The 57671-nt window shown below is 44.8% G+C and carries 43 protein-coding genes (1 of these 43 only partly in view); 24 read left to right on the forward strand and 19 right to left on the reverse strand.

Annotated features, from left to right (window positions below; all coding sequences use genetic code 11):
• Nucleotide 1: 1 nt before the first annotated feature.
• The 5 genes from IUA53_RS04625 to IUA53_RS04645 form a co-directional block, all read right to left on the reverse strand.
• Nucleotides 2-2023, reverse strand: a complete 2022-nt coding sequence (locus IUA53_RS04625) for an NADPH-dependent 2,4-dienoyl-CoA reductase (protein WP_231401258.1) — start codon at nt 2021-2023, stop codon at nt 2-4.
• A gap of 132 nt (nt 2024-2155) precedes the next feature.
• Nucleotides 2156-2596 carry a DUF4426 domain-containing protein gene (locus IUA53_RS04630; protein WP_044057886.1) on the reverse strand — a complete coding sequence of 147 codons (441 nt, stop codon included), beginning with the start codon at nt 2594-2596 and terminating at the stop codon, nt 2156-2158.
• Between the two features lie 36 nt (nt 2597-2632).
• Complete coding sequence (locus tag IUA53_RS04635) at nt 2633-3172, reverse strand: YggT family protein (protein ID WP_044057885.1); 540 nt, start codon at nt 3170-3172, stop codon at nt 2633-2635.
• A 21-nt stretch (nt 3173-3193) separates the two neighbouring features.
• Nucleotides 3194-4015, reverse strand: coding sequence for a pyrroline-5-carboxylate reductase (gene proC / locus IUA53_RS04640; protein WP_044057884.1), 822 nt, complete (start codon nt 4013-4015; stop codon nt 3194-3196).
• Between the two features lie 85 nt (nt 4016-4100).
• Nucleotides 4101-4799, reverse strand: a complete 699-nt coding sequence (locus IUA53_RS04645; RefSeq protein WP_196898517.1) for a YggS family pyridoxal phosphate-dependent enzyme — start codon at nt 4797-4799, stop codon at nt 4101-4103.
• Between the two features lie 27 nt (nt 4800-4826).
• Here IUA53_RS04645 and IUA53_RS04650 point away from each other — a divergent pair, with 27 nt between their 5' ends.
• From IUA53_RS04650 to IUA53_RS04660, 3 genes are all read left to right on the forward strand, one after another.
• Nucleotides 4827-5870, forward strand: a complete 1044-nt coding sequence (locus tag IUA53_RS04650) for a type IV pilus twitching motility protein PilT (RefSeq protein WP_196898519.1) — start codon at nt 4827-4829, stop codon at nt 5868-5870.
• Nucleotides 5871-5879: 9 nt separating this feature from the next.
• Nucleotides 5880-6992 (forward strand): PilT/PilU family type 4a pilus ATPase, encoded by a 1113-nt coding sequence (locus IUA53_RS04655; protein WP_044057881.1) that lies wholly within the window; start codon nt 5880-5882, stop codon nt 6990-6992.
• Nucleotides 6993-7056: 64 nt separating this feature from the next.
• Complete coding sequence (locus IUA53_RS04660) at nt 7057-7386, forward strand: putative signal transducing protein (protein ID WP_044057880.1); 330 nt, start codon at nt 7057-7059, stop codon at nt 7384-7386.
• 28 nt (nt 7387-7414) lie between these two features.
• Here IUA53_RS04660 and ruvX read toward each other — a convergent pair whose 3' ends face one another.
• The 4 genes from ruvX to IUA53_RS04680 form a co-directional block, all read right to left on the reverse strand.
• Complete coding sequence (gene ruvX / locus IUA53_RS04665) at nt 7415-7843, reverse strand: Holliday junction resolvase RuvX (RefSeq protein WP_044057879.1); 429 nt, start codon at nt 7841-7843, stop codon at nt 7415-7417.
• On the reverse strand, nt 7836-8402 hold the full coding sequence (locus tag IUA53_RS04670; protein ID WP_196898521.1) for a YqgE/AlgH family protein: 567 nt from the start codon (nt 8400-8402) through the stop codon (nt 7836-7838). Before IUA53_RS04670 ends, ruvX begins: the two co-directional genes overlap by 8 nt.
• A gap of 27 nt (nt 8403-8429) precedes the next feature.
• Nucleotides 8430-9383: a glutathione synthase gene (gshB, locus tag IUA53_RS04675; protein ID WP_044057878.1), complete on the reverse strand. Its 954-nt coding sequence runs from the start codon at nt 9381-9383 to the stop codon at nt 8430-8432.
• A gap of 205 nt (nt 9384-9588) precedes the next feature.
• Nucleotides 9589-10317, reverse strand: coding sequence for a 16S rRNA (uracil(1498)-N(3))-methyltransferase (locus IUA53_RS04680; protein WP_044057877.1), 729 nt, complete (start codon nt 10315-10317; stop codon nt 9589-9591).
• 702 nt (nt 10318-11019) lie between these two features.
• Here IUA53_RS04680 and IUA53_RS04685 point away from each other — a divergent pair.
• The gene (locus IUA53_RS04685) at nt 11020-11862 is read left to right on the forward strand and encodes a mechanosensitive ion channel family protein (protein ID WP_196899430.1); all 843 of its coding nucleotides are present in this window, start codon (nt 11020-11022) and stop codon (nt 11860-11862) included.
• 243 nt (nt 11863-12105) lie between these two features.
• Nucleotides 12106-14616, forward strand: a complete 2511-nt coding sequence (locus IUA53_RS04690) for an exonuclease domain-containing protein (RefSeq protein WP_196898523.1) — start codon at nt 12106-12108, stop codon at nt 14614-14616.
• 395 nt (nt 14617-15011) lie between these two features.
• On the opposite strand, the gene drt3b is transcribed toward IUA53_RS04690, so the two are convergent.
• From drt3b to IUA53_RS04705, 3 genes are all read right to left on the reverse strand, one after another.
• Nucleotides 15012-16982 (reverse strand): antiviral reverse transcriptase Drt3b, encoded by a 1971-nt coding sequence (gene drt3b / locus IUA53_RS04695; RefSeq protein ID WP_196898525.1) that lies wholly within the window; start codon nt 16980-16982, stop codon nt 15012-15014.
• Nucleotides 16972-18183: an antiviral reverse transcriptase Drt3a gene (gene drt3a / locus IUA53_RS04700; protein ID WP_196898527.1), complete on the reverse strand. Its 1212-nt coding sequence runs from the start codon at nt 18181-18183 to the stop codon at nt 16972-16974. Before drt3a ends, drt3b begins: the two co-directional genes overlap by 11 nt.
• 289 nt (nt 18184-18472) lie before the next feature.
• Complete coding sequence (locus tag IUA53_RS04705; protein WP_044057874.1) at nt 18473-19267, reverse strand: M48 family metallopeptidase; 795 nt, start codon at nt 19265-19267, stop codon at nt 18473-18475.
• 210 nt (nt 19268-19477) lie between these two features.
• Here IUA53_RS04705 and IUA53_RS04710 point away from each other — a divergent pair, with 210 nt between their 5' ends.
• Nucleotides 19478-19966 carry a hypothetical protein gene (locus IUA53_RS04710; RefSeq protein ID WP_196898529.1) on the forward strand — a complete coding sequence of 163 codons (489 nt, stop codon included), beginning with the start codon at nt 19478-19480 and terminating at the stop codon, nt 19964-19966.
• Nucleotides 19967-20188: 222 nt separating this feature from the next.
• Nucleotides 20189-21988 (forward strand): choice-of-anchor I family protein, encoded by a 1800-nt coding sequence (locus IUA53_RS04715; protein WP_196898531.1) that lies wholly within the window; start codon nt 20189-20191, stop codon nt 21986-21988.
• A gap of 125 nt (nt 21989-22113) precedes the next feature.
• On the opposite strand, the gene IUA53_RS04720 is transcribed toward IUA53_RS04715, so the two are convergent.
• From IUA53_RS04720 to IUA53_RS04735, 4 genes are all read right to left on the reverse strand, one after another.
• A complete protein-coding gene (locus IUA53_RS04720; RefSeq protein ID WP_196898533.1) occupies nt 22114-25152 on the reverse strand; it encodes a TonB-dependent receptor in 3039 nt (1012 codons plus the stop codon).
• Between the two features lie 78 nt (nt 25153-25230).
• Nucleotides 25231-27951, reverse strand: coding sequence for a chondroitinase-B domain-containing protein (locus tag IUA53_RS04725; RefSeq protein ID WP_196898535.1), 2721 nt, complete (start codon nt 27949-27951; stop codon nt 25231-25233).
• Between the two features lie 377 nt (nt 27952-28328).
• Nucleotides 28329-29630: an MFS transporter gene (locus IUA53_RS04730; protein ID WP_044057869.1), complete on the reverse strand. Its 1302-nt coding sequence runs from the start codon at nt 29628-29630 to the stop codon at nt 28329-28331.
• A gap of 234 nt (nt 29631-29864) precedes the next feature.
• Nucleotides 29865-30743: an NAD(P)-dependent oxidoreductase gene (locus tag IUA53_RS04735; protein ID WP_196898537.1), complete on the reverse strand. Its 879-nt coding sequence runs from the start codon at nt 30741-30743 to the stop codon at nt 29865-29867.
• 722 nt (nt 30744-31465) lie between these two features.
• Between IUA53_RS04735 and IUA53_RS04740 the strand changes: the two genes are divergently transcribed.
• From IUA53_RS04740 to prsR, 3 genes are read left to right on the forward strand one after another with little or no spacing between them, the layout of a single operon-like run.
• Nucleotides 31466-32590: a beta-ketoacyl-ACP synthase III gene (locus tag IUA53_RS04740; RefSeq protein WP_196898538.1), complete on the forward strand. Its 1125-nt coding sequence runs from the start codon at nt 31466-31468 to the stop codon at nt 32588-32590.
• Nucleotides 32591-32649: 59 nt separating this feature from the next.
• Nucleotides 32650-34680 (forward strand): XrtA/PEP-CTERM system histidine kinase PrsK, encoded by a 2031-nt coding sequence (prsK, locus tag IUA53_RS04745; protein ID WP_196898540.1) that lies wholly within the window; start codon nt 32650-32652, stop codon nt 34678-34680.
• Between the two features lie 60 nt (nt 34681-34740).
• Complete coding sequence (gene prsR, locus IUA53_RS04750; protein ID WP_044057865.1) at nt 34741-36102, forward strand: PEP-CTERM-box response regulator transcription factor; 1362 nt, start codon at nt 34741-34743, stop codon at nt 36100-36102.
• A 68-nt stretch (nt 36103-36170) separates the two neighbouring features.
• Here prsR and IUA53_RS04755 read toward each other — a convergent pair whose 3' ends face one another.
• Nucleotides 36171-36491: an ADP-ribosylglycohydrolase gene (locus IUA53_RS04755; RefSeq protein WP_196898542.1), complete on the reverse strand. Its 321-nt coding sequence runs from the start codon at nt 36489-36491 to the stop codon at nt 36171-36173.
• 14 nt (nt 36492-36505) lie between these two features.
• Nucleotides 36506-38662: a diguanylate cyclase gene (locus IUA53_RS04760; protein WP_196898544.1), complete on the reverse strand. Its 2157-nt coding sequence runs from the start codon at nt 38660-38662 to the stop codon at nt 36506-36508.
• 332 nt (nt 38663-38994) lie between these two features.
• On the opposite strand from IUA53_RS04760, the gene IUA53_RS04765 reads away from it, so the two are divergent.
• The 6 genes from IUA53_RS04765 to IUA53_RS04790 all read left to right on the forward strand — a co-directional run bounded on the left by IUA53_RS04765 (nt 38995) and on the right by IUA53_RS04790 (nt 47603).
• Nucleotides 38995-39735: a glutathione peroxidase gene (locus IUA53_RS04765; RefSeq protein ID WP_044057862.1), complete on the forward strand. Its 741-nt coding sequence runs from the start codon at nt 38995-38997 to the stop codon at nt 39733-39735.
• 132 nt (nt 39736-39867) lie between these two features.
• Entirely contained in the window at nt 39868-40902 is a 1035-nt protein-coding gene (locus tag IUA53_RS04770) for an alpha/beta hydrolase (protein WP_375277085.1), read from the forward strand.
• 102 nt (nt 40903-41004) lie between these two features.
• Entirely contained in the window at nt 41005-41454 is a 450-nt protein-coding gene (locus tag IUA53_RS04775) for a hypothetical protein (RefSeq protein WP_196898546.1), read from the forward strand.
• A gap of 115 nt (nt 41455-41569) precedes the next feature.
• A complete protein-coding gene (locus tag IUA53_RS04780) occupies nt 41570-42946 on the forward strand; it encodes a TolC family protein (RefSeq protein WP_044448363.1) in 1377 nt (458 codons plus the stop codon).
• Between the two features lie 6 nt (nt 42947-42952).
• Complete coding sequence (locus IUA53_RS04785) at nt 42953-44485, forward strand: efflux RND transporter periplasmic adaptor subunit (RefSeq protein WP_052806701.1); 1533 nt, start codon at nt 42953-42955, stop codon at nt 44483-44485.
• On the forward strand, nt 44478-47603 hold the full coding sequence (locus IUA53_RS04790) for an efflux RND transporter permease subunit (protein ID WP_044448361.1): 3126 nt from the start codon (nt 44478-44480) through the stop codon (nt 47601-47603). The genes IUA53_RS04785 and IUA53_RS04790 overlap by 8 nt, the downstream gene beginning before the upstream one ends.
• A gap of 83 nt (nt 47604-47686) precedes the next feature.
• Here the strand turns inward: IUA53_RS04790 and IUA53_RS04795 are convergent, their stop codons facing one another.
• Nucleotides 47687-48904, reverse strand: coding sequence for a dipeptidase (locus IUA53_RS04795; RefSeq protein WP_044057856.1), 1218 nt, complete (start codon nt 48902-48904; stop codon nt 47687-47689).
• A 497-nt stretch (nt 48905-49401) separates the two neighbouring features.
• On the opposite strand from IUA53_RS04795, the gene IUA53_RS04800 reads away from it, so the two are divergent.
• The 8 genes from IUA53_RS04800 to mraY all read left to right on the forward strand — a co-directional run.
• Nucleotides 49402-50163: a SapC family protein gene (locus IUA53_RS04800; protein WP_044057855.1), complete on the forward strand. Its 762-nt coding sequence runs from the start codon at nt 49402-49404 to the stop codon at nt 50161-50163.
• Between the two features lie 364 nt (nt 50164-50527).
• Nucleotides 50528-50986, forward strand: coding sequence for a division/cell wall cluster transcriptional repressor MraZ (gene mraZ / locus IUA53_RS04805; protein WP_044057854.1), 459 nt, complete (start codon nt 50528-50530; stop codon nt 50984-50986).
• Nucleotides 50983-51924 (forward strand): 16S rRNA (cytosine(1402)-N(4))-methyltransferase RsmH, encoded by a 942-nt coding sequence (gene rsmH, locus IUA53_RS04810; RefSeq protein WP_044057853.1) that lies wholly within the window; start codon nt 50983-50985, stop codon nt 51922-51924. Before mraZ ends, rsmH begins: the two co-directional genes overlap by 4 nt.
• Nucleotides 51921-52256: a cell division protein FtsL gene (gene ftsL / locus IUA53_RS04815; RefSeq protein ID WP_044057852.1), complete on the forward strand. Its 336-nt coding sequence runs from the start codon at nt 51921-51923 to the stop codon at nt 52254-52256. Before rsmH ends, ftsL begins: the two co-directional genes overlap by 4 nt.
• Nucleotides 52253-54028: a penicillin-binding transpeptidase domain-containing protein gene (locus tag IUA53_RS04820; protein ID WP_044057851.1), complete on the forward strand. Its 1776-nt coding sequence runs from the start codon at nt 52253-52255 to the stop codon at nt 54026-54028. Before ftsL ends, IUA53_RS04820 begins: the two co-directional genes overlap by 4 nt.
• Entirely contained in the window at nt 54018-55553 is a 1536-nt protein-coding gene (locus tag IUA53_RS04825) for a UDP-N-acetylmuramoyl-L-alanyl-D-glutamate--2,6-diaminopimelate ligase (RefSeq protein ID WP_196898547.1), read from the forward strand. The genes IUA53_RS04820 and IUA53_RS04825 overlap by 11 nt, the downstream gene beginning before the upstream one ends.
• On the forward strand, nt 55550-56953 hold the full coding sequence (locus tag IUA53_RS04830) for a UDP-N-acetylmuramoyl-tripeptide--D-alanyl-D-alanine ligase (RefSeq protein WP_196898550.1): 1404 nt from the start codon (nt 55550-55552) through the stop codon (nt 56951-56953). Before IUA53_RS04825 ends, IUA53_RS04830 begins: the two co-directional genes overlap by 4 nt.
• Nucleotides 56947-57671 carry the 5' portion of a phospho-N-acetylmuramoyl-pentapeptide-transferase gene (gene mraY, locus IUA53_RS04835; protein WP_044057848.1) on the forward strand. 358 nt of this gene lie beyond the right edge of the window, so 725 of the gene's 1083 nt are visible here — the first part of the coding sequence; the start codon lies at nt 56947-56949; the stop codon falls past the right edge of the window. The genes IUA53_RS04830 and mraY overlap by 7 nt, the downstream gene beginning before the upstream one ends.

Consider the following 57671-nt stretch of genomic DNA (forward strand, 5'->3'; position numbering starts at 1 on the left):
CTTATATCGAGGCTGCTAATTCAGCACCCTGACGAATAGCTCGCTTGGCATCTAATTCTGCCGCAACGTCTGCGCCACCAATAATATGAACGCGAAGTCCTGCTTCTTCTAACGGCTGCTGAAGGGGTTTGAAAGGCTCTTGGCCCGCGCAAACAATAATGTTGTCCACTGGCAAGCACTTCTCTTCTTCGTTAACCACTATGTGTAAACCTTCATCATTTACTCGTTTATATTCTACGCCATTCAGCATTTGAACATTATGGTGCTTAAGTGATTGCCTGTGGATCCATCCGGTGGTTTTACCTAAATTTTTACCTACCTTAGATGTTCTTCGTTGTAGTAGGTAGACCTTTCTCTGTGAGGGGGTAATGTCTTTTTCAGCGAGGGCCCCAGGGTTTGAGTAAGTTTTATCAATCCCCCAGTGTTTTAACCAAGCCTCTTTATTGGTGGTTAGGCTTTCATTCTCAACAAGAAACTCTGCCACATCGAAGCCTATTCCCCCTGCGCCTATAACCGCAATCTGCTCGCCTACCTGTTTATGATCGCGAAGCACGTCTAAATACCCCATGACTTTAGGGTGGTCGTGGCCTTCAATGGTCAGTTGTCTTGGTTTTATTCCTGTGGCTAGCACCACATCATCAAAGCCTGCATCTATAAAGGTGTCAGCCTTAGCTTCTACCCCGAGGTGCAAGTTAACGCCGGCTCTATCTAACTGGTTTTTAAAGTAGCGTAAGGTTTCGTAAAATTCCTCTTTACCGGGAATTTGTTTCGCATAGTTAAATTGCCCGCCTATTTCGACGGCCTTATCATACAAATGAACCTCGTGACCTCTATCGGCGGCATACATAGAAAAAGCCAGTCCGGCTGGACCAGCACCCACCACGGCAATTTTCTTTTTTGTATCCACAGGAAGAAACGTAAGTTCGGTTTCATAACAGGCCTGAGGGTTAACCAAGCAACTGGCACGCTTTTGTGCGAAAGCATGGTCGAGGCAAGCTTGGTTACAGGCAATACAGGTATTAATAAGAGCAGATTCGTTTCGCATGGCTTTTGCCACGAAATGAGCATCGGCAAGGAAGGGACGCGCCATAGACACCATATCGGCATGCCCCTCCGATAACACGGCTTCAGCCACTTCAGGGGTGTTTATTCGGTTCGTGGTCACAAGGGGCACGGTCACTTCGCTTTTCATCCGTTGTGTTATCCACGTGAAGGCCGCGCGGGGGACAGACGTCGAGATGGTGGGGACTCTCGCTTCATGCCAGCCAATGCCGGTATTGATTAATGTTGCACCGGCACTTTCTATGGCTTTTGCAAGATAAACAACTTCATCCCATTCGGCGCCGCCCTCTACCAAATCCAACATAGAGAGGCGGTATATAATGATAAAGTTTTCACCCACCTTTTCGCGAATGCCTTTCACAATTTCAATGGCCATACGTGCGCGATTTTCTAAACTACCGCCCCATTCATCATCGCGGTGGTTGGTGCGTTTACAAAAAAATTGATTGATTAAATAGCCTTCAGAACCCATAACCTCTACGCCGTCGTAACCGGCTTGCTGGGCTAAACTTGCACATTTTATGTAATCTTTAATGGTACGTTTTACCGCATTAGACGATAACGCCCGCGGCTTAAAAGGCGTGATAGGAGATTTTACCGCCGATGCGGATACCGCTAGAGGGTGGTATCCATAACGACCCGAATGCAAAATTTGCATACATATTTTGCCCCCTTCAGCGTGGACGGCATCTGTGATCACCTTATGTTTTTTCGCGTGTCGCTTACTGGTCATGCGGCCTGCAAAAGGCGCTACCCAGCCAGATAAGTTTGGGCTAATGCCGCCGGTTACGATGAGTGCTACACCCCCTTTAGCGCGTTCCGCATAAAAGGCTGCAAGCTTTTGAAAGCCGCCCTTTTCTTCCTCCAACCCCAAATGCATAGACCCCATTAAGGTGCGATTTTTTAGGGTGGTGAAGCCAAGGTCTAAAGGGGCTAGAAGGTGGGGGTAGGGCGTATTCATGGCGGTACTCATTCTCGTTATTATGCATTGCGGGCTGTTGTGACACCTTGTGTTAAGAAGTAGCAACTAGCCCGACCAGTTATAACGATTATTTACCACTCTACGCGTAGCGTAAAGATAAAGAGATGTTTTTTATTCGTCTACGTACATTTTTTGCTGAAATTTTAGTGTTTGCGCCGCGTTTCCTTTTTGAACATCGATGGTAAACCGATAGGTTTCTTGATCCCTAAAAGGCAAGACGGCCAAGTAGTAAATCGCATCGCCTTCTTCCACTTTTTTGAATGAGAGTTTTCGGCTATTGCCTATGAGGTTCCTTGCGTCTCCAGTCATAGAAACCCGTTGCGCTTCACCTGTCTTTGCATCCAACACAGAGATATTCACCAGGGCATTAAATTTACTTCTAACGATGCCATAATTAGCCGCCACTTCAGGGGTTAAAAATGGCGTACTTACCACCATATAATGTACATCCCAGTCACCCAGTTTTTGCTTTTGTTCTCCCAACGCATCACTGCTTACCAAGGCTGCAAACAGGGTGGCAAGAAGATAAAGGCGCTTGGTTAACGCTGTCATGGCTATTACCTCTTTTGGGTTATTGTTTAATATCAATTAATAAAGACGAAAAGTGTCTTGTAATAAAAGTTGCAAAAACTGCAAGGCAATAATGGCAATTAATACCGACAGGTCTAAGCCACCCAATGGCGGAATAACCCTGCGTATGGGGGCGAGAAAGGGCTCGGTAAGCTGATGTAGGACATAATCAATAGGAGATTGCCCTTGAGACACCCAACTTAATATGGCGCGTAACAATAGCACCCAAAACATCAAAGACAGAGCCTCTTTCACCACGGTGATAACCGCTAAAATTAGGATGGTTACTGGGTTTAAGCCAGCGCCAGCCATGGCACCTAGTGCAATAAGCTTTAACGCCGCTACCACAATCGCGAGCACGAGTGTTGCCGTATCTAAGCGGCCAATGGAAGGCACAATTCTGCGTAACGGCCCCACTATGGGATGTGTCGCTTTCACAACAAATTGACTCATTGGGTTGTAAAAGTCGGCGCGGGCTAATTGTAGCCACAACCGAAGAATAACCACCATTAAATACAGAGAAAATAGTGTATCAACCAGAAAAACCGTTGCGCTCATTGTGCTTAATTCCTACAAACGTTAAAGCTGTTTTGCCATTTCTTCAGCGCGGGCTACAGCCGCACGCATAGATTTACTAACTATGTCTTTTAGACCTTCATCAATAAAGGTATTCACTGCCTCAGCTGTGGTGCCCCCTTTTGATGTTACCTGAGCCCGAAGCTCGCTTAATTCTAAATCAGGATTATGACAAACCATTTCCGCTGCCCCTAACATGGCTTGTTGTACCATCAGGCGCGATTGTGCTTTGTCGAAGCCCATTGCCATCGCTTCTTCTTGCATGCATTGTAAAAATAAGAAGAAGTAGGCAGGGCTGCTGCCCGCCGCGGCAATAACGCCGTTAATTCCCTCTTCTTGTTCAACCCACACAGTTTCGCCTACGCTATTCATCACATCGTCGACATACGTGCGGTCGTCTTCGCAAACCGTGCTATCAGCGTACATGCCCGACATACCTTTGCCGAGTAAACTTGGGGTGTTAGGCATGATCCTAACAACAGGATAGTCTCCCCCCAGCATTGCTTGTAATCTAGCCACAGGTAACCCTGCTGCAATACTGAGAAATAGTTTACCTGACAAGTCATTATTGTGTTGTAAATCGGCGCACATATCGCCCATGATTTGAGGTTTAACTGCAAGAACAATAGCGTCAGCGAACTGGCAGGCTTCATCATTAGATTGCGTAGTTTGAATACCAAATTCGCTCTTCAATTGGTCCAATTTAGGCGTAGATGGGTTACTCGCGAGAATGCGTGATTTGTCGTAACCTGACTGAATTAACCCACTAATGATGCTGCGGCTCATATTGCCCGCGCCGATAAATGCCAATTTTTTCTGTTGCATGTATATCCTTTTGAGTCGAGATTGTATTAACAGTATTTGCGGTGATGTATTTACGCCTTCAATGTCGCGTAACTACCTGTAAATCTTAGGAGGTAGTGTCGTTCCGTTGACCAAAAATAGCCGTCCCTATTCGCACCATTGTCGAGCCGTGATAAATGGCTTCTTGCATATCATTGCTCATTCCTACGGATAGGGTATCAAAATTGCTCAATGATGTATGGTATTGGTCAAATATTTCCTTTAACGCGCTGAGGGTTGCTTGTTGCTCTTGTGTCGATGGATTAGCTTTGGGGATGGCCATAATCCCACGCAATACAAGGCGGGGTAAACCTTCGATAAGTTGCGCTAAGTAACCAAATTCCTCTTTGTTAATACCTGATTTACTTTGTTCGTCATCAATATTGAGCTGAATACACACGTTTAACGGAGGCAGGTGTGCTGGGCGCTGGTCATTCAATCGACGGGCTATTTTTTCCCGGCTTACCGACTGAACCCAGTGGAAGTGTTCAGCCACTATTTTGGTTTTATTCGACTGAATGGGGCCTATCATGTGCCACTCTATATCGCTAAGGTGGGACAGTTCTTGTACTTTGTCTACGCCTTCTTGAACATAGTTTTCGCCGAATAAACGTTGTCCTGCTTCATACGCTGCAATGATATCGGATACCGGTTTAGTTTTACTCACGGCTAGCAATTTTACCGAATTTGAAGGACGATGAGATTTGGCAGTCGCGCTTGCGATCTCCGCGTGTGCGGTTTCCAGTCGTTCTGCTATTGTTTGCATTGTTCACCTTGGTGTTAAGGAGTGGTTGTGGATATTACCGAACTTTTGGCTTTCAGTGTTAAGAATAACGCCTCAGATTTACACTTGTCAGCAGGTTTACCCCCTATTATTCGGGTAGATGGCGAAATGAGAAAGCTTAATGTTCCCGCCCTCGACCATAAGCAAGTTCATGGGCTTGTGTACGAGATCATGAATGACAGGCAAAGAAAAGAATACGAAGAAAACCTTGAAACAGACTTTTCTTTTGAGGTGCAAGGATTATCACGATTTCGAGTGAATGCGTTTGTACAAAATAGAGGTGCAGCCGCGGTGTTGCGCACTATTCCAAGCAAAGTGTTGACCTTGGAAGAGCTAGGTGCCCCTGATATTTTCAAATCTATTATTAATCAACCTACAGGCATTGTGCTTGTAACTGGCGCCACAGGCTCGGGTAAAAGTACCACGCTGGCTGCCATGATTGATCATATAAATACGCAAAAAAGAGAGCATATCTTAACCATTGAAGACCCCATTGAGTTTGTCCACGAAAACAAGTTAAGCCTGATAAATCAGCGAGAAGTTCACAGAGACACCCACTCATTTAACAATGCATTACGCTCGGCGTTACGTGAAGATCCTGATGTAATATTGGTAGGTGAATTACGTGATTTAGAAACCATACGGTTAGCAATATCGGCGGCTGAAACCGGCCACCTTGTATTTGGAACCTTACATACAAACTCAGCCCCTAAGACCATCGACCGTATCATTGATGTATTTCCTGCAGAAGAAAAGTCTATGGTGCGTTCAATGTTATCGGAGTCCTTGCGTGCGGTGATTTCGCAAACTCTGCTTAAAAAAGTGGGCGGGGGCAGGGTTGCTGCTCATGAAATAATGGTGGGGATCCCCGCGATTAGAAACCTTATTCGGGAAGATAAGGTGCCACAAATGTACTCAGTCATTCAAACAGGTCAAGCCCATGGTATGCAAACCATGGATCAATGTTTACAGCGCTTGGTGGCGATGGGTGTGGTTACTCAACAAGATGCTGCAGCCAAGTTAATGGATAAATCTGCCTTGGCGAATTTTTAGGGGGCAGTCATGTTAGACACATATCTACAAAAAATGGTTAGCGCACAGGCTTCAGACTTATTTATTACGGCTGGGTTTCCAGTTAGCGCAAAAATTAACGGTAAGTTAACCCCATTGAGTGAACAGGTCACTACAGAACATTCCGCGCTTTCTCTGGTTGAAGATGCCATGAATGACAGCCAGAAAGCGGCGTTCCATTCCACTAAAGAATGCAACTTTGCCATTGTACGAGAGGGCATAGGCCGATTTCGTTGTTCTGCGTTCTGGCAGCGGGATCAAGCGGGAATGGTCATTCGTCGCATTGTCACTGACATCCCGCAAGCAGATGATTTGGGGCTGCCGCCAGTGTTAAAAGACATCATAATGGCTAAACGTGGACTGGTTTTATTTGTGGGGGGGACAGGCACAGGTAAATCTACCTCTCTGGCGGCACTGATTGGTCACCGAAATCAGCACTCTCACGGGCACATTCTCACTATTGAAGACCCCATTGAATTTGTTCACGAACACAAAAATTGCGTGGTCACACAACGGGAAGTGGGCATAGATACACAGTCCTTCGACGATGCGCTAAAAAGCTCATTGCGCCAAGCACCCGATGTCATTCTTATTGGTGAGATTCGGTCTATGGAAACCATGGAATACGCAATGTCCTTTGCTGATACCGGCCATTTGTGCGTAGCGACGCTACATGCAAACAATGCCAATCAAGCCATAGAACGCATTATGCACCTTGCGCCTAAAGATCAGCACGATAAACTGAGGTTTGATTTAAGTTTGAATATCCGTGCAATTGTGGCGCAGCAACTTGTCCCTACTACCGACGGGAAAGGACGAGTGGCGGCGATTGAAATTTTACTGAATTCCCCGCTAGTGACAGATCTTATTCAACGAAATGAAATCGGTAGTTTGAAAGAGGCAATGAAAAAAGGGAAAGAGCAGGGAATGCAAAGTTTTGATATGGCGCTCTATTCACTTTACCGTGAAGGCAAAATTGATGTGGAGCAAGCGTTGCATCATGCGGATTCACCCAACGATCTGCGGCTAATGATTAAACTTGATGCCAATACAGGGGCTTCGTTAGGCACCCTATCTAACGTGTCAATCGACATGGATGATTAATGAGAATAGGTGTGTCGCGTTGGACAAGGTATGATGAGGGTACTGTCCACACCAGGGTACTATTTTGATTAAACTCTTTTCCTCTGATGACATGTTTTTAATGCAATCTTTAAAAAGCGAATTAGATGCGCTTGCCATTCCTTACATGATTAAAAATGAGTACGCCAGTGGCGCAATGGGAGAACTGCCTTGGCAAGATACGCAGCCAGAACTGTGGTTGATAGATGATACCTGGCAGGCAAGAGCAAATCAGGTGATGGACGCTTTAATGGCACACAGTGTTTCGTCACCGGGGGATAAAGAGCAAGAGTGGGTTTGTCGCAACTGTAAGGAAAAAAACGGCGCTGCCTTCGATTTTTGCTGGCAATGTGAACATCAAAGACACGAGGTGTAGGGCGTGGTGAGATGAGTACTAATACGCCCTAATACTGACTTTCAATCCAACTGGTAAATATAACGCAGGCAGATACACTGTCTATTTTGTCTTTCGTCAGTTTTTTGTAGCCGCCCAGTTCGAAGAGCATTGATTTGGCATCAGTGGTGGTTAAACGCTCATCACAGGTTTCTACCGCGACTTTGAATCGCCCATGAAGCCGATTGGCAAACTTCTTCGCCCTTTGCGTCATTTCTTGTTCGCTACCGTCCATATTTAGCGGTAAACCCACCACGACTAAATGTGGCTGCCATTCCTCATATAACGCAGCAATCTGCTGCCAATCTGGGATACCATCCCTCGCTTTTAATGCGGCAAGAGGGGACGCTGTGCCCGTGACTTCCTGCCCAACAGCCACACCGATACTTTTCGTGCCAAAATCAAATGCCAATACTGTTCGTTGACCTATATCAGGCATGACCAGCTCCGGGAGCTAACTGCCACACATCGACCCCAAGTTTGTTCACCGCAGCTTGCCACTTTTTGTGTATAGGTGTGTTAAACAGAATCTCTTCATCTGCTTCTATGGTTAGCCATGCGTTTTCTTGCATTTCTTGTTCAAGCTGGCCTGCGGTCCATCCTGCGTAACCCAAGGCGATGAGGGCTTCGTCAGGGCCTTGATTGCTACCAATAGCCGTAAGTATATCCCGGGAGGTGGTAACCATAATGCCAGGCGCAAGGGTTAAACTAGAACCCCAGCCTGGTTGTTCAGTATGAAGGACAAACCCTCTTTCTTGACTCACCGGGCCACCGGCGAGAATAATTTGCTCTGCTTTATCATCGCTTACGGTAAGCGTTTTATCGGTTTGTTCAAGTAATTGTTTGAGGTTCATTGTGGATGGCTGATTGAGAACTAAACCCATTGCTCCTTCATCGTTATGTTCACAAATATAGGTGAGAGAACGAGAAAAGTACGGATCGTCCAGCGTTGGCATGGCGATGAGAAAGTGGTTTTGTAAGCTTTTCAATTCAGTCATTTGTACCTCTTACTGACGGATGACGGCCTAATTACTAGCCAGTCGCTTTTCAATTGCATCAAAAAGCATTGCCATAATATTAATATTATAGTGCCCTTCAATTTCTCTTACGCAGGTCGGGCTGGTAATGTTTATTTCGGTAATTTTATTGCCAATCACATCCAAGCCTACAAACATGATGTTGTTTGCTTTCAATGTGGGAGAAATCGCATTTGCCAGTGCACGATCTGATGCTGAAATTGGTTGAGGGCGTCCCGTACCACCAGCCGCTAGGTTGCCCCGTGTTTCCCCTTTGGTGGGGAGCCTAGCAAGACAGTAAGGAATAACTTCGCCGTCCACAATAAGCACACGCTTGTCACCGTCTTTAATCTCCGGAAGGTATTCTTGTACCATCATGTAGCGCTGACCCAATTGGGTAAGGGTTTCAATGATGACCCCTAAATTATTCCCATCAGGCTTTACGCGAAAGATAGACGCACCACCCATACCATCGAGGGGTTTGCAGATAATATCTTTGTGCGTGGCATGAAACTCACGAACCAGCGTCGGATTATTGGTAACAAGTGTATGTGGAATATGCTCAGGGAAGTAAGAGGTAAATAGCTTTTCGTTGTAATCTCTTAATGCTTGCGGATTATTCACTACCAAGGCGCCGGCATCTTGGGCTAATGATAAGATTTGAGTAGCATAAAGAAACTCACCATCGAAAGGCGGATCTTTACGCATGAGTAAAACGTCCACATCACCTAAGCATAGCGTTTGCTCATCCTCGATAGCGTAGAAGTCCTCGGCGCGATCAATCACGGTGACTCGCTTGCCCCGTCCCATGGGCTTACCGTTATCTAAATACAAATCTTTAAGTTCAAAATACAACACAGTGGCGCCACGGCGCTGCGCTTCCAGCATCATCGCAAAACTCGTGTCTTTGTGTGGCTTTATCGCCGCAATGGGATCCATAATCACGCCAACGGTATAGTGCATGTATTTTCTCACTTACGCATATTCATTAATCATTGAAGGAAAGCAGGGTGAAACCGGGGTTCACCCTACTGAATCTGTTTATGTATGTTGGGGCGTCGCAACATTCTTCAAGCGTTCGCCCCGGCTTTTTCGCATTTATCGCCGCGCGGAAAATGTTTCACATAGTGCGCGCTAAACCTCGCTTTTTTGTGCTTTAACCTACCAATTACAGGTCGCCATGTTGCGCTTGCAGGATGGAGACACTGCTTATGGCGGCGGTTTCCGTGCGAAGAATGCGTGGCCCTAAACTAACAGAAAGAAAACCCTTTTCGTTCGCATGATGTATTTCCGTTTCTGATAAGCCACCTTCTGGGCCGATGAGTAACCGGTAACCTTTGGTGTTGTAAGGTTGACGTGCTAATGAAGAGGTAGCGCCAGGTGCTAATACTAAACGAGTGGAAGACGTGGACTCGGCTAGCCAGTTAGACAGAGTTACCGGAGGGTTGAGCGTAGGCAGCACATTCCTTCCGCTTTGTTCACATGCACCAACCATAATTTTTTGCCACTGCTGTTGCTTTTTTTCCCACCGCCCGGCATCTAATTTCACGGTACAGCGCTCTGTCAGGATAGGGGTAATTTCAGTCACTCCCAACTCCACACTTTTTTGTAAAACCGTATCCATTCTGTCGCCCTTGGAGACCCCTTGGCCAAGATGTATTGGTAAGGGAGACTCCTTAGTCAAAGACAAGCACGCATCCGCTTCAACAATCACGTTTTTACGCTGAACACTGATAATTTGCGCGCTATATTCATTTCCATCTCCATTGAAAAGCACAATGGGACGATTCGCTTTCAATCGAAGGACGGTGGCTATGTGGTGACCCGCGTCATCAGTTAATGGAAACTCTTGTTCCAAAGGAATAGGGTGAGGGTAATAAACTCTTGGTATGCGCATACGTAACAATCAAAAATCAGATAGGGGTATATAATACGTGTGAGAGCAGGGGGCATGCAATGCGTTAAAGGATAAAGAAGGAAGGGAATAACCCGCGACGAAAAAATTGACAGCACTGCACGGGAATATTAAGGGCAATGCGCTGCATGTTAGGCCAGCGTAAACCGAGAAGAAAGGCTTATAGGGCTTTTAGAGTTCGAGATAGATGGGATGCTATTGTCATCAGTGTTAAGGGTTCTAACGTGGCTTTTACGCGCATATTTTGTGTTTTCGCCGGAATCTGAACGTAAGGCGTAAATAAAAATCACTGACACAACGAGATACAAAATCACGAGAAAAAACATAAATGAATCCTTTTTTAATTTAACAGCCCGTTAAATCTATGAAATAGTTGAAATAACCAAGGTTATTATCTAAAAACAAGAATAAATGGTTCACTTTGACTTCAAATTTATAAAAAACATCAGTGATGATGTTGTTAACATTTTATAAACATTTAGTGTTTGATTTCTAAGTAAATATTACCAAGTTGATGGCGTAAACCAACTCAACTTTAGGATAAAGTTTTATCGCTGCAGGCGGCATTCTAATTAGACTTTAGGGGAAAAATGAACCTTTTTAGGGCAAAGCGATTGGCCTAACCTAAAAAGCCTGTTAGTTTAATTCGGCTTGAAATTAGCAACTAACTAAAAGGACAATATGATGGAAGATAATTTATCGCTTTTCTCAGCAAGCGACATCGAACGCTATATAAATGAATACGCAATTCCATGGGGTATTAACATTGCCATGGCGATTGCTATTTATGTCATTGGTAGAATAGTAGTTGGGTTTATCCTTTCTATTTTCCGCCGAGTTATGGCGAAATCTAAATATGATGCGATGTTGGTTGATTTCTTAGAAGCCATAATAAGTGCGATTTTGATGCTTTTCGTCATCGTGGCCTCGTTAGATCAGCTAGGCGTGGATACGACCTCGTTGGTTGCTATATTGGGTGCGGCTGGTTTAGCGATTGGTTTGTCTTTGCAAGACTCGCTGAAAAACTTCGCTGCTGGCGTTATGTTACTTGTCTTTAAACCGTTTAAATCCGGTGATTTCGTAGAAGCCGGCGGTACAGCGGGTACTGTGAATAAAATTGGTATCTTTACCTCTACAATGACTACCCCAGACAACAAAGAAATCATTGTGCCAAATGGGGCTATTTACAGCGGTACAATTACCAACTTCTCAGCAAAAGAAACACGTCGTGTAGATATGGTTGTGGGAATTGGTTATGACGCTGATCTACTGAAAGCGAAGCAAGTATTACAAGAAATGGTGGAAGCCGATCCACGAATTCTTCAAGAGCCTGCACCGACTATTGCCGTTGCGGAACTGGCTGACAGCAGTGTGAACTTCGTGGTTCGTCCATGGGTACAATCGGCTGATTTCTGGGGTGTGAAGTTTGACTTTACAGAAGCGGTAAAACTTCGCTTTGATAAAGAAGGTATTTCTATTCCATTCCCACAAATGGATGTACACCTTCACAAAGACGCAAGCGAATAACACTTCCATTGCATTAAAAAAACACCACCTTTACGGCGGGCTACTGAATGAACTTGGAGGCCATTGTTTTTTAACAGTGGCTTTTTCACAAACTAACCTATATAAATCAGAAGGTTGTAATAATAACGATCCAAACTTCGTCTAGATTAATTTCAATTTAAATTACAATTAGCACTTAAATTTCAAATATATACTATAAAAACCATTCAAATTACCTATAATTTCTCAGTAACGGGGGAAATTATGACGAGATATGTCTTCTTAGATACTGAGACTACGGGCTTAAATCCGCATAAAGGTGGTCATAGAATCATCGACCTAGCCTGCATAGAATATAGAGATGGCAAACAAACAGGGAAAGTGTTTAATACGCAAATTAATCCTGAAGGTAAAAAATCTACAAAAGGCGCTTTTAAAGTTCACAAAATCTCTGGTGAAGAATTAGTAGCAAAACCGACCTTTAAAGAGGTGTCAGAAGACTTCATAAATTTCATAAAGGATGCTCACCTTGTTATTTACAATGCATCATTCGATATCCAGTTCATAAATAGTGAGCTAAATCGAATTAACTACCCGTCTTCAATTAATGACATTTGCTCTGAAATTACTTGTGCGATGGAGTTGACCAAACTCAAATTCAATTCAGAAAAAAATATTAGCCAAGATAATGCATGTAAAAGATACGGTATTGATATAAGCCATCGTAAAACCCACGGTGCCCTCATTGATGCTGCTTTATGTGCAGAGCTATTTTTCAAGCTAACAGATGAAACAATCACCCCTTTAGAACGAACCCCTCAGTCAAAACCTCATCGAGATCCCAAGCTACTAACTATTCCTAGGGCATATAAAAGTAAATTGGATGGAACATTCATCCAACAAAACTTTTGTAAGAACAGTGAGTGTGCAAACTTTGGCGTTGTGGCCTTAAATCCAGAAAAATATCAAAATGGAAAGCCTAAAAAGGGACTCAGAAATGGATATAAGCTAACCACGAATAAAAATGAGTACCTGCTGACCTGTAAGCTATGTGGTCAAAGCTCTGTAATTATAAATAATCAAAGCTTTGGCAAAGAATTAGAGCGACAAGCTGCAATTAATAGACAGGAGGAGCCATCCTGCCCAAATACTGGTGATAGCGGCACTCCTTATGGTCAGCGCCATTACTATATACCAGAGTCATACGAAGTAAGAAAAGGAACGGCAGTATTAAAGCCACGATGTACAAATGTTGGTAAAGGTATTTTCAGTAATCCTGAACTATATACGTTATCAGGAAAAACTAGACCAACAGAAGTTATCAAAAAGCAAGTGAGCAAGTCAGTTGCTAGAGGTCGTAAGCCAACAGTTCAAGAACTTGAAGAGCAGCGCTTGGGATCTCAAAGAATTAAGTGTGAGTCATGTAATACAAGGTTTTCAGTTAAGCTCGACCCTCAGCAGCGTCACTATATGAGAGATAGAAACTTACCTCTCTTCCTCAACCTCATGAACAAAGGAATAATCAACCGTGAGGAAGAAAAGTTAGATATGTCAGCCAAAGTAATATATGGGAAAATTGATTTCTTCTATGAACAAGCTTTGGCTTTCGATGCATATCATTCACAGCTTATTGACCACGCTGTAGCTACTAAAACTTTAAATCTAAGTACAGATCGATTGCACCATACAACAAATTGGGGAGATCATGATATTCCTCGTCCAACGCCTCTTGTTGTAACCTCTACAGTTGATAACCATTCAGGGTATGTGTTTGCTTCAACATTAAACTTCGATTTCACCAGCGACTCTGATTACATTAAAAAAGAATATAAAGAGAAAAAAGATAGTGACAAAGAGAGTTATTATCGTAGGTATGCTCAGTATGTTTTAAATGATGCCGAAGTAGAAGAAATAGCTCGTCAAACAAATGCTGATGTGGCAATGCAAATGCCAACGCAAGGACTCTTGGTAAATCAAACGTATAGTATGTTGACACATTTCGCTGTCATAAAAGAGATGCTTCGTACCGCTTGGCATATTAACTTGTACGCTGATAACGACTCTGGGTTCAAAACTGCTATTTCCGGTGTTTTTCAGGACTGGCTTGCCGATGGAACAATGAGGGCTTTTCAAGTCTTTACGGAGCGTTCAGGCAATAATCAATTGTTAGATAAATCTACTGCTGAACTGATAAAAAAGAGAGACTTAGAATTACAGCAAGACTTTCCTAGTTTGTCTAAAGAAGAACGGCTTAATTTACTTTGGAGCCAGCAGTTAAGTAACCGTGTCACGCTCAAAGGAAGTAAATCAGAATGGATTGTGAGTCCGAATATGTTATCAAGGTTCGCTGGTTTTCTACCGCTAACAAATATTAAAGGTTTTGAGCCGGAAAAAATTGCGTCACTACTAAATTCAGCGTCACTAAATGGAGTCGATAATTGGTTCCAGATTTTAAGGAGACACATTAATTACTATGAACGGCCTGTTACAAGCGGAACCAATTCAAAGCGATGGAATGCATATTCAGGATACAATCCAAAATGGATGGCAAAGCTAATGGAAGTTAAAAGGATATACCACAATTATTGCTCTACCAATGAACGTAGCTTGAGAGAAGAATACAAGGGTAAACGCCAGTTAATGCCAAAACCGACAAGTCCAGCAATGAGGCTAAATTTGACTACTGATTTATTTACTGCGGAAGACATCATTTCTTTCAGTTTCAATAAAGAAATATTTACAAATAAATCAATGATAAATGAACCAAAAGCATAAACTAGAAGGGTGCAAAGTGGGCCTTTCGTGTGTGCTGCATCCATTCTCGAAAAGTCAGCTTTCTAGCAAGGCTATCCAGCTTCATTATTTCAAACATCAACAGTTAACCATCAAGCTTGATCATTAAATCTAAGCTATTAAGCTTTATGACCCTAAGGTCACTTTAACCGGTGTCTTAGGATGTCAGGCTTGTAACGTTACCAAACCTCACACCTATGGCCCGTTTCTGACGCATCTTACTACAGACAAAGCTATAAGCATCGTGTAAACCCAAATAAACTCAACCTATCAATCTTAGTTTATTGATAAACTAATCACGATAGGTATCATCTATTTAGATCTCTAGGCACGGCTCAAATTACAGCCTGCCACTTTGCAATTACGATGTTATTATATCAATATGCTGTACGCAACTCTTTGCGCATCAATAATTTTTGAATATCTTCGGGTTTGCTCTTCCAAGCATAGAACCACTCTTTTTCTGAGCTAAAGTAACTTGTAAGAGCTGAAGCTTTTTGACCGATTTGTTCAGTTTTAAGTGATGTATTCTCTTTTTGATATGCGATTAAATAAGCTTTTGCGATTGCTTTTTTCTCTGCTTTGGAGATATAAGGGGAAGATAATAGGTCACATATCAACAAAAAGGCTTCTGTTGATTTTTCAATCATATCGAAATCGTCAAACTTAGTGCCTATTACAAAGTTTATGATCTGCTTCTTTATCCCTTTAAATTTACGCTTATTCCCACAGTAATCTATACAGCAAACAATTCGAAAGTAATCTAAGCTTTTTATGTCAGCATCTAACCCAAAAGCTTGTTGTAGAAGCTCTTCAGATAGCATAAATGACCGTCCAAGAGACTCTGAGGTAGTAACAAGATTAAAAAGCTCAATGTTGGGTGCTTTATTTTGATGAGAACTAGATTGAATTAAAGAAGTGATTTCATCAAAAATAGCTTTATTTATATTAGAATCATCTGAACCATCTTTAGGCTCTTCTTTTAACAGATTAATTAATCGACAAATCAAATAGCTACTTCGTGATTTTGGACTCATAGCAAAAATAAAGAAGGTCGTTTCTAATACAAAAATTTTTAATTTTTCTAAGTCCTTTATATCCACCGCTGCTTTGTGATTCTTAATAGCGTTAAGAACCTTCTTAAGTAGCTTTATTAAAATTGATATTGAGAAACTAATCACAGCATCAAAACTTATCTCATTTTTCTTTACAATAGCTTTGACATCTCTGATAAAGGAATTAGACAATGAACTCTTATTCCAAATCTTTTTCAAAAGCTCTTCTTCTGAATAGTCATTATCTTGTTTAAAGTTTACTAGTTGAGAAAAGTAGTGATCAATTGTCTTGCCTATTTCAATTTTAGCTATAGTTTCGCCAGTCATGAATGGGCGGTTGACAGAGATTGTTTTTGACTCATTAATGTAGAGCTTAAATTCTGACAAATTCTTCTCTAATATTTGTGCTATCGTTTCAGAAACAGATTTGTTATTAGAAAATATAAAATAGTCATCAATATAACGCCTAATTTCATAATCAACTCCACGAGTAAGTTCATTACTAGATAAAGCATTATCAACTTTAGTATCAATAGACTGTAGGATAATCTCCGAAAAAACTCTTGATATTTCGGGACCAATCAAAATGCCATTTGTTTCATTGTAATTCATTAGTTGCATCAACTTGTCAAACCCACCGTCAAATGTATCTGCATTGACGTAGTTTTTTGAAAAGTTTTTACCCTTAACAGCCCACGACATACTATGGGTATAAATATGGTGAAAACACTTGGATATATCCATTCTCAAAAGGTTTTGAAATTTTCTTTCGAGTCGATGAAACTCATAAGATTCATAAAACTTATACATAAAATTGTATTTTTCATAAGAAAAATATGAACTAGAAGTCAACTTAGATTCAGAGTTATTGTCTACAGCTCCCCATTCAACGTCTTTATCTTCAGTCTTTTTGTTCTTTTCATAATAATACGAACCTATATCGCTAGGGTATCTGAGTGAATATTTGTTGTTTGCCGTTAGGTTTAAAATTACTTGTTCAAAGTTTGAATAGAATTTTGAACACTCAATTTGATGTAGTGGATGAATAACAGATAATGTTCTATATGAATTCTCATCCTTTTTAATTTTGTAATTATAAGGAATGCTATACACCTTTTTCTTAACGCTATTAAGCGGAAAAGGGAAGTTCAACTTATCGTCATTATCCCTTAAAGCCTTATAAAACCCTGAGTTGGAGAACTTAAAAGGGACTTCGTATGGGAGCGTGTCGGTGAGCAAAGCCCGGTAAGCGTCATTTTTATTAATAAACTGTTTTTTAGATTTACGTGACATGCTTCCAAGCCTTTCTTATTAATATGATTTTCTCTGGGGTAAATTTAAAAGTTTTTTTATTTTTAAAGCCCGTTTCAAATTTAAGTCGAATCAACTTTTTCCTTTGAGAGTTTGATAATATACCAGTCAATTTACTTCCTAAACTGCCACTCTTAGAAAGTACACTCCTAGCAAGAAAAATATCTAGTTGTCTTAGGTCTTCCTCTCCTAATTGATGTTTTTCTATCAATGGATAATTATAGAAAATTCCTGATTTCAGCCCCTTTCTGTTGCTATTAATTGTATAGTTTCCAGTTAGGAACTTAATTCGCTCAAAAAGCAAATCATAATCACCGTCTATACAGAATCGCTTCAATGAACAAATAACTCTAGACTTGATTTTTTTCAATTTAGATTCAGCTATTCCAATATTTACTTGCTTATTTTTATCACTCTTGATTACAAACTTATATCCTAAGTATTCTAATGTTTGTTCAACGGCAGTAGCACCTTTCGGGGGCAACTCTTTTTTGATATGGTCTGATTTGTTGTTAAATTTCAATCCACTAGGTAAGGAGCTTTCTGCGAGACGTTCTATGTCTTGTTTGGGTTTTGTAGTAAAGATTATTATATCGTCAACAAATCTAGCGTAGTAATAAATCGAATGATGTGCAGCCATCGTCCTATCAAACTTTTGTAGAAATAATTCAGATAAAGTTGAACTAATAGCTTGCCCCCTATGCAAGCCAGAGCGTGAGTTACTATAAAAAGTGTTTACTATTTTTTTGGTTTGGCTGCTTGGCACAGGGTTGTCATTGATTTTCTTTAGAACTGTCTCTAGTGGTATGTTTTCATAGAACTTTTCGATATCTAACTTTAAAACGGTAAACGGCACAGGTTCTTTAAGAAGAGCCTCTACTTGCTTAACAATTTGCTCTCTGTTTTTAGGTTTTATTTTGAATATTCGTTTTAAGTTATCGTTTGCTTTCCTGAGTGCAAATTCAGATACAGGGTGATGAGTACCTAGTATAACCATTTCACCTTTTTTTGTTTTTCTCGGACGAACTGGAGTTATTGTGAAGTTAGAGCTAATAAGCTCATCTGTCAGTCCTTGATGAAATGCTAGATAATCTTCTTTTTTACCCCCCATTTTATAATTTCGAGGATCTACTTTTTTGGTTAAACGGAGATAGTTTTTAGGTGTAAAAGCTTGATTAAGCATTTTTGACTAATCCTTCAGATACCATATCAGTAAATAATTGAACGGAAATTTAGTAAAATCCGTGATTTTTACGCTACTGTATAAAAACATACACTATCTATATGAATTATAATAGCTAATTGTGGCTTTTTTAAGAAGGTGAGTGGCTCTATGTTATTGACAAATAGGTATTTTACAAAAAGAAATTGGAGTCATCATAGATAATAACTCCAAGTTCATTCAGTAGCCCGCCTTTACGGTGGTGTTTTTGTATCTGAATTTCGACACTCTGTGTTATCGACCCTTTGTGTTATCGACAATTGGGTCGGTAAGGCGCTGACTGATAACTGGCATAAGCAGATGACATGTTCGCCTCTAAATCTTCTATACGTGTTTGCGGTGCTGGGTGAGTCGATAACAGTTCAATTGGCCGCTCTCCGTTACTTGCGGCGTCCATATTTTCCCATAGGTTAACCGACTGGCGAGGGTCAAAACCAGACTGGGCCATTAGCTGTAAACCGATGATGTCTGCTTCAGACTCATGCGTGCGGCTAAAAGGCAATTGAACACCCACTTGCACGCCTAAACCTATTGCCGCCATAATGGGCCCAGATTGGGGCACCTCATTGGCTGCAAGAATTTGCCCCATCGCTTGTGAACCAACATTGATAAGCGTGGATTGAGACATACGCTCATTACCATGCTCGGCAATGACATGGCCAACCTCATGGCCGATAACCGCCGCCAATTGGTGTTGATTTTCTGCTACCGCTAATAGGCCGGTATACACGCCAATTTTACCACCGGGCAGGGCAAACGCATTCACCTGTTCGTCGTCAAATACGACGACTTCCCACTGCCCGCTAAATACCGTATTGGGTACTTGCGCAGTAATCGCATTGGCAACACATTCAACATAGCTATTTTGTACCGCTTTATTAGAAATTTTGAGCTCTTCCTTCATGCCGGTAAAGGCTTGATCGCCCATTTCTGCTAGTTGAGATTCTGAAAATAACAAGACTTGATTACGTCCTGTGGGAGATGTAGCGCATGCCCCTATGGTTAGTGCGAGGGCGGCGAGGGTAACCTTGAATCTCAATTTCATCATGTCTTCCTTTGTGTTTGTTAAAAGGCAACTACGCCCTTACTTTAAGCGTTATTTTAGATTTATTTAAGACTATTAGTAGCAGATAGTGTGTTTTAGGGATATTTAGATCACATGGGTAGGCGTCAAACGTTTGGTTTTGGTTAAGGCTCAGTTCAGTTTACCTGCATTAATTTGCAACTTCACCAAAGATAAATTGAGGAAACACACATGTTGCCATTGAACGACTTTACCCGTGCCCAATATCGCGCGTTCAAATTAACGAGTTTATGCTTAACCAGCCTGTATTTAGCCGGATGCGCTAGCCAGTCTGGGGTGCCTCACCACGCGGCAAACCAGTTTGTCACTACGTTTTACGCCAGTGTCTATGATGTCACCCCAGTACAGTTTGAATCTCACGCACAAGAAGCGGCGCTATGGGGAGCGTTAGATGGTGCGTTATTAGGTTGGTCAGAAGATGAAGCCTTTGTTGGGGCGTTGTTTGGGGCCGCGATATATTCAGTAGCGACTTCAATCGCCGAAGGTGACCTTCAGGGTTATGAAGTCTCTTTAAAGGCTGTTGATGGCGATATGGTCACGGTTATTCTTGATAATTTTGAAGGATATCCAGGGCAATGTGTGTTTGTTAAAGTTGCTGGCGAAGTCACCACAGAAGTGGTGAATACCTCTAATTGCGATGAGGTAGACCTGTCTTATTGAGCGTTAAATTGTCATGGATAATAACGGTTTATATTTGTTGAGTAGGGCTTTTGCTAAATTAATATTACTGTCATACACTGGCTCTAATTTATACAAGACGTATATCATCGCCGAGCAATCTATTTCTAGGGCTGGAGTGACATTTGTTCAATTACAGGAAGTACAAATGTAAGTCTTATTGATTGCAGACGGCGCTATCAAATAATAAATAAGGATTAGAAAATGGCCGCTCAAAATAAATTTAAATACGGTTTGTTAGCGTTACTCGTGTCTGCCGCCCTTACTGGCTGTGGCCTTGATGGTGACGACGGTGAGCAAGGAGAAACAGGGGCTCAGGGCGAGCAAGGTGAACAGGGCGAATCCGGTGCAGATGGAACAGATGCGTCTCTCGGTATTACACTAGATGTGGTTGCTCGTGCTTATCTTGGCAATCAGACTGCCGCAGAAATTGTACAGTATCATGCCGATACCCAAACTATTTACGCCACAAACGGTGACATCAATACCATTGCTGTTATTGCGGCAGGTTCAGATAATATTCCAACTTCTGCCATGGACGATCCTATTGGCACTACAAACCTGACAGTGACCGACATTACCTTGCCAGAAGAAGTTGATGGCGTCACTTTAGGCAGCTTAACAAGTATCGCTATTAGCGGTGACTTAATGGCGGTAGCGGTACCTGCGGACACAAAAACAGACAATGGCTATGTGCTTTTCTATAACGGGCTAGATAGTTCATCACCGGTATTTTTAGACCAAGTAGAGGTAGGTGCACTGCCTGATATGGTTACTTTTACGCCAGATGGCGGCAAGGTGCTTGTTGCTAACGAAGGCGAACCTTCTAGTGATTATACGGTTGACCCAGAGGGGTCTATTTCGGTGATTAACATTCTTGCCAGCGGCGAGCCCGAAGAGTCAGCAAGTACGATTAGTTTTACCGATTTTAACGATGAGCAAGAGACATTGTTATCTCAAGGTATGATGTTTCCAAACCCAAGTGGTCGTACTATTAACGGTGTTGAAATTGCAACCACAGTGGCACAAGACCTTGAACCAGAATACATCACGGCAACCAACGACATAGCTTATGTTAGCTTGCAAGAAAATAACGGCATTGCGGTTGTCGATTTAGAAGACTTGTCTGTTGAGATCGTCGGTTTAGGTGTTAAATCTTGGTCTGGCTTGAACATCGATATTCAAGAAGATGGTTCGGTAAGCTTTGGTCAATACGAGGGGCTATACGGTGTATACCAACCAGATACTATCGCTAATTATACTTGGAAGGACGCCACGTTTGTCGTTACTGCAAATGAAGGTGATGCGAGAGAGTATTTCTTCGACGCCGATGATGAAGATGCGTGCTTAATCGCAGGAGGCCTTGAGTTTGATGAAGATGATGGTTGTCTTGCTTACCTTGATGAAGTGAAGGTTGAAGATCTAACCGCCGAAGCAAATTCAGAGTTAGCCACCTTGCAAGCCAATGGCGAAGCCGATGATTTACGTGTCACTATTGGCATGGGCGATGCGGATGGTGACGGTGAATATGATGCGGCGTATGCCTACGGTGCTCGCTCATTCACTATTTGGGATCAAAACGGTTTGGTGGTGTTCGACTCGGGGGACGACTTTGAGCGCATCACCGCATCAGTTCATGGCGAATTATTCAATAATGGCGATGATGAAAACGAAGGTGATTCACGTTCTGAAAATAAAGGCCCTGAGCCAGAAGCACTAACAGTGGGTGTCGTGGGTGATCGCACTTACGCGTTCATTGGCACCGAGCGTATGGGAGGTATTTTTGTTTACGATGTGACAAACCCTTACGATGTTGAATTTTCAGAATACATTATTAACCGTGACCTGACTGAAGGCCTAGATGCAGACGACGGCATTGGCGACTTAGCACCAGAAAGCCTAGTATTTGTCAGCGCTGATGATAGTGCTACAGGGGTTCCATTGCTATTAGTAGGAAATGAAGTCAGCGGCACTGTTACCGTATGGCAGATTACTGAACTGTAAACTTTTCCGCTCATTGACATAAATGACGCGCCGACTGTATCGGCGCTTTTTTATATGAGTTGGCATTAAAAAAGCCCCATCACTGGAAAGTGATGGGGCTTTTTTTTAAGGACATGATGTGAACTTTAGTACTTCACGGTAATTCCAGCAAATAAACGTGGGCCATAGTCATTAACTTCGCCCAGGTTGCCCTGCACGTAGTAGTCTTGTGACTTAGGTGCGCTAAATAGGTTAATAGCAGACACTTTAAGTCGAGTATGCTCGTTAATCTTATACGATGCACGTGCTTCCCATACACCCACCTCATCGACATAACGTAAACGCGTTCCGTTACTGGTATAAGGTTGGAAGTAATCACTACGATACTTATAGATAACGGCTGTATCTAGGTCGCCAATTTGGTAATAAACTTGCGCACTAAATACATGCTCAGAGAAACCAGGTACAGAGGCTGGTGGAATGATACCGTCGGTTAACTGAGTGGTATTGCCGTCCACGTCAGTAATGAACGTATCACCATACAAGCTATCTTCAAACTCATAATCAGTGTCAGCATAGTTATAACCAACCTTCACACCAATACCAGAATCCCAGCGATAGGCGATAGAGGTTTCAATACCTACCAGGTTACTTGCATCATCAGTGGTGACTGAGTTAGTGATAGGCAGTGAATAACTTTCGCCTTCAATAACAAACGTTTCTAGCTCGGTTTGTTGTTGGAAGCCACCGGTGAAGCGTTTGTAGTAAACGCCAAATGCAAAAATGGAATCTTCGTTAGGGTACCATTCAATCGCTGCATCATAGTTCCATGACATAAGCGGCTGAGTATTTGGGTTACCTGAACCGTTAACACCCACTAGCAAGTCAGACAGAGACGTTGGCGCTAAATCATCATCGGTTTGGAAAGTTCGGCTATAGCCTAGATCACTTGGATCGGCACGAGACATACCGCGATAAATACCTGCACGTAGCAAGATGTCATCGCTGTAATCCATGACAAAGTTAACGCTAGGCAGTACTTCAGTGTAACCACCACCACCTTCGATGCGTTCTAGCGAATCGCCAGTGACTAAGCTCACTACGCCTAAGTCGTCATAAACCACATCAAAAGAACTTCTAAAGCCAATCGCAGTGACTTCTGTATCAACCACGCGCACACCAAAGTTACCGCGAACAAACTTACCCCACATTTCTGTGTCGTAATTCGCCATTAGGTAGGCAGCGTAGGTTTTTTCGGTCACGTCGATGGTGCCCGCGTTCTCATATTCAACTTCAGGGAAAGCGAAGTCACCACCGTTAGACGCTGCCACGGCTTGGGCAAAGCAGTTGTTGTCGTAGGTCGCCCAAGAAGAACCTGTGCCACTGCTGTTTACATTGCCGTCGCTATCTACGTTGGTAATGATGTCTCCGTCTGAAACACTGGATAGAAAGTCTGTTTCCGGGAAGTCTATTTGACAAGATTCAAGTACATCAAGTGCTGCGGTGTTCGACGTATCTAACGTGTACTCAGTACGCGAACCATTACCTTGTGTCCCACCATATTGTAAGAAGCTAAGTTCAGAGGCTCTCAAGCCACCTTCAATACTGGTGAATACATCACTACCTAGCATGTATTGGAAGTCGAATTTAGCGGAAATAACTTCATTTTCACGGCTGTTTTCACGATCTAATCGCGTACGCAGGCTATCAGTGAAGTTGGTAATATCGGTAACATCAAAATCAGTAATGCTGAAATGGGGAATGTTATCCCCCATATCCCACGTGAACGGGATAAGGTCTGCGGTGCGAGCCCTGTTTGAAATTTGTAGTTCTTCACGCTCAGTATTTGAGTAGGCTACGTCAAATTTCAGTGTTAACAAATCAGTGGCATAGTGTTCAATGTTGAGACCGATGCCTTTGTAGATTTCTTCCCGAGAGAACTGCTCCCCCGATGATTCAATACGATCTTGGCCTTCCCAGTGCAATATCCCGCCCACTGAGTTTGTCACTAGGGTAGGCCCAGTTAGACCTGGAATAGCGCGCTTTTGAAGGAAGATAAGGTCATGTCTTGCTTCTCTTTGCACACGCTTAGAGTATTGAGTATCAATATTGATGTCCCATGACTCATTAGGTTGGTATTGCATAGCAAGGAAGAACGCGTCACGTTCGTCTGACGTTTCGTTCTGGCGATAGCTACGGCTACTGCCAGTCCAAGCATAAGGAGAGCCTGCGCTTACCGCTTCGCCAGTTTCCGGATCGATAGTCGTGTCGTATCCTTGGTTACTGCTACCGCTCACCTGGTCTTCACAGTCCCCAGCGCTGCTGCGGAAGAAGCCTTCATTGGTGTTAGTGGGGTCGTTTAAACAGGCCCATAGTGATGACCCTGTAGGGCTAGAGCTTCTGTATTCAGCTTCGGGCTGTGTAATATCCTGGCGCTGAAGGCCAACCGAGATACCGAAGGCAGAACCATCATCGAATTCAAATTGGTCCACATAGCTTACCGTGCCACGGTAACCTAGGTCGTTTTCAAATGAGTTTTCAACGTTCGTTTGATCAGGGTTGTAGTTGCCCTTAATTTCACCCTGGATGCGCTGCTTGCCGTAATCAAGGGGTTGAACGGTTTCAAGGGAAATTACCCCGGCAACACCGCCTTCAATCATTGAAGCGTCTTGGGTTTTGTAAATGGCGACTTTTTTCACCAGCTCCGACGGGAATTGTGAGAAGTTTACCGAGCGGTCACCACTACCATTGGTGGCTTCTCGTCCATTAATATGTGTGGCACTTAAGAAGGGGCCTAAACCACGGATTGTAATTTCAGTGGCGCCACCATTTTCACGGTGCGAGGCTGCCCCTGTGATAGATTCTAACGCTTCACCAATTGATAAAGCAGGTAAGTCGCCAATATCTTCAGCAGAGAGGCCATCTACCACTGTGGTTGATTCACGTTTAATTGAAATCTGATCTTGTATCGTACGGCGTGTACCGACAACATCAATGACCTCAACTGCTTCATCAGCTTCTTCAGTAACTTGCGCTTCTTGGGCTTGCAGTGTGAATGCACTAGTGCTTGCTAGTCCTGCGAAAATGGCCGTTTTCACCCACTTCGCAGTGGGGTGAAGGGCAAACTGTTGGGAAACCGACAGTTCCTTTCTTGGCGTGTGTAGTTGTTTATTTTTCAACGACATTCCAATATCTCCGTTGTGTTTTGTGTGGCACAAAGGGCAATCGCTTGCCCTTGTGACTTTTATGTGTAGGGTTATTCTTTATTCTTCGTTGGTGGCTACCCAAGTAGAGCCGACACCAACATCACTTGCTTCTATGTAGTAAAGTCCTTTTGCACCTGCTACTGCTTGAGCACCAGAAGAATCTGTTTCTACAAGCCCGTTAGCTGCAGTGGTGAATTCAGGCACTTCTTTACCATTCGCTGCAGGGTCTTGGTCTAGTGCACCGTCAGAATCAAAGTCACCGTTACCGTTAAGCTGGCGGATATCTACCCAAGACTCATCTTCAACGTCACCGGATGCGTAGCTATCCATGAAACCAAAGTTATTTGAGAATAGAGATGCTTCGTGGTCGATAAGGTCACAGTCGTACTCAAAAGCATGGTCGCTGCTAATGGCTTCTGAATCGAAATACAAACCTTGTTTTGAAGCATCATCGTCGAGGCCATTGGCAATAAGATTGGCGTCAAAACTAATATCAAAGAAGTTTTTGGTAAGTGAATAAAGTAACGGGGCGTTATCTGCGGTGAGTTCGTCACAGTCGTCTACCGGCGCTTTACTGCCAATTTCAGTACTAAATACGATAGGTTGTAGCGAGTTAAGCACAGTGTTGTTGGTGACCGTTAGCGATAAATCACCAGAGCCATCAAGCACAGCCTGGTTGCCAGCATTAGGGACACCACCATCTGCTTGCGAGAATGGGTTCGCCGTAAACACGATACCACCGGCTTCTTTGTTGCCAGAGCGAATACCCGCAATGTAGTTATTCACCACTGTATGACCTAAAGGCGTGACTAATACACCGCTAGGTCTATCATCAGAACTGGCGATATCGGTAGTGCGAATGATGATGTTGTCTTCCACCACGTTGAAACCACCATCTTCCAAGGAAATGCCCCCGTTGGCGTTAACAATGGTGTTGCCTTTAATTGTTGCCCCAGAGGTTTGAACACGCATTAGGCGTCTACCACTGACGAAGCTGTCTATACGGTTATACTGCACGACAAAGTTAGCTTCCTCAGCGGCATCTGCACCTGTAGTGCTACCTAAGTTAAGGAGTAGTAAGCTTGATTCATCAAAGTTAGGGTTGTTTGCATTTTCAAAAAGGTTGTACTGAATGACATGGTCTGAGCCTGATGAGGCAAGTTTAATGACCGAGCCGTTAACGGCGTTGTTTCGGTTGGTAAAGGTGTTGCGCTCAATAAGTGCGCCTGAGCCTTTAACCATTAACCAATGATACGTTTCCTCATTCAGTGTCTCTTGATCACCGTCCATTGTATTCTGTGTAAACTCGAAATTATCGCCTTCCGAGTAAATCACCGCTTCTTCTTCAGCTTCACAGTAGGAATCGGCTTTTGTATCAATATTCTGGAACGTAAGGCCGCGAATGGCCGCGCCATCAACGCTACTCGCGATATTAATACAAGTTTCGCCCGAAATGACCGGTTGATTATCTTCTAAAGCGGTGAGTGTGACCGCGCTGGTTAGCATGATGGCGTCTAAGTCGGTATACACGTTCGTGGCTAATCCAATGACATCGCCATCGGCTAGGCCCCCGTTTATTGCACTCACTAAGCTTGCAGCATCAGAAAGGACCTGTGAATAAATAATGGAATCAAGGGCTGTAGAAACAGTTTCAGGAAACGCATCTTTGTCGGTATAAACGGCACTCACTGAAATAATTGCGCCAGCATCAGTCGTCGGCGTGTAAGTACTACCGGTTGCGCCGTCGATGGCTTCACCATCTGCATACCATGTATAGGTCACATCCGCTTCATCAAACCCGTTATTGTCGGTGATGACGGCAGTGAGGGTGGCATCTGCAAGGTAGGGGGCAGTACCGCTAATTTCGATGCTGCCATCTTCGTTTACCGCTTGTGCTGATACAGGAATAGTGGCTTGTGAGGTAATTTCTTCATCAAAACCATTATCGTCTACGTAAGTTGCTGTTACCGTAATGACAGCGCCAACAAGGGAAGATTCAACAGTATAACTGCTGGATGTTGCGCCGTTAATGGCGGTATCGTCAGCGTACCACTGGTAAGCAATGCTGCCTGATGCACCATCTTCGTCAGCGATGGTCGTGGTGAGTTCGTTGCCCACAGTGGGCGTACCTAGAATAGTGATAGCGCCTTCTGAATTTGTACGTGCAACAGGGTCGGTGGCGGCCGATGTTGGCGATTCGCTGAATCCACGGTCATCTTCGAAGGTAGCCATCACGGTAATGACTTTTCCAAATTGTGCTTCTTCTAGCGTAAGAGTAGAAAGCACTTCACCTTCAATTTCTGCGTCGTCGGCATACCAAGTATAAATGATAGTCGCATTCTCAATGCCGTTATCGTCTTCAACGGTGGCAGTAAGCGTTGAGCCTATGAGTGCATCGCCACTAATTGATACGGTAGCATCAAAAACAATAGCAGAGACTTCATCGGTGGGATCACTAATATGTGATTCGTTAATACCACCATCATCAGTGTAAGACCCCTGAACAGTGATTGATGAACCAATATAATCATCGGTAAGCACAAAGGTAGAATCGTTTTCACCTTCGATGACCGCATCATCTGCGTACCAGTAATAGCTAACAGTACCAGAGATGCCATCAGGATCGCTTACCGAGGCGGAAAGTGTTTGTCCTGATGTTGGTGTACCAGAAAGTGATATAGACCCCAGTGTATTGGGGTTGTTGTTATTATCCACATCCGAACTACATCCAGTAATGGCTGCAGCAATAGCGCACAGGGCAAATGCTTTAATCTTCATGATGGCGTTATTCTCCAGGTTTTTTGTGCTAGGTAAGAGTCTTACCTGTAGGGTGCTTTTGTTATTACCAATGTCGATTATCTTTGTTACCAAAATATCGACTTAGGGCTAATAAGAACACAATTATTTTACATTTGCCACTGGTTTTACATTTTTTTCTTAACATTAAGTACAAAAATAACACTTAACTTACGGTTAAGAGTGTTGTTGTGTTATTACCAAAAGTTAATATTTGGTGTGTCCAATTGTTAAGTGTGGGGGTGATGCTGTGGTCAGTGAATAGCGTAAGAAGGTTACAGGGGAAGTGAGAAATAAAAAAAGCAGCTGTTGTGTGACCACATCAGCTGCTTCTTATTCGTGATTAAATCAGTGGGTGATTACGCTTTTTTCTTCAAGGGTTCAACTTTTGGAATGAAGACCCAAATAGCCACCACGGCGATAATGGCAAGGGACGCACCAATCACAAATGCAGGGGTATAGTTACCGTCGGCAGTAAGATAAGGCACCAATGAGGTTAAACCTACAGCGCCTAGCTTTGCGGCCATACCTGAGAACCCTGAAAGGGTACCTACCGCCTTTTTACCAAATAAGTCACTTGGTAAGGTCTGCACGTTACCAATGGCAGTTTGGAATCCGAAAAGAATGACAGCCATAATGAGCACTGCTACCGTTGGTGCGCCTGGGTTAGACATGGCTATTAATGCCGGTAGCATAATTAAACAGCCAAGTGTAATCACAAGTTTCCGGGTTTTGTCTGTGTTCCAGCCCGCCGCAATTCGGTTTTGCGCTAACAAGCCGCCAAACCATGCGCCTAGCATGGCACCAACGTAAGGCACCCAACCGTAAATACCAATCTCGGTCACGTTCATGCCGTACACTTCGTTCAAATAAATAGGGATCCAGAACACAAATAGCCACCAGATAGGGTCAATGGCTGCAGAAGCAATAATGACACCCCAGCTTTGCTTGTGAGACAGGATTTGACCAGAGGTAGGATTGTATTCTTCTTCTTCCTCATCATCGTCGTTTTCTTTGACGCGACGTTGACCTGTTAGAATGTATTCACGCTCTTCGTCGGTAATCCACGAATGCATGCTAGGTGGTGCTTTAACGATAATGATCCAAGGAAGTAACCACAATAAACCGATTGCACCAACAATAATAAAGACCATTTGCCAGCTAAAATGTAGCGTTAAGAAGGCAATAATTGGAAATGCAATGATACCGCCAATGGCTGCACCAGAGTTAAACAGGCCCTGTGCGAGTGCCCGTTCTTTGGTTGGAAACCACTCTGCATTGCCCTTTGTCGCGCCCGGCCAGTTACCGGCTTCTGCGATACCTAAAATGCCACGGAATATGCTGAAGCTAACGACGCCCTTAGCAAAAGCATGGGCAATGGTAGCAAGAGACCAAACACCAATGGAGAGAACAAAACCTACTCGGGTGCCCACCCAGTCAAAAATCTTTCCGAAGATGGCTTGACCGAATGCATAAGAGAAGACAAATACAATAGAAATATTCGCATATATCTGTTTACGTTCTAAAGCGGATTTGTCGGGAAATAAGTCTTCAACGATGGCGGGCCATAGTACACTCAGCGCCTGCCTGTCGATGTAATTGATAATTGTAGCTAGGGCAATTAATGCAATAACCCACCAACGTAAACCTTTTATCTTCACGGTATCACTTCTCTATGTGGCTGTTTACTATTTTGCTACTAAGGTGCTTTATGGAAAGTCTTAAGTGCAGGCATCAAACCCATCAAAAATTAAATTATCTATTTAGAGAGAGGTTTGAGCGCTTACCATAAAACCCAAAAGTAGAGTAAACATTAAAATAGGGTTTTATTCAGTGGAAAAGAAAACGACGACCTTGTTGCTATCTTTTCCACACCGTAATTACAGTCGTTATTGTTATTTGTTTAACGTAAGAAAGTAATCAAAAATTTCAGGTACATTGCCATTCCCCATACCTGCGTCAAAGGCTGCTTGCAGGTTTGCTGAAGAGCCTTCGGCAATTTTAGACTCTGTGCCTAAATCTTCTACCATCTTAAGGAAGTAGCCCAGGTCTTTATTCGCATTTGCGATTGAGAAGCCTAAGTCACTTACGTTGTCGACAGCGTAGTTCTTACAGAATTGCATGAAAGGAGAGCTTGATGGTCCTGTTGACATGATGTCAAACAATTGCTGGCGGTCTACACCTGCACGGTCTGCGACTGCAAATGCCTGAGACATAGCACACACGGTAGTCATGCCCATAAAGTTATTAATTAATTTAGTCGTGTGACCAGCACCCAGTTCACCTAGGTGGAATACGTTCTCGCCTTGGTCTTCTAGTACTGACTTCACTTTTTCAAAGGTGTCTTTGTCGCCAGATGCCATGATGTTTAATAGGCCATCTTTTGCATGAGCAGGCGTTCTGCCTAGTGGTGCGTCAATCATGCCCACACCCTTTGCAGCAAGGTCAGCCCCAATTTTGCGCGTAGACGCCGGAATAGAGGTGCCAAAATCAACCACTACAGCACCTTCTTTAACGCCCGCCATAATACCGTCTTCAGCGTACATGACCGACTCAACAATAGCTGAAGTCGTTAAACAAAGCATAACGATGTCAGCGTTTTCCGCTAGCTCTTTCGCTGACGATGCTGATTTAGCGCCACGATCTACACAGGCTTTAACTGCATCGGCGTTCAAGTCCATGACGGTAAGTTCGTAACCTTTATTTTGAAGGTTCTCGACCATATTGCCGCCCATAAGACCTAGACCGATGAAACCGATAGTGGGTTTTGACATATTTATATCCTCAAATACTGATACGCATGCGCCAGATCGCCTGCGATTAATTTAACGGTGTAGGGCGCTAAGAGTAAATTTGCGCCTTTGTTATTACCAATTCTTAATTTAAACGGTATTTCTATCTTTCCAATTTGTCAACCAATTGCGGGTCAATAACCGCGTAAATTGTAAAATAATTGTTTCTTTGGTCTATTTTTAACCGTTGACGCTGGGTTTTAATTAACGTTTTATTAAAGTGCCTGAAGATTCCGTTGTGTGTGGGTTGGCCATAAGCAAGGGCAATAGCCGCATGCATTCTTGTGTTGTCAGTCGAGGTTGAGTTTAGGGGGGCGGCTACTACAATGTGTGCATGCCGGCTAACCCTTGCAAGAAAATTAACCAGGATTGGACTGACCTCCCTGAAACAAAATTCGTTAACTGGCAGGGAAATACGTCAGTTTAGAAGGGGCGAATAGTTACAGTGAGCAAGGATTGCGGTAAGCTATTATCCCTATAAGAGATCGTGAAGTACCCATAGCGTGCCCCATGAAGCACCCAGGATACATATCGGTTTGTCTTGGTTGTTAGGACACGAACTGACCAAGAAGATGAGAGAACCGAGATGGATGATTGAGCCGAATGAAACTCGTCATCATTTTGTGGGCAGGGGGAGCACTGACGAGGCGCTAGGCGACAATAGTGCCAGTGTAATAAGATAATAGATTAACGAAGAGAAAATTATGTCTCAGCAGATCGTAATAAGCGGCGTGGGTGTTTGGCACCCTAAAGAGAGTATTACAAACGAAGAATTGGTTAGCAGCTACAATGCCTATGTAGATAGCTTCAATGCCCAGAATGCTGACAAGATAGCGGCGGGTGAATGTCAAGCCATGCCGTACTCAAGCGCAGAATTCATTGAGAAAGCGTCAGGCATAAAAAGTCGCTACATTTATCAAAAAGAAGGGGCGTTAGACATCAACCGAATGAAGCCTCTTATTGCCCCTCGCGAGGATGATGCTTTATCTCATCAAGCTGAAATTGCTGTTGAGGCCGCTAAGCTCGCCTTGGCTTCTGCCAATAAGTCAGCGCAAGACGTTGACGCAGTGATTGTATCTTGTGCCTATACGCAGCGCGCTTACCCCGCCATCGCCATTGAAGTGCAAGAAGCCTTGAATATCGAAGGTTTTGGTTTCGACATGTTGGTGGCATGTTCTGCCGCCACCTTTGGGATGCACCGTGCCTATGAAATGTTAAGTGCAGGCAATGCAAAATGTGTATTGGTAATCAATCCTGAATTGGTCTCTCCGCAAATTAATTACACGGATAGAGACAGTCACTTTATTTTTGGTGATGTTGCCACTGCCACCGTCATGGAAATGGCAGATACGGCAACCAGTGAACACGTATTTGATGTACTCAGTACGCAAGCGGTGACTAAGTTTTCTAACAATATACGCTCTAATTTTGGCTATATGACCCGGGCTGAAGACGTTGACCCTTACGGGCCAGACAAACTATTTCATCAAGCGGGTAGAAAGGTGTTTAAAGAAGTGTGTCCAATGGCGGCAGATCATATTGAGTCACACTTGTCTCGACATAACTTAACGCCAGCCGATGTGCGTCGATGGTGGTTACACCAAGCTAATATCAATATGAACACACTTATTTGTAAGCGCCTACTGGGGCGTGAAGCAAGTAAAGAAGAAGCACCTATTGTCCTTGACGAGTATGCCAACACTGCCTCAGCAGGGTCGGTGATTGCATTTGGACTTTATCATCAAGACTTAGACGCAGGCGATGTTGGTATTTTGTGCTCGTTTGGGGCAGGATATTCCATCGGCTCTTTGGTTGTGCAAAAACGGTAAGGTAAGCCTATCGCAAGCCATGGTCGCTGAATAATAAAAATAAATAGGCGAAGAAACGGATGATTTCAGATATTGGCTACGGCCTGAACAGTTTGGCGCATTTTTTATTGTTGCTGCTTTTGTTTACGGTGCGTAAACCTGGCGTGGCCAAACATTTATTGGTGCTAGCCACAGCCACCACGGTGTTTTGGTCATCCAGCATGATTTCCACCGTGTTTGGGCCCGTCAGTTTATCTTGGCTTCTCACTGCTGACGCGATGAAACAGTTAGCATGGTTGCTGTTTCTAGCGGGCTGTATTCAAGATAACTTTACCAGTATCAGGCAGGTCTTGTTGAGGCCTGTCACCATGTTCATCGTTCTGCCTGGTTTATTTGCATTTATTATTCCCAACCTCATTTGGATAGATGCCTCTTGGCGCTATCTCATGCTGATTGTATTGTCGCTAGAAATACTCATTTTGCTTGAAGTTTTGTATCGTCAAGCCGATAACGATCAATGGGCATACAAACCTTTAGTCCTGTATTTGGGCGCCACGCACCTCTTTGAATTTGTAACGTATGCCAATGCCACTATGGTCAATCAAGTGGAAGTAGGTTATTTGGCGGCGCGGGGATATATTTATTTTTTACTTATTCCATTTCTGGTGGTAGCGATAAGACGAATAAGCCATTGGGGCGTAGACATCTTTATTTCACGGGATGTAGTGCTTCATAGCTCGCTTTTGCTGGTGGCTGGCGCGTACTTATTTATTATGGCGGTCATTGGGTACGCCATTAATTATATCGGTGGCAGTTGGGGGGCAACGATCCAAATCATCTTAGTGGTGATGTCGTTTGCGTTATTGGCATCGGTGTTTTTGTCGAATTCATTTAGAACGAAAATAAAGGTATTCATTACCAAGCATTTCTTTGCAAACCAATATGATTATCGTGTGGAGTGGATTAAATTAACCAAGATATTATCTTCTTCCATGACCTCAAAAAGTGCGGTTTACGACAGTGCGTTACAGGGTATTTTACAGGCCATTAAATACGACACTGGAAAACTCTATAAATGCAAAAACGGTGGTTTTGAATTGCTGGCTGAAGCGCAGCCTTTGCCGTTAGATGGGCAAGAAAAGAAGATCTTGCGCACACTTACTGATTACAGCATGTCTCATTCTTGGTTTATCGATTTAAACGAATTTATTGTTAAACCTTTTAATTATAAAGGGCTGCAGTTAGACAGAGAGTCGGTAAAAGGCTGGGGTTATCAACTCTACCTGCCCTTATTTGATAACGATAAAATTTGGGGGTTTGCCGTACTGGCAGCGGGTGAAAAAGAAAAAGTGCACTTGAACTGGGAAGTGCGTGATTATCTCACGGCGGTCACCGAGCAAATTAGTATGTATATATTTCACCATGAAGCCGCTGAAGCGGTGGCAGAAAATGCGCAATTTGCCGCTTTCAACCGCATGTCAGCTTTCGTGGTACACGACTTAAAAAATGTTTTGGCCCAAGTCGACCTGATTTTAGCGAATGCACAACAACATAAACATAATCCAGAATTTATAGAAGACACCTTCGACACGCTCACTCATACTAAAGCTAGAATGGATCGTATGTTGAAGCAGTTGACCGATAAAAGTGTAGAAGATAATCAACAAGCGAATGCCGCATGCATGTTATCAAAAGTGGTTGATGAGGTTGTGAAGAATCGCTGTGCGGGTAATTTGCCTTTACCTAGTTTGCATAAGCTGCAAGAAGGTGAGGTGTCAGTGGACAAAGAAAAAGTGGCGAATGTGCTTTACCACATTATCAGCAATGCCCAGCAAGCCACAGACGATAGCGGCACCATTGATATCGTATTAACGAGAAACGCACAGCATAATCAACAATTAGTCTTAATTGAAGATACTGGCATTGGCATGGATGCAGATTTTATCGAGAATAGGCTGTTCAAGCCCTTCGATACCACCAAAGGCAATGCAGGGATGGGTATAGGTGCACATGATGCAAAAACCTACATGGAGTCGATTGGTGGTAAACTGACGGTACAAAGCGTTCCAGGGAAAGGCAGTTGTTTTACCCTCGCTTTCCCTCTTGTTTAAGCAAAAACGTGGCGTGTGAAACGCGCCAGTATATGGACGACGTAACATAGGATAATGCGCATGACAGATACCATTTTAGTGGTAGATGACGACTTAGGTATTCAGAAACAATTAAAGTGGAGCCTTACCGATTACAACGTGGTGTTCGCTGATGATTACGATTCTGCAATTAGGCAAGTTCGTCGTTATGAACCTAAAGTGGTCACCTTAGATTTAGGCTTGCCACCGGATCCCGCCAACGCGTCAGAAGGGTTACGCATACTGCAAGATATAGTGTCGCTGGCGCCGCGAACCAAAGTTATCGTAGTGACAGGGAACAATGAAAAAGAAAATGCATTGAAAGCGGTAAATTTTGGCGCTTATGATTTTTATCAAAAGCCCATAGACTCAGACACCATTAAGTTGCTGGTTAATCGCGCACTCAATTTAGCAAAACTTGAGCACGAAAATAGCATATTGTCGAAAATCCGCACCGGCATGAGCCGTATTGTGGGAAATAGCGAAGCCATTCAAACCGTGGTGAAAAAGGCAGAAAAAATTGCGGCCACCGATATAAGTACCTTGTTATTAGGGGAAAGTGGGACAGGTAAAGAAGTATTTGCTCGCAGTATTCATGAACATAGTCCTAGAAAGGATAAACCTTTTGTTGCAATAAACTGTGCGTCCATTCCCGAAAACTTACTTGAGAGTGAGTTGTTCGGGTACGAAAAAGGGGCATTTACAGGGGCCAATAAAACCACCCTTGGAAAGATTGAAACCGCACAAGGGGGCACGCTTTTTCTTGATGAGATTGGCGATATGCCCATTGGTCTGCAGGCCAAAATGCTCCGATTTTTACAAGAGCGTGTCATTGAGCGGGTGGGTGGCCGCGCCGAAATCCCCGTGGATATTCGGGTTATCTGCGCCACCCACAGGGATTTACAAGCTATGGTGGCAGACGAAACCTTCCGTGAAGATTTGTATTATCGGGTGGGGGAAATTCCTATCTTGATCCCACCGCTTCGTGACAGAGATCAAGACATCATACTCCTTGCTCGAACCTTCTTGAAAATGTATCGGGAAGAATTCAATGCGAAGGCGAAGAGCTTTTCAGAACCCGCGATTCAAGCCATGCTGGCCCACAAATGGCCCGGTAATATTCGTGAGATGCAGAACAAGCTGAAATCGGCGGTTATTATGGCGGAAGGGTCGGTCATTCAGCCGGATGATTTAGGCTTGATGCCTGTTAGTGGTAACGCCGAACCTGAAACGTTGAACTTGCGAGAAGTGAGAGAAATTGCTGAAAGTAGAGCTATTCGGCGGGCGTATCAAAAGTCAGATAGTAATATGTCTAAAACCGCCGAGTTACTTGGGATAACGCGCCCAACGCTGTATTCCTTGCTCGACAAATACAACTTAGAAGATCTTAAAACAAATACCTAATGGGCAGAACGGTCGGGTGAGCCTTGTGCGCACTCGATCAGCGAGGCCAAGGCCCACTTAACGCTGGTTTAGGGCAGGTGAAATTGGCCATGGTGTTCTGATAACAAGTCATGCCCGTAAAAGTTTACCTGCAACTGAATTTTACCGTGTGGGTTTTCGCTAAATAGATGGGTTGAGCATAGATTGCAAAAGTACTGCTTCACGCCGGGAGTCGATTGCATAGACCCTAGCACTGACGGTTCGCAATCAATGACAACTTCTTCACGGTGAGCCTCTAAAATGAATGACTTGTCGTCACTACAAGATAAGGTTTCAACATCAAGGTCGTTTAGGCTGCTACCGTCTATTTCTAACTGTACGGCCTGACAACTACAACAGCTGCGATACATATTTAACGCTCCTTTCACTCATCTGGCCAGGTTATGCTGGCAATGTTATTAAATGAAGTGGCAATTTTCGATTGGCTAAAGTTAAACTTCTTATCAATGGGTAATGAAGAAGGGGAGGCTTTCCGCTGTGAACTTGAGTCGGTAACACCCACCCAGCCATTTCTTCCACTTAATTTAGCGGCGTATAAACAGTAATCTACCAAGGCAAATGTTTGTTGCCAATTTTCATCAAATTGGGTGTTATGGTGCGGTGGCAAAACACTAAACCCTATACTGCATGTCACTTGAATGGGGGTGTCTGCGTTCACGTCAAAAGTGGACTCTGCTACAGCTGCTCGGCAACGTTCGGCTAATTCTGGAAGCTCTTGCTTGCTTGATTGTCGGCATACAACCAGAAACTCCTCGCCGCCCCAACGTATGATAAGGTCGGTTTGCCTAAAGACTTCACGCAAAATTTGACTGAACTTCACCAATACTTTGTCTCCCGCGATGTGACCAAAATCATCGTTAATACGTTTGAAGTGGTCGATATCAATAAGCAAGCAAAGTAAGTCTTGGTTCGCTTTAACGCCTTCTTTATTTTGGCGAATGGCAAATTGGCTACGCTTTATTTCTGCGGGTAGTTGAGACTCGAGGTAGTGTCGATTATATAAACCGGTCAGTGTATCCCTTAAACTCACTTGCTCGAGGGTTTTATAAGCGTTCTCCAGCTCACTGTTTTTATTCTCTAATTCAACGGTGGCTTGGCGCACTTCCCGCCGTAATACGATATTTTGCTGGCGCTGTTTAAACCGCCCCCAAATCAAAAATAAGGTGAGTACGGCGGCTAAGCTAATGCTCCATGCTAGTGTGGTGGCAAGGTGTCTATGTTCTGCCTGAGCCAGTTCCATGGCCTTGGTTTTCTTTAGCATTTGTAGGGCTTGGGATTGGCGCTCTAACTCCACTTCTGCCTGTAATCTTCCTATCACGGCTTGGTTTTCACTTTGCAGCATCTTTTCTCTGATGGACTGCAAAACTGACTGGATATCTAAGGCTTTTCGAAAATCGCCCTTGGCTGCATAGGCGTTAACTTGCAGCGTTAAAAAGTCCATTTGGCTGCGTATATCACTTACTTCCCGCGCATGAAGCGTACCATTTTGGGCATACTTTAACGCTTGATCAAAATCTTGAATCGCCAGCATGGCATTTGCAAGGGCAAGGCGGGTTTGCTTAATTAAAGGGTGTCGATTTGTTTGTAATGCATAGCCATAGCTGTTGTTCAACAAGGTCAAGCCGGCTTGAGTATCACCATGTTTTACTAGTGCTTCACCTAACAACATCTTGGTTTCAGACGTTGCGGCAGTATCGCCGTCTTGATGAAGTAGCAATAATGCTTGGTTGAAAAGGTCGATGGCCCGGGACGTTTGTCCTTCGCGTAGTTCTACGGCGCCAAGTTTCGCCGTAATATCTCCTTGAAGGGCGGTAGACTCTAGCGTTTGCGCCATGGCGAAGGCATCTTCGTAATAGCGCCGTGCATCAGAAAAATAAGACAGCGTAAGATAAACATCCCCAATATTCGCTAAACACGCACTAATACGGTGTAACACTTGTTGCTGGCGAAATAGTGCTAAGGCTGATTTTAAGGTGGCCAGTGCCTGCTCAATCTCTCCTTGTTCTTTTTGCATAATACCCAGTTGCATGAGTATTTCGGCTTCGAACGCTCCATCGCCTTGCATGGTTGCGATAGACCTGGCTCTGTGAAAGTAGTTAGATGCACTAGCATACTTCGCTAGGTGATGTTCAGACGTACCAAGAGCTAATAGGGTACGAGATACCATATTGAGTTCGCCCAACTGAGTATATTGCGCTAATGCCAGCCGAAGCGCCTGGTTTGACGATTGGTAGCGGTCGGCATTTTGAAGAATGGTACCTAATTGAAAGAAGGTATAAGGGGAACGTATGTTTCCCTGTTTGGCCTTTTCTATGGACAGCAACGTGAGTTGTTCCGCTTGCTCATAGGCATGTTTGGCGACATATTGCGCGACTTGCTCTACTGAAACTTGCTCAATTTGCTGAGGCGAGGATTGGCGTGAATCAGCCGTTGCGGGGTTGCCCATGGCCGCAGGCACAAAAAGGCATAGCACACTGAGCGTTAAGCGCTTAATTTGCACAACAGGGGCGCGGAATAGCATGAGATTTGCCCACCTTTATCTTGCCAATTTATTAGCAACTTACGGTTTGCGTACCCTAACATCTGGTGGTGGCAACCCGTACTACACATCACCAATATTGACTAATCGAACTAAGAAAGTGAAGGGTAAAAGCGGCCAGAAGGGTATGTGTATTTAGACCAAAGTATAAATTCGCTGGCCCGTGATAGGGGTTAGACAGTGCAAAAGTGGGGTTCGCCCGCCATCCCCAGAAAAACACGCTCCTTTACCTTGATATCGGCTACGAAGCGCTGTTATTTTCCTGCAGAATTCTCTATGCTTGAACGCAAATAGCTAAGAATATAGAGAGCGTTATGTCAGAGAGTCGTTTTGTAAATAAAGAAGGGCAAACGGTGCCTTCCGTGTCGTTTCCGGTGCGAGAGGGTGAAGTATGGGTAAGCAAGCACAGTGACGACATTTTTAAAGACAGAACCGTAGTGGTATTTTCCTTACCCGGTGCTTTTACGCCTACTTGCTCATCTACGCATTTACCTCGTTACAATGCGCTAGCAAAAGTATTTAAGAAGTATGGCGTAGATGAAATTGTTTGCGTCTCAGTTAATGATACGTTTGTGATGAATGCATGGGGTGCGGATCAAGAGGCGGAAAATATCACCCTTCTTCCTGATGGAAATGGCCAATTCACAGACGGTATGGGAATGTTGGTTGATAAAGCTGATTTAGGTTTTGGTAAACGAAGCTGGCGTTATTCCATGTTAGTGAAAAATGGCGTAGTTGATAAAATGTTTATCGAGCCAGATGTGCCTGGCGACCCATTTGAGGTTTCCGATGCTGACACTATGCTTAAGCATATTGCACCGGATGAAGAGACAAAAGCACCCGTGTCACTTTTCACCAAACCTAACTGTCCATTCTGTTCAAAGGCAAAAACGCTTTTGACTGAAAAAGGGTACGACTACGAAGAGATTGTCCTAGGTAAAGGTGTGTCGCTTACCAGCCTTTCAGCAATAACGGGAAGAGAAACTGTGCCTCAAGTCTTTATTGGCGGAAAGCACATCGGTGGTTCAGACGATTTAGAAGCGTACTTTGCTTAGATTTTTACTTTCTCGTTGTTAATCATCCAATAAAGGCCATGGTAACATGGCCTTATTCATTTAAGCTCATTGGTACACTTGTTGGTAAGTGGTAATAGGTGAGTGCAAACAACTATGTTTAGGAGAGCGTTCGTGCGCAAAAGGCTTGCAACGTATAACGTGGTGGTTGCCACCACCCTCATGCTATTTTCGTCCTTGTGTATTGCAGCATCAAGTCAGGTTCTAGATGAGTTCTCTGCAATGTATAAGCAGGAGTGGGGTGTCACTCAGCCGTGTAAAAATACCCGTTTAAACCGTAAAAGTGTGTGTTCTGCAGTACTGAGAAGTGAAGGGAATGCGCCTTTTGTTTTACAGCATGATACGCCAAGCAAGAAGGTGGCGGTTTTGATTCACGGGTTAAGCGACTCTCCGTTTTTCATGCGTGAAATAGCCAACATCCTTTATGATGAAGGTTTTGACGTACTGGTTCCTTTGCTCCCCGGCCATGGTTTGCGCGATGCGAGCGATGATATGTCTGACAGCGATTTGGCCGAGCGTTGGCAAGCCCATATCGACGACGTGCTTAATCTTGCTAACAGTGTCGCTGACACTGTCATTGTTGGTGGCTTTTCTACCGGCGGTGCCTTGGCGGTTGAACACTATTTAGATACTGACACAGGCGTGGATGGCTTGATGCTATTTTCCGGCGCACTGGCGTTGTCTGAAAATGCTGAGAGTATGTCCCGTATTTGGGGCATTAAATGGGTAGCCAAAATTATAGACGGAAATTATGTTACCCATGGGCCGAATCCATACAAATACCCACATGTAGCTGGGTTTGCTGGCCTAGAGCTTATGGATATCATTAACCAAGTGCGAGATCAGTTTGAGCAAGGTAAGCAAATTGAAGTGCCGTTGTTTGCAGCCCATTCTCAAGCAGATGCGACGACGCCTATTCATGGTGTTGAGTCTGTCATGGAAAACAGCAGGGGGCCAAATACGTTCTTCGTCATCGATAAATCCTACGATTTATGCCATGCAGATTTAGTGGTAAATACGCCCTTACTTCATCAAATGAAGTTTAATGCTAATAGGGTAGATGAGAGAGAGCCTTGTGCTATTCCTAAAGCAAACCCGTTGTTTGATAATATGGCGATGATGTTGCGGGTTTACGCCCAACAATTTTAGGGTAAAATAGCCCACCTCGAATACGTATTCATTCATTTTATTGGAGTTGTGTGCACACTTTAACTCAGCGAGTCACCCCAAATAGCCACGGGCTATGGGGGGGTGACTTTCATACTGGTTATACTGATACTGGGGCAGTCTTTGCCGCAGCGCACACATGCGTCTTCCAATATGGCACTCACTGGCACTAAAACGTCCACTGGGTTAAGTGAAAGTGCGAACAGTAATGGGCATTGCGATCCAGTGTCGATGCAGGCCAGTACCATGAAAAAGAGCAAGGTGACGTCTGAGCAGGTGCATGAGCCAATGATGGCAAACCACACCAGTCGTGCATCTTCTCATGCAACTAGCGGGAATATTTCCGCGGATTGCTGTGGTGAAGATTGTCAGTGCCCACCGAGTCTTTGTGGTTCAACCATTGCCTACATTCCCGCCCGAGTGATGCCCGCCGCAAGCTTGAGTAGCGCGACGCATTTTGGCTTTCTTACCGGTACGCCGGTGGCCGCAACTTCCTCTCAATTCAGACCCCCCAAACACGCTAACTTAGTCTAATTCTCGCTGATTTAGTAAGTAAGTGCTTACTAATGTTTTGGTTTTTTCTGATTAAGTTGGTGTATATATGCATCGTTTTTATCTTCGACCCATTTACCGAGGGGGGAATGGGTATATGGCAATGTTAGCCTTTGTGGCCCTTGCCAGTCATGCCGATCCAATGGCACTAAATGAGGTGCCGTCCCTTGAACAAGTGCAGGAACTTGCACTCGCTTCCGACCCTTACCGGCAGGGTAGTCAAGCGAGAGAGCAGAGTTTACGCCAAGAAAGTAACGCTGCAGATACGTGGGATAACCCGGTGTTGACCACGTCTATTCAGAATGTTCCTGTAGACAGTTTTTCAGCCTCCCAAGAGGCAATGACGCAATTCAAAGTTGGCGTACAGCAATCGCTTCCCAGAGGAGAGAGTCAAGTGATAGCAGCGAAACGTTTCGACGTGGCCGCGGATAAAGAGTTTGTTCTTAGAGCGCTGCGAAACGCTCGGGTTATTCGTCAGACTTCTATCGCCTGGTACGACGGCTTTTTTGCCCAGCGGCGACTGTCGCTTTTGACACAGAAAATAGAGAAAATGCAGCAAGTGATTGCTGCCAAAGAAGCCTCTTTCGCCAGCGCCAGTGAAGATGACAGTCAACAAAGCGTATTAGATTTATCGATTCAATTAGTGGCAGTTGAAGAAGAATTAGCACAGGTTGAGCAGCGTCGAGCTTCTGCGTATGCACGTCTTCACGAATGGCTCAATATACCGTTTACTTCTTATCCGAAGTGGCCCGAACAAAACACCAATATGCTTGTCAGTCAGGCGTCAGAGTGGCTTAACCGAACAGAGAATATTGATGTTACTGGCTTAATAGCGAAGCACCCACTCGTTAAAGCGCTTAGCGTTGACGAAACGCTCGCGCAACAAGACTTGGCGTTCGCTACGGAACAAAGCAAACCAAAATGGACAGTTGAGGCGAGTTACGGCTATCGGCATCATGATGATATGGGCCACGACCGTGCCGACTTTTTGTCTATTGGGGTACGGGTAGATCTTCCCTCGCTTACGCCCACACGGCATCGTGCTCAAGCCAAAAGTGCAGCGTATAAGCTATCCGCTGCTGCTATCGATAGGCGACTTGAAATAAAGCGTTTATCCGCTGAATTTGCGAAGGTGCGAAACCAATTGGTGTTTGCGGTAAAAAGGCACCATTTGATACGCCAGCGTATGCTTTCAACCACCGAAGCATTAGCACAAACCGCATTGCGAGGATTTGAACAAGACACCGCAGACATTGCAGACGTATTGCTTGCCGGTATTGCAGCCATTGATGCCAAGCTAAAACTCAATGAAATAAACGCGGAGATGGCGACGTATTTCCAACACGGCCAGTTTTATCTCTTGCCAGACTCGTATAGCGCTGTATCTCAGGTAGCACGCCCAAGTCAATTGTCACGCCAACACTCATCACCCTCAAATGGCCAGTTAGCTCACCGCGCTGATGTTAAGGAATAGCCCAACATGAAATCATTTTTTACTTTCTTTTTCATTCTTGTGATGGGGTTTTGTCTAGGCGCCATCGCTTTTAATTGGTCACAGTTGTCTTCACAGCTGATGTCACATGACGATCATCAAAATCACTCAGTGAGCCGTGACGATGAACCTTTATATTGGGTGGCACCTATGGACAGCAGCTACCGCCGAGATAAACCAGGTAAGTCCCCTATGGGTATGGATCTGGTGCCCGTTTATGCGAAGGACAACGCGACCAAGTCGCAAGATAACAGCGTTTGGATTACGCCGCAGGTGCAGCATAATATGGGGGTGAAAACCCAGCCAGTGCAAGTACGCCGTTTAAACCCCAAGATAGAAACAGTAGGGCGAGTCACCTTTAATGAGAATGCGCTAACACATATGCATCCACGGGTCGAAGGCTGGGTAGAAAACCTGTATATCAAGGCGAAAGGCGAATCGGTAAAAAAGGGCCAGCCTGTATACACCCTTTACTCTCCAAAGCTTGTTAGTGTGCAAGAGGAGTTTTTAGTGGCCTTGGCATCGGGCAATGAATCGTTAATCCAAGCAGGGCGAAACCGATTAGCCAACTATCACCTTGCTCCCAGCTTCATCGAATCTTTGGAAAAGTCAAAAACCGTCTCGCAGAGTGTCACTTTTTATGCCCCCAAGTCGGGCGTGGTTGAGCATCTTAATATTCGCGAGGGCTTTTTTGTGAAGCCAGGTACGGCAGTGATTAGCATTGCGCCTATCGAATCTGTATGGGTGATGATAGATGTGTTTGAAAAAGACATAGCAAAAGTGGCGTTGGGGCAGCCTATTACCGTGACCTTCGACGGTGCCCCTAATCGACAATGGCGAGGTGACATTGATTTCATCTATCCGGAATTAAACCCCACCTCCCGCACACTCTCGTTACGGGCCAATATCGATAATCCTCAGGCTGTTTTGAAACCTGTTATGTATGTAGATGTGTCTATTCAAACGCAAACCGAGGCATTACCTGTGATAGCAGTGCCTATCTCTTCGTTAATTCGTACCCAAAATCAAAACCGCGTGGTATTGCGTCAAGGTGAGGGCAAGTTTAAATCGGTTGAGGTGAAAGTCGGTCAACGAGATAATACCCATGTGGAAATACGTGAAGGTTTGCTGCCAGGTGACCAAGTGGTGGTCTCGGCGCAATTTCTTATCGATTCAGAGTCGTCCAAAAATGCAGACTTTACACGAATGTCTGCGCCTCAAAATCAAGCCAGTGTAACGGGTAAGGTTGTCGCCCTCCATTTTCCTGAGCATCCAGAGGATAGCGCGAAAATAACTATTGCACGAGAAGCGATTGAAAAGTGGCAGCGCCCTGCTGCCACCATGCAGTTTACGGTATCGCCGCATATCGACCTTGGGCAATTTCATCCGGGGGATGATGTGGCATTTACCTTTGTTGCCGCGGATGAATTTCGTATTTTAGCCCTTCGCAAGATAGCCATGCAGCACAGTATGAAAAAAGAGATGCAGCACAGCATGAAAGAGGGAATGCATCATGATTGAAGCTGTAATTCGCTGGTCTGTTCAACATAGAATATTGGTGCTACTCGCAGCGGTCACACTAACACTGAGTGGATTGTATGCGGTGAAGTACACGCCAATTGATGCCATCCCCGATTTGTCGGATGTGCAAGTCATCGTAAAAACCAGTTACCCGGGGCAGTCTCCCCAGGTCGTTGAAGATCAAATTACGTATCCGTTAACCACGGCGCTTATGTCCGTTCCCGGTGCACGTACGGTGCGAGGTTTTTCATTTTTTCAAGATTCTTATGTTTACATCATTTTTGATGAATACACGGATATCTATTGGGCGCGTAGCCGGGTTTTAGAATATTTAAATCAGGTTTCTGACCAGTTGCCACAAGGGGTTAGCCCTGCATTGGGGCCAGATGCCACAGGGGTAGGCTGGGTATATCTTTATGCGTTACTTGATGAAACTAATACCCACAGTTTGGCCGATTTACGAGCAATTCAAGATTGGTTTTTAAAATATGAATTGCAAAGCGTGAGTGGTGTGTCTGAGGTGGCCAGTTTAGGCGGAATGGTAAAGCAGTATCAGCTGCAGATATCGGTGCCTAAACTGCGCGCCTATAATATACCGCTGTCTCATATTAAGCGCGCCGTTGAAAGAGGAAATCAGGAGAGTGGGGCTTCGGTTGTTGAATTGGCAGAAGCAGAGTACATGGTGACAGCCACAGGATACTTGCAAGATATAGCCTCAATAACGCAATTACCCCTTGGGGTGACTCACCAAGGGGTTCCGCTTACGGTGGGCGATGTGGCCACTGTGGTAGAGAGCCCAACCCTGCGTCGCGGTATTGCGGAACTCAACGGCAAAGGTGAAGTGGTGGGGGGCATTATTGTTATGCGCTATGGCGAAAATGCCCAAGCCACTATTACCCGGGTGAAACAGAAACTGGCAGCCTTGGCAGACGGATTGCCAGACGGCGTGCGTATTATACCGGTGTACGATCGTTCTACACTTATTGGTGACGCCGTAAATACACTGTGGAGCAAGCTCATTGAAGAGCTCATTGTGGTGGGTGTGGTGTGCATGGTTTTTTTGTTTCATCTACGCTCCTCACTGGTGGCGATTATCTCGTTGCCGGTGGGCATACTTTGCGCTTTCATCCTTATGAAACTACAGGGGCTGAATGCCAATATTATGTCTCTTGGAGGCATTGCTATTGCGATTGGTGCAATGGTGGATGGTGCTATTGTCATGGTGGAGAACCTGCACAAGCACATTGAGCAGGAAGAATTACGCACCCAGGGCGCGCCTTTAACCAATGAAAAGCGCTGGTCTCTCGTCATCGCATCAGCCAGCGAAGTGGGGCCAGCGTTGTTTTTCTCATTGCTTATTATTACGGTGTCTTTTGTGCCCATATTTGCCCTTGAAGCACAAGAAGGGCGACTTTTCTCGCCCTTGGCCTACACAAAAACTTATGCAATGGCTGCTGCTGCCGCCCTAGCGATTACCTTAGTGCCAGTGCTGTCTGGGTACTTCGTTAGAGGGCATATTCGCAGTGAGTCGCATAATCCTGTTCACCGAGGTTTGCTTAAAGCCTACTTGCCATTGCTAACACAGGTATTAAACCACCCCAAAAAAACGCTTTTTATTGCGCTAGTATTGCTGATTTCCGTGGTGTGGCCCCTTAATAAAATGGGCAGTGAATTTATGCCTACGCTTAACGAAGGAAGCTTAATGTATATGCCGAGTACCGACCCCGGCATTTCCGTCGGCAAGGCGCGCGAATTACTGCAGCAAACCGATAAGCTTATTGCCACTGTCCCTGAAGTTGCCCAGGTATTTGGTAAAGTGGGAAGGGCCGAAACAGCCACAGACCCTGCTCCGCTTACCATGATGGAGTCATTTATTGAGCTTAAGCCAAAGTCACAATGGCGAGATGGCATGACCATGGAAGATATTGTTGAAACGCTAGACGCGCGTATTCAATTACCCGGCGTAACGAATGCTTGGGTGATGCCCATCAAAACGCGTATTGATATGTTAGCTACGGGCATTAAAACCCCTGTGGGCATTAAGATTTCAGGGCCGGAATTACAAGGCATTGAAGAAATAGGAGAGCAAATAGAATCCTTAATGTCGCGCTTCCCTAACACTGAATCTGCCTATTTTGAGCGGGTGGTGGGAGGCCGCTATGTGAATATCGATATTAACCGAGAAAAGGCGGCGCGTTACGGCATTAACGTGGCAGATATCCATGAGGTGCTATCCATTGGCGTGGGAGGTGTAGCAATAGGAGAAACCTATGAAGGGCGAGAGCGCTATGCCATTAGCATGCGGCTGGAAGAGGCTTATCGACACCAGCCAGAAGCCATGGGTAATATTCCTATTATTACGCAATCAGGCTTGCATATTCCGGTTTCCGAGGTGGCGACGATAACTATTGAAAACGGACCCGCGGCGATAAAAAGTGAGAACTCGCGCCTAAATGGATGGGTACTGGTGGATACACAATCGCCAGATTTAGGCGGCTATGTCACGGATGCAAAAGCCTATATTGAACGTGAAATTACTCTGCCTCCAGGCTATGCATTAACCTGGAGCGGGCAGTTTGAATACTTAGAACGCGCTAAACAAAAAATGATGGTGGTGATCCCTATTACCTTCATCATTATTGTTATGTTACTGGGTTTAAGTTTTAAACAAGTTAGTCAGATAGCCATTGTGTTAAGTGTAATACCGCTTTCTCTGGTAGGGGGGATATGGCTACTTTATTTACTGAACTTTCAATTTTCGGTCGCCGTCAGCGTGGGCTTTATCGCGCTGGCCGGCGTCGCGGTAGAAACCGCTGTCATCATGCTGGTGTACCTGTCGCCAACCACAGAGGGTGAAACCATCCCTATAGTGGCAGATAAGCAGCATCTCAAGCAGCGTATTCTAACCGCCGCGTCCAGGCGGGTTAGGCCATTAATGATGACGGCAATGTCAATTATAGTGGGTTTGTTGCCAGTGCTTTATGCAACAGGTACTGGGGCTGAGGTGATGCAACGCATTGCTGCGCCGCTAGTGGGCGGTATGATTAGCGCCTTACTGGTAACACTCTTCATTGTTCCTGTTGTTTATTACCTTGTTGAAGGGGCTCGCCGGTCGTAGGCTTCATGCAAAAAAGGCGCTATAACCCAATAGGGATTAGCGCCTTTTTTAATCAGCATTTATGACTTAAAAAGCTGAAATACCTACCCGTGGGTTGCCGCATATTGCTCAACCTGTTCCCACACTCGTAGTAGGTTTCCACTGAGTATTTTCTCAATATCCTTGCGGCTATAGCCTCTATCAAGCAAGCCTTGCACGAGATTAGGGAAACTGGCCACGTCTTTTAAGCCAATTGGCAAAGAGTCGCCCACACCGTCATAGTCAGACCCAATCCCCACATGTTCAATACCTATGAGTTCTACCACATGATCAATATGATCTAGCACTTCATCCAGTGTTGAATACGGGTAGGGGACTTTTTCTCGGTAACTTTTTTCAAAGTTTTCTAGCTTAGGACTGTCTTCACCTTCCTTTGCGATAAGTGCTTTGCGAGCCGCCGTGAGACCTTTACGCCATTGACCCGCTTCTTTGCTGACGAAGCTAGAGCCAAAGTTAATCATTATCACCCCGCCATTCTCACCTAGGGCTTTAATCATGTCGTCGTTCATGTTGCGTTCAAAGCCGGGCGTAAATTTACGTAGAGAAGAGTGTGACGCAATCACGGGGACCTTGGTAATATCTACCACTTGATAAAACGCATCGTCGGAGACATGGGAAATGTCCAGCATGATCCCGATGTTATTCATTTCTGTTACCAGCTTTTTACCAAAAGGACTCAAGCCTTTCCACTGGCGTCTAAGGTCGTAAGAGGAATCAGAAATGTGGTTAGATTGACTGTGCGCAAGGGTGATGTAGCGAATGCCTCGCTCATAAAAATCACGCAAGTTATCCAAGTCACCCTGTAGCGGTGAGCCGTTTTCCATTCCCATAGGCAATGAAATTAAACCTGCTTCAAAGTGTTTTTTAACGTCATCAGTACTTTTTGCAATTGCAAACTTATCGGGCGCTCGCGCCACAATAGCCTCGACAGAATCGATAAGTAAGTGAGCCAGTTGAGTGGATTCTGGTGAATTATCAAGGCTAGCAGGTACGTAAATAGACATAAAAGGCGCATTCAAGCCGCCTTTTACCGCACGAGGGTAGTCAAAATCGCCATCTTCAGTGGCTTTAGTCACATCTACCCAGGCATTTTTTACCCGATAGGGAACATCTATGTGGCCATCCACAATGATGGTTTCTTGAGCAATCTTATTGGCGAGTTCAGACGCCGAATAGTCAGGTGTATCAGCAGCAAAGCTGGGTGCACTGACAATGGCAGAGACAGCTAAAGCACAAAGGTGTAGAGGTGAAAGCCTCTTCATAGTGGAATTCCTTATAGTCGTTGTTGTGAGTTGTTGGTGTTTTTGTCTTTGTCTTTTTCCATAGGCCTAGAAAGTCACGTCATGGAGGGTGTCATTCTGGCGTTTATTTGCCTTTGTGTTGGGTGAACACAAAAGACCAACAAGCCATAAAAGACTAAGTGAATTGCGCATGCCACACAATGGTTTATAAAGGGTTCTTTTGTTGTTCATCGCTTTTTATCGCAATGATTTACCCGCGAAGCGAAGTGCTCATGCCGTTTTTGTTCGTTTTTTCAGCATTCGGATGGTTTTACTTTAAGTTTACATTGCAATAAAAATTTAAAACTTGTTATGGTGATGACGCGTGACTTCACAGCGCGAATGGGTAATACTCCCAAGCGCCTCGCCGAAGAAGGGGGACAATATGTTCATCCGCGCGGCCAACGTAATTTAAGTGGTAACCCACCAATCCTCAGTTTTTAAATCGGGGCCACAACAGACAAGTATGAGAAAGAAATATGGCTATTAATTTTGTACCGCTAGATAAAGAAAAACACAAAGACTTGAAAGTCGCGGTAAGCAACTCATTTGCATTTGCAAAAAATACGCACCTTGCTGCAGCAACAATTCGCGAATTCGCGCAACTGGCGGCAACCATGCCTCTTGTGTTCATCGAAGACCCTCAATCTAAGCGTCACCACGTAGTAGCAATGCTAGGTATGGAACAAAATCAAAACTTGTTCCTTACCGGTGAAAGCTGGCAGGGGCCTCATGTGCCTATGAACATCCTACGTTACCCTTTCGATGTTCGCCCAGACGGCGACAAGCTAGGCGTTTACATTGATGAAAACAGCGAACTACTTTCTGAAGAAGGGCAACCGTTGTTCACAGAAGCGGGTGAGCCATCAGAATTTTTGGAAAATCGTCAAAAGTTCTTAGCAGACCTTGCTAACAGCGAAATGATGACTCAGCGCTTTGTTAAGCAGGTAGTTGAACTTGATCTGCTTGATCCCATTCAAATTCGTTTGACTTACCAAAGTGGTCAGCAACGTAATGTGACTGGCATGCTAAGCATCAACGAGAAGAAATTACTTGAGCTTCCAGAAGAGAAGGTTGTAGAGCTACATAAAGCCGGTTTGCTTGGCGCTATGTACGCGGTAATGATGTCTGTCGGCCAACTTAACCGTTTGGTTGAATTGTCGAACGGCACCGACAACCCAATTCGCAACATGCAACTTTCTGTTGTTAAAGCTGACGCTGAAGAAGCGGCAGATGCTTAATATCGATGACTTAACGTGTTATTACATCGTTAGGTAAGACAATACCAAAGCCTCACTTCGACGTGGGGCTTTTCTTTTTGCCCTCAGTGATTTTCTCACTCTTTCGTCTATTTAGACTTTAGTTGTACAACGCTATTTCCTATGGCTAATCAGCCACTTTCACAAAAGACTGTATAAGTAAACAGTGTAAAGCCAGTAAATACGTGGCCTCTACCGGTATTTTCCCTTGACAGTGGGGATCATTGGTACCTAAACTGTCAATCAGTGGGTAAAAGTGGCAAATAGTGGATCGAGTAATCATCGTTTTGCAGTTCAGTACTCAAAAAACAAGAAATCTAAGAGCAAAATATAAAAGGCTAGGGGAATGTTCCGCGGCGCTAATGCAATCAATCTGGACACAAAAGGCAGACTCGCGATACCTACACGCTATCGTCAGTCGCTGCTGGATGATTGTAACGGACAACTGGTCTGCACAGTCGATAATCAGCAAAGCTGCTTGCTGCTTTACCCACTTCCCGAATGGGAAGAGATAGAGCTTAAATTAATTAAGCTTTCTAGCATGATTCCAGCCGAGCGCCGCATGCAGCGTTTGCTATTAGGTCATGCTGCCGAAGGGGAAATGGACAAGAGCGGAAGAATTCTTATCCCCACCCCGCTCCGTCATCACGCAAAGTTATCCAAAGAAGTCATGTTAGTTGGTCAGCTAAACAAGTTTGAAATTTGGGATGCCGAAACATGGGCACAACAAATTGAAGACGACATAGACACCGAACGCAAAGGCGAATTTGAACTCACCGAACGTTTACAGGACTTCTCGCTATGAGCCACACCAACGAATTTAAACATATTTCTGTATTGTTAGAAGAATGCATAACGGCGCTAGCGATAAAGCCTGACGGCATCTATATTGACGCTACCTTCGGGCGTGGTGGCCATTCAAATCATATTTTGAATACATTGGGTGACAGAGGACAACTTATTGCCTTTGACAGAGATCCACAAGCCATTGAAGCGGCAAAACGTTTCTCGTCTGACCCCCGTTTTTCTATTATCCATTCGCCGTTTGGTGATATGGCAATGGAAATTGAAAAGTTGGGACTCACCGGAAAAATAGACGGTGTGCTTATGGATTTGGGCGTATCGTCACCTCAACTTGATGATGCCGAACGTGGGTTCAGCTTTTTACGAGATGGGCCTTTAGATATGCGCATGGACACCTCCCGTGGTGAAAGTGCTGCCGATTGGCTAGCGAAGGCTGAAGAGCAAGATATTGCCCAAGTGATTAAAGAGTTTGGCGAAGAAAAGTTTGGCAAACGTATTGCGCATGCCATCGTTAATACCCGTGTAACGACGCCAATAACCCGCACCGCACAGTTAGCCAAAATAATTGATGAAGCTGTGCCGGTAAAAGATAAGTTCAAGCACCCCGCTACACGCGCGTTTCAGGGCATACGTATCTACATTAATGCCGAGTTAGAGCAGTTACGTGTGGGGCTAAAGGCAGCGACAGAGGTGTTGGCGAAAGAAGGGCGTCTGGCGGTGATTTCCTTTCATTCCCTTGAAGATAGATTAGTGAAGCGTTTCATAAAAGAGCAAAGCAGAGGTAAGGTTGTGCCTCATAATTTGCCCATCACGCAAGCGGAAATTGATGAAGACAAAGTATTAAAAGCCCTTGGGAAAGCCATTAAGCCGTCGCAATATGAAATAGAAAACAACGTGCGTTCTCGCAGTTCGGTGCTAAGGGTGGCAGAAAAACTATGACGACCACTAAGCCCGAGCAGGCCAATACTAACTTCAGTTTACTGCTCATTATCGTCTCAGATTTGACCCGCAACAAGTTGCGGGTTTTGTTGTATTTAGCAGTTATCGTGAGTGCTATGGCTGTCATTTTAGGTAGTCACCATAATCGTCAGCAAGTTATTGCCCTTGAAGACCTGATGGAAGAGAAAGATCAACTTGATGTTGAGTGGCGCAATTTGGTACTAGAACAACGCGCGCTTACCGAACACAACCGCATTGAAACCTTGGTAGAGAAGCAATTAGACATGTATCGACCTACCGCCGATGACGAAGTGGTGGTGAAGCTAAAATGAGTACATCGGCTGTAAAACGCAATAGAAAAGCCTCTGGCGCTAAGCAAAATGTAGCGCCTAGCCTAGTGCATTGGCGTTTTGTGGTTGTGTTAGCGGTGGTCATTTCTGTGTTTGTGGCGTTAGCCGCTCGGGCTGCATTTATTCAAGTGATTGAGCCGGACGAGCTTATTCAACAGGGCGACAGCCGGACACTTCGTACCCGAAACATGCCTACCTATCGCGGTATAGTCACCGATCGTAACGGAGTTGAATTGGCGGTAAGCGTGCCGGTTCGTGCCATTTACGCCGACCCTAAAGTGATTCACGAAAACGATGGGTTTAATGAGCCTCGCCGCTGGCAAGCGTTAGCGGATGTACTGGGGCAAAGTGTCGATAAACTGCAAGACAAGGTTGCAAACCCTAAACGTCGTTTTGTATACCTACAACGTCAAGTGTCTCCGGCGATGGCAGACTATGTCGATAAGCTTGATATTCCGGGTATTTATTTACGCCGCGAAAGCCGCAGATACTATCCAACTGGGGAAGTATCTGCACAGCTCATTGGCATCACTGATGTGGATGATACCGGTGTTGAAGGGTTGGAGCGCATGTACGACGAGTGGCTAACAGGTACCCCTGGCTCACGAAAAATTCGTCGCGATGCGAAAGGCCGTCAGGTGGAAATTCTAGAAACCACCTCGGGAGAAGAGGCTGGTAACTTACAACTGACCATCGACCAGCGCATTCAGGCATTGGCTTACAAAGAAATTAAAGAAGCCATGATTTACTATCAGTCTAGCTCAGCATCAGCCATTGTTATTGATGTCAAAAGCGGTGACGTGCTTGCCATGGTTAACGCCCCCTCGTTTAACCCAAACGACCGAAGCGATATTTCACCTCACCGAATGCGTAATCGCGTCATTACCGATGCGTTTGAACCGGGTTCCTCCCTCAAGCCATTGGCGGTTCTAACGGCACTAGAATTTGGAGAAGTCACCCCCGATTCCACAGTAGATACTCATCCGGGGTGGATGCGCTTGGGCGGCAGCTTAGTGAAAGACTCCCGGAATTACGGCGAACTAACCCTAGAAGAAATTATCCAGCACTCAAGTAATATGGGGACCTCAAAGCTTGCCCTGTCAGTGCCAAAACCTTTCTTACTTGATACGTATTACAACATGGGGCTGATGTCTGACACCGGATTGAATATGGCCGGAGAAAGTAGTGGTATTTTTCATGAGCGCAGTCGCTGGTCTGAGTTTGAACTGGCGACCTTGTCGTTTGGTTATGGTATTTCCGTTACCACCGCGCAACTTGGACGCCTATATGCCACATTAGCGAATGGGGGGGTAAAACAACCCCTTAATATTATTCAGTCACCTAAGCAAGCCGGTTGGCAACCACAGTCTGAGCGTGTAATTAGCGAAGAAAATGCCCGCGCCATTGTGAATATGATGGAAAGTGTCACGCAACGGGGAGGCACAGCGAAGAAAGCGGCTATTCCTGGCTATCGCGTGGCCGGTAAAACAGGTACCAGTAGAAAAGCCGTGGCAGGGGGCTATGGCGAAGAATACGTGAATATTTTCGCTGGAATAGCGCCCGTGTCAGATCCTCGACTTGTCACCATCGTTTTAATTAACGAACCTGGCGGTGATTTATATCACGCGGGCGACACAGCAGCGCCTGTGTTTTCGTCAATCATGGGCGGCGCCTTACATATGCTGAATATTCCCCCCGATGACAAACAGGTAACGTCTAGCCCCTGGCTGAAAGGAGGCGAAAGTGGTAGTTAGCGCTTTTATCCAAAGTATTCGTGCCCTGTTGGCCAAGTTTAATGTCGATGCGCCTGATATTCGTATTGCAGGGCTTACTCTGGATAGCCGTGAAGTGAACACCCGATTGGCATTTGTGGCATTAAAAGGGCATCAGCGTGACGGCCGTGACTTTATTCCACAAGCGATAAGCTTGGGCGCCCGAGTCATACTGGCGCAAACTGACGACAGTTGTGGCCATGGTCAGCTAGAAATGCGCGACCATACGGTCATTATTTACCTATACGAATTGCCCAAAATGCTGTCGGCCCTCGCTGCGGCATTTTATGATTATCCCGCCACAAAAATGACCACAGTGGCGGTGACGGGAACTAACGGTAAAACCTCTACAGTTCAAATGCTTACGCAGCTAAAAGATGAACTTGGAACCCGTAGTGCCAGTATAGGAACCTTGGGCAGTAGTATTTATGATGGTACTCACACACAGTGGCAGGCAACGCCAGCGGCCAACACCACGCCAGACCCTATTCGTGTGCAGTATTTGTTGGCAGACTTTGTGCAAAGTCAGGTTCGCCATACGGCATTTGAAGCAAGTTCCCACGCGTTAGTGCAGGGTAGGCTAGCGCAAGTGAATACTGACATCGCTGTTTTTACCAATCTTACACGAGATCATTTGGACTACCACGGCAGCATGGAAGAGTATGCACGGGCTAAGCGCCTGTTAATGACTCAACCTGGTTTGTCTACCTTGGTGTTAAATGCCAACGACCCCGAAAGCCAACGTTGGGCCGCGAATGCGCCGAGTGATATCGACATCGTTTGGGTGGGAGTTGCGCAGCAACATGAACTACAGAAACTAACTCAGGATCGCCATTGTTTCGCCACAAAGGTTAATTACCATGACGCGGGATGTGGTTTTACGTTGCAATCTTCGTGGGGACAAGCGCAAGTAAACATTCCCTTATTTGGCGCATTTAACGTGTTTAACTTGTTAAGCGCCATGGCATGTTTGCTGGCGGAAAACGAGCGCTTTGAAGATGTTATACAGGCGGTTAACCGCATTTCTCCGGTAGCAGGGCGAATGGAAGTTTTTCAATTTAGTCATGCCGCCAATGTGATTGTGGATTATGCCCATACCCCAGATGCATTGGAGAAAGTGTTATCCAGCGCACGCGCACATACCCACGGAAAAGTGTGGTGCGTATTTGGTTGCGGGGGAGACAGAGACAAAGGTAAACGCCCACTAATGGCAAGTGCCGCCGAGTCCGGCGCAGATTTCCTGGTTATTACCACGGATAACAGTCGAAGTGAGGCTGCAGAAGACATTGCAAAAGACATTATGGCGGGGTTGAGCAACCCTGCCATAGCGATATCGGAACCTGATAGAGAACGGGCTATTAGGTATTGCCTCGATAACGCCAGCCCCGAAGACATTGTGATTGCGGCTGGCAAGGGGCATGAAGATTATCAAATTATTGGAACACAACAGACAGACTATAACGAACGTGCAGTAGTCGCGCGACTGCAACAGGAGTACAGCAAATGATAACAACAACGCTGTCGTGGATAGCAAGTCAAATTGACGGAACCTTAGAAGGTGACGACAGTACCGTTACCGCGGTAAGTACGGATACGCGAGCGCTGACTGAAGGGGCAGTGTATTTGGCTTTGAAAGGAGCGAATTTCAATGGTCACGACTTCGCCGAAGCCGCAGCCAATGCGGGCGCTTCTGCGATTATCGCCAGCGAAAAAGTGTCCGTATCAACCCCTGTTATTTATGTGGAAGATACAAAGCTAGCGTTAGGTCAATTAGGGGCGGCGGTTAAGCAACAGGTTGCCCCCAAAACGATTGCCATCACTGGCAGTAGCGGAAAAACCACAGTAAAAGAAATGTGCGCGGCGATTCTTTCTCGTCGCGGTAAGGTGCTAGCCACCCAAGGCAATTTCAACAACGATATTGGTGTGCCACTCACGCTTTTACGCCTAGAAAACGATCACGAGTATGCGGTGATGGAACTAGGTGCAAACCACCTCGGTGAAATTGCGTATACCACGCAACTGGTTAAGCCCAACGTAGCTACCATAGTGAACGCTGCGGCCTCTCACCTTGAAGGCTTTGGCAGTTTGCTAGGTGTAGCCCGAGCGAAAAGTGAAATTTTCAAAGGGTTGGACGAAGACGGCACCGCAATTGTGAACGTAGATAGCCAATTTGCCGACTTCTGGTTAGGCAAGCTTAAGCGGACTGCTGTACTCACTTTTTCTCCACAGCAAAAAAATGAAGCGGATTACAGCGCCGAAGATATTACCTTGGGGCTCGATGGATGTGCAGAGTTTATGTTGTGCTCACCTGAAGGTGATGTGGCGGTGCAGCTTACAATCCCAGGTTTGCATAATGTGGGGAATGCCCTCGTGGCAGCTGCACTCACTATGCAACTTGGTGCTACCTTAGAAAATGTAAGAGATGGTTTGCTCAGTATGCAGCAGGTCAGTGGACGGTTAAATGTAAAAACGCTCACTGATCAAATTCGTCTGCTAGACGATACCTACAACGCCAATGTTGCCTCTGTAAATGCTGCTATTGATACACTAAGCACCTTCTCGGGCATCAATGTTTTGGTGTTGGGGGATATGAAAGAGTTAGGTGAAAAGTCTCGCTATTATCATGAGCAAGTGGGTCAGTATGCGCAGCGCCAGGGTGTGGACTATTTATACACCATGGGGGTGTTAAGCCAGTCAGCAAGCGATGCTTTTGATGGGCCAGGTGGCCACTTCACCAGTGTCGAGCAGCTTATGTCTGCTTTAGAAAATGATTTGTTGCAACAGCAACGTAATATTTCAATTTTAGTAAAAGGTTCGCGCAGTTCTCACATGGAACGCGTGGTAGAGGCGATCGAGGCCTCTCCTTTGGGAAAGCTTGAACGCCGTCGGGAGCGCATCGCATGTTAATTTGGCTAGCCGACTGGCTGACACAATTTGATGCAGGGTTTAATGTATTTTCATACCTCACGTTACGGGCTATTTTAAGCACGCTAACCGCCTTGCTTATCGCTATTTTAATTGGCCCTAAAATGATTCGCTATTTACAGCGTATGCAGATAGGTCAAACCATCCGTGACGACGGGCCGCAGAGCCATTTGTCAAAGTCGGGTACACCGACAATGGGTGGGCTACTGATTCTTGCTGCAATTGTCATCAGTGTTCTGATGTGGGCTGATTTATCCAACCGCTACGTGCTCGTGACACTCACTGTCGTGGTGTCTTATGGAATTATCGGTTTTGTTGATGATTACCGCAAAGTGATCCGAAAAGACTCAAAAGGTCTTATTGCTCGATGGAAGTATTTTTGGCAGTCGGTGGTGGCCATTGGTGTGGCCTTCTATCTTTATAGCAGTGCTTCACTAAGTGCCGAAACATCCTTACTGGTGCCATTTTTCAAAGAGGTGTTCCCGCAATTAGGCGCCTTCTTTATCATCATCACGTACTTTGCCATTGTGGGCACCAGTAACGCGGTAAATCTTACTGATGGTTTAGACGGTTTGGCGATTGTGCCCACTATTTTAGTGGCAGGGGCATTTGCCATTTTTTCCTATGTGACGGGCAACGCAAATTTCGCCGACTACCTTAATATTCCTCACATCCCCCTTACTAGTGAGTTGGTTATTGT

Source organism: Alteromonas sp. B31-7, from assembly GCF_015767655.1.
GTDB lineage: Bacteria > Pseudomonadota > Gammaproteobacteria > Enterobacterales > Alteromonadaceae > Alteromonas > Alteromonas australica.

Bases quoted from the DNA above. Each gene is read 5' to 3' on its own strand.
- IUA53_RS04725 (WP_196898535.1), bottom strand. From the start codon at position 27,951: ATGAAGATTAAAGCATTTGCCCTGTGCGCTATTGCTGCAGCCATTACT.
- IUA53_RS04625 (WP_231401258.1), bottom strand. From the start codon at position 2,023: ATGAATACGCCCTACCCCCACCTTCTAGCCCCTTTAGACCTTGGCTTC.
- prsR (WP_044057865.1), top strand. From the start codon at position 34,741: ATGACAGATACCATTTTAGTGGTAGATGACGACTTAGGTATTCAGAAA.
- IUA53_RS04645 (WP_196898517.1), bottom strand. From the start codon at position 4,799: ATGCAAACAATAGCAGAACGACTGGAAACCGCACACGCGGAGATCGCA.
- gshB (WP_044057878.1), bottom strand. From the start codon at position 9,383: ATGCACTATACCGTTGGCGTGATTATGGATCCCATTGCGGCGATAAAG.
- IUA53_RS04755 (WP_196898542.1), bottom strand. From the start codon at position 36,491: ATGTATCGCAGCTGTTGTAGTTGTCAGGCCGTACAGTTAGAAATAGAC.
- ruvX (WP_044057879.1), bottom strand. From the start codon at position 7,843: ATGCCTGATATAGGTCAACGAACAGTATTGGCATTTGATTTTGGCACG.
- IUA53_RS04760 (WP_196898544.1), bottom strand. From the start codon at position 38,662: ATGCTATTCCGCGCCCCTGTTGTGCAAATTAAGCGCTTAACGCTCAGT.
- IUA53_RS04635 (WP_044057885.1), bottom strand. From the start codon at position 3,172: ATGAGCGCAACGGTTTTTCTGGTTGATACACTATTTTCTCTGTATTTA.
- IUA53_RS04795 (WP_044057856.1), bottom strand. From the start codon at position 48,904: ATGAAGAGGCTTTCACCTCTACACCTTTGTGCTTTAGCTGTCTCTGCC.
- IUA53_RS04765 (WP_044057862.1), top strand. From the start codon at position 38,995: ATGTCAGAGAGTCGTTTTGTAAATAAAGAAGGGCAAACGGTGCCTTCC.
- IUA53_RS04785 (WP_052806701.1), top strand. From the start codon at position 42,953: ATGAAATCATTTTTTACTTTCTTTTTCATTCTTGTGATGGGGTTTTGT.
- IUA53_RS04680 (WP_044057877.1), bottom strand. From the start codon at position 10,317: ATGCGCATACCAAGAGTTTATTACCCTCACCCTATTCCTTTGGAACAA.
- IUA53_RS04830 (WP_196898550.1), top strand. From the start codon at position 55,550: ATGATAACAACAACGCTGTCGTGGATAGCAAGTCAAATTGACGGAACC.
- mraZ (WP_044057854.1), top strand. From the start codon at position 50,528: ATGTTCCGCGGCGCTAATGCAATCAATCTGGACACAAAAGGCAGACTC.
- IUA53_RS04740 (WP_196898538.1), top strand. From the start codon at position 31,466: ATGTCTCAGCAGATCGTAATAAGCGGCGTGGGTGTTTGGCACCCTAAA.
- IUA53_RS04705 (WP_044057874.1), bottom strand. From the start codon at position 19,267: ATGAAATTGAGATTCAAGGTTACCCTCGCCGCCCTCGCACTAACCATA.
- IUA53_RS04690 (WP_196898523.1), top strand. From the start codon at position 12,106: ATGACGAGATATGTCTTCTTAGATACTGAGACTACGGGCTTAAATCCG.
- drt3b (WP_196898525.1), bottom strand. From the start codon at position 16,982: ATGTCACGTAAATCTAAAAAACAGTTTATTAATAAAAATGACGCTTAC.
- prsK (WP_196898540.1), top strand. From the start codon at position 32,650: ATGATTTCAGATATTGGCTACGGCCTGAACAGTTTGGCGCATTTTTTA.
- IUA53_RS04670 (WP_196898521.1), bottom strand. From the start codon at position 8,402: ATGACTGAATTGAAAAGCTTACAAAACCACTTTCTCATCGCCATGCCA.
- drt3a (WP_196898527.1), bottom strand. From the start codon at position 18,183: ATGCTTAATCAAGCTTTTACACCTAAAAACTATCTCCGTTTAACCAAA.
- ftsL (WP_044057852.1), top strand. From the start codon at position 51,921: ATGACGACCACTAAGCCCGAGCAGGCCAATACTAACTTCAGTTTACTG.
- IUA53_RS04720 (WP_196898533.1), bottom strand. From the start codon at position 25,152: ATGTCGTTGAAAAATAAACAACTACACACGCCAAGAAAGGAACTGTCG.
- rsmH (WP_044057853.1), top strand. From the start codon at position 50,983: ATGAGCCACACCAACGAATTTAAACATATTTCTGTATTGTTAGAAGAA.
- IUA53_RS04800 (WP_044057855.1), top strand. From the start codon at position 49,402: ATGGCTATTAATTTTGTACCGCTAGATAAAGAAAAACACAAAGACTTG.
- IUA53_RS04790 (WP_044448361.1), top strand. From the start codon at position 44,478: ATGATTGAAGCTGTAATTCGCTGGTCTGTTCAACATAGAATATTGGTG.
- proC (WP_044057884.1), bottom strand. From the start codon at position 4,015: ATGCAACAGAAAAAATTGGCATTTATCGGCGCGGGCAATATGAGCCGC.
- IUA53_RS04820 (WP_044057851.1), top strand. From the start codon at position 52,253: ATGAGTACATCGGCTGTAAAACGCAATAGAAAAGCCTCTGGCGCTAAG.
- IUA53_RS04735 (WP_196898537.1), bottom strand. From the start codon at position 30,743: ATGTCAAAACCCACTATCGGTTTCATCGGTCTAGGTCTTATGGGCGGC.
- IUA53_RS04780 (WP_044448363.1), top strand. From the start codon at position 41,570: ATGGCAATGTTAGCCTTTGTGGCCCTTGCCAGTCATGCCGATCCAATG.
- IUA53_RS04710 (WP_196898529.1), top strand. From the start codon at position 19,478: ATGTTGCCATTGAACGACTTTACCCGTGCCCAATATCGCGCGTTCAAA.
- IUA53_RS04685 (WP_196899430.1), top strand. From the start codon at position 11,020: ATGGAAGATAATTTATCGCTTTTCTCAGCAAGCGACATCGAACGCTAT.
- IUA53_RS04655 (WP_044057881.1), top strand. From the start codon at position 5,880: ATGTTAGACACATATCTACAAAAAATGGTTAGCGCACAGGCTTCAGAC.
- IUA53_RS04630 (WP_044057886.1), bottom strand. From the start codon at position 2,596: ATGACAGCGTTAACCAAGCGCCTTTATCTTCTTGCCACCCTGTTTGCA.
- IUA53_RS04715 (WP_196898531.1), top strand. From the start codon at position 20,189: ATGGCCGCTCAAAATAAATTTAAATACGGTTTGTTAGCGTTACTCGTG.